Source organism: Oceanicoccus sp., from assembly GCF_029238675.1.
Lineage (GTDB): Bacteria > Pseudomonadota > Gammaproteobacteria > Pseudomonadales > Dasaniaceae > Oceanicoccus.
On record NZ_JAQWFR010000001.1, the window covers coordinates 1 to 56197 of the forward strand.

Below are 56197 nucleotides of genomic sequence, written 5' to 3' on the forward strand. Positions count from 1 at the left end.
AGACTCCACTGATAGGTCAGGTTAGCATTATCGCCATCAGGATCATCACTAGCAGCACCATTCAGAGTGACGGTCTCTCCTAATAATATGCTCTGGTTAGCCCCCGCATTAGCAGTTGGCAATTGGTTGATTGGCTCAGGCAGACCAAAAGTTTCGCGCAGATGTGCCCGCGCCTCATCAGAACTAACCAAATCCGCCACAAGCTCAGCTACCTGGCTATCAAAATCGTCACTAGCAAAAAAGCTGAGGCTGTCAGATTCGGCAACCTCCAGACTTGAACTATGGGCATTATCACCTATCTCAATGGTCGTTCTATCATCGTCAACATCCAGACTTTGTAATAGCCTGGCAATATTAGTGGCCACAACATTGTCAACTATTTCAACCGCAACACCCGCCATTAACTGGGGCGTGACAGTGCTCACGGCTGAAACAGGCGGGAAATCCAGTGACCCGACAGAGAAAATAATAGTCTCACCCAGTACGTATTGAAACTCACCGTCACTATTGGTAAAACCACTTTGACTCTCTGTACGAAAGGCCAGGTTACTGACCGGGCTATCGATAAACTGGCCAGTCCTAATAGTAGGCTCGCCCGGGTCTGCCCCGGAGCAACCGCCAACCAACGCGATTACTGCAAGAAAAAATATTATCTTAAATACTGCATTGCTCATGTCAAACCCCGAAATGTTGTTGTATTCAGACTTACCGCTCACTTCTGCCCCTTGGGCAACCAGCCTGAAGCTGGTAAAGGAGAGCCGCTATGTGTATTTCTGTTGTTATTGCCGCTGGTTAATTTACCAACACCAGATGCTAAAAAGGGCGCCTATAAAGGCGCCCGAAACGAGAATTATTCTCAAGGATTTTACGAATAATTAGCTGCGCTTACGACCAATACCCGCAAGTCCAACCAATGCAGAGCCAAACAACCATGCAGCAGCAGGAACAGGTACAGCAGAAACTTCACTGCCAATTGTTACAGTAAACGTACCCGTGTTAAACAAGGTACCACCAAGAGGACTAGGTGATGCAGCGTTAACACTATAATCGATTTCAGCGCCTGTAGTTTCACCGCCTAGCCAAGTATGATTTGAAAGGCCTGCAATAGGTACTACTTGACCAACTGCAACAGCTCCATTACAGGTCATAGGTGAGGCGCTAGTATTAGTACAGGCTGTACGAGTCTGTGTACCTGAAGTGTTTGCCGTGTCAAGTTCAATATCCACGGTGATAATACCAGTGATGGGGATAATACCTGACATCAATTGCTGTGAATCCAAAACCATGCCGGTGGCGGACACGACACCGGTGTCAGTATCCATGGTACCTGTTCCCGGAGTCAACGTAGTTACACTACCAGAAAGATTTTGAAGCGATGTTGTTGTAGATGTAGTCATTTCTACAGTGATGTTATAAACAGCAGCACTGGCTTGAGTAGCAGCCAAAGTTAAGGCAGAAACGGCTAATAGTGAGTATACTTTTTTCATTATAATTTCCTCAAAGGGTTATTTTTTATTGTTAGAGGGGCAACCCAGCCATCTTTAAAACCTGTACCAGTGAAGCTTGGCAAGCATAAAGACCTGAAGCTTTCCGCCCCCACCTCACGATGGGTTTGGCATTTTCCAACTACAAGCAGCAATTAATTAACAATCTATGAGTTCTGCTAAACGTGTCTTAACTCAGCGTTACCCACAACAGCAAAATATGCCGGCTATTGTAAAGCTACTGCCATACTTAGTATCAAGCTTTATACCAACTTCATTTTAATCAATATAAACAAGCACTTATTGGCCTTGGCTACAAAATCAGAATACAGGGTATGTAAATTAGCTCGACACAAGAGAGGGGGTAACAAGCAGCCGCGCACCAAAACTGCGCAAAAAAATTCCGGCATCACCAAAAGAGAACCTTAAGTTTCTTTTTTAGAATGTATATTGTGTAAAACACCTATAAAAACCCTGTATTTGAGGAATAATTACTGTTTATGGTTTTTTAGTAAGTAAACATGGTATATTCCCGAGCTAAATTACTCTGCTATCAATAAAAGCCTGAAACCATAAAAGAATACAGAGTATGTATGGATAGTTTTAACTGAGATCACCCAAGCACCCTTATAAACAAGAACACTAACCTGAGGAGCACCTACTGCCCGGAGAGGCCGGCCCCTCAGCTAACCTAACCACACCACTAATAATGATAACGGTCTTACTTATGAATTTAGAAAGCCTACTACACAGAAGAAAGAACTCGTCGCTGACAGCCAGTGCATTAGTTGCAATCCTGGGGGCCACATGGCTACCCCAAAGTGTTGCCGAGGGCCTGAGCCTGGAGGAAGTTGTTGTCACCGCCCAAAAGCGGGCCGAAAGCCTGCAAGATGTTCCCATTGCCGTAACAGCCATTAGCGGAGATAAAATTGCCGATGCGGGTATACAGGGGCTAGAGGACATGTCCAGCTATGTGCCAAACCTCAAAATAACCAGTGCCACCGGTCAAAGCGCCGGGTTTATCGTTATTCGTGGCGTCGGCTCTGGAAACAACTCTGGCTTTGAGCAATCCGTTGGTATGTTTATCGACGGTATTTACGCAGGCCGCTCCCGTCAGTTTATGGTGCCATTTCTTGATCTGGCTGCGGTGGAAGTACTCAAAGGCCCGCAGGGCACATTATTTGGTAAAAACACCGTGGCGGGAGCCATCAGTATTCAATCTGCCAAACCCACCAATACCCTTGAAGGTAATGTAAGACTCAGTTACGAAACTGAGTACGACTCAAAAGAAGCCAGCGCCGTCGTCTCTGGCCCTTTGACCGACTACCTCTCTGGGCGACTTGCAGTCAAGCACAATGACAAATCCGGTACTGTCGAGAACCTGATAAGGGGCACAGAGGAACCTACATCGGACAGTCAGGCCATACGCGGCAGCTTACTGTTTGATGTCAGTGACAATATCCAGGTTTTGAGTAAGCTCGAGTATGCCAATGTATACAACGAGGGTTCAATCTTCCAGCTAAGTGGTATTGATGGCATCTGGGCAAGCCCGCTTGGCGAGTACATCCATGTTGACGAGGTTAGCCCTATTGAAGATGGCAAGCTTGACAACAAAAACACCCTGGACAGCCCCAACAAGGAATTTGTCGAAACCACTAGCATAAATGGCTTGATCAAGGTTGACTGGGACCTGGAAAATTTCTCCCTGACATCCATAACCGGCTATAGCGATTATGAGTCTGAGGTACTTGCTGACGCTGACTTCAGCGATATTCTGTTTATAGAAACTAACCCTGCCGAAACATTCGACCAGACTAGCCAGGAATTCAGGCTCACATCACAAGGAGGCGGAGACCTGGACTTTATTGTCGGCCTCTACCTCGAGACCCAGCATTTGGAGTTGTCACAAAAAAACAATGTTGATGCCGGCCAGCTAATCGGTGAAAATATTGTTGACCCATTCTCCCCGGTTAACAATTTTACCCAGCACAGCGATACAGCAGCAGTGTACGGGCAATTGACCTGGCAGTTTACCGATACATGGTCCGTGACTGGCGGTTTACGCTATGCCTATGAAAAAAAGGCGGCCCTTATTGAACTTTACACAGCCGAGTTTGACACCTATTTAGTAGACCATGACTTGGAGGCATTTGCCAACACTCTCGCCAACCGAGGTACCGGCGTTCTCGATCAAGAGCGTACAACCAACAACCTCTCTCCCACTATCAATTTCAAATGGGATTACAGCGATATGGCAATGGCCTACTTCAAGGTCACCCGCGGATATAAAAGTGGAGGCTATAACGCCGCGATGGCAAGCCCGGATGCTTCATCCTTTGAATTTGATGATGAGCAAGTTGATGGCATCGAACTAGGTACCAAGATGGATCTGCTGGACGGCGCCGCCAATCTCAATGTGGCACTGTTTTATAATAACTTCTCAGATCGTCAGGTCAGTAGCTTCGCCACTGATGGCTTTACCGTGGGCAATGCCTCTGAATCAACCAGCCAGGGTATAGAAATTGACTTTAAAATGATTGTTAACCCAGCCCTGCTGTTTAGTTTTTCAGTGGCCTATCTGGAGTCTAGGTACGATGATTTTGCTGATGCGAACTGCGCACCAGAACAGAAACTAGCTTACTACAACTTGGGTAACCCGGAAAACCAATCTGACGCGGTTATTGATGGCTGTACCGTGGTTGCATTCGAGGATAATCCATCCCAGTACAACAATTACATCTACACTAAAGACTTGACAGGCAAGACAACCGAACGCGCGCCAAGATGGTCCGGCAGCTTTGTCACCAATTTTAATTACCCACTGGGTGAGAATATGATTTTGCTGGCAGACCTGGATGTGAATTATGAAGATGAATACTATATGGATCAGTCACTAGACTCTAATACCATTCAGGAATCCTATATCAAGGTTAATGCCAGACTGGGGCTAGCCAGCAGAGATCAAGACTGGAATATCGCCTTAGTCGGGAAAAACCTAACCGACGAAACCACAAGCGGAGTTAGCGTCGGAGCTCCACTGTTTATTGGGTCATATGTGGCAACGGTAGACGCCCCCCGTACAGTAGCCGTTGAATTTGGTTATAGGTTCTAACTTAAATCTCTGCGGGGCTCTGATGCCCCGCAGCAATCAGTCAGCTGTGTTATTTACGCACGGCTGGCTGCTTCTACGATTCGTTTATGAAGCAGGGCAATGTCCCGATCAATATTTCCAACCTACGCCATACGGCTGCCCCCCCAAAAAAAGCAACACTTCTTTTTGCCCGCAACCGACATTCACTTAGCTAAATACCCCCATTAAGGACCGTTTATGTTTAACGTTTATGTAGAAAAAGTAATTGAAAAGGAGATCGATGTGGTCTTCGCCGAATTGGCTGATCACGCAGGCTATTCGAGATTCCGTGGGGTAAAAGCAGCAAAGCTGCTGGAGCCGGGTGAAATAGAAGAAAACGGTCTCGGTGCCTTGCGACATATCGACCTGGGTGCGGTGAAGTTTGATGAGCGCATCACCTATTTTGAACGCCCTACCCGACTGGACTATAACATTGAGCAGTCGAGCCCCTTCCCGTTTCGCCATGAATTGGGCTCTGTCACACTGGAGCCAGTGACTGGCGGCACCAAAGTGATTTGGGTGTCAAAGGGTACAGTTGCCATACCGATATTGGGACGGTTCTTCCTCGATAAGAAATTTGAACGACAAGGTATTCAGGGTTTCGCCTCGCTACTGAAACAGATATCTCAACTGTAACGCCGATACACCCTATCATTCACACTCCGTCATTCCCGCGAAGGCGGGCATCCAGTGCTGTTAATTTCCGCTTTAGCGGAAATAACAGCATAAGCATGCAGGCTGGATTCCCGCCTTCGCGGGAATGACGGCGAAAAAAAAGGCAGCTAAAGCTGCCTTTTTTAATGCTGATAAATATTAAATCGCTGCTAGCGCTTCAAAATCATCATCCGTCAGACTCATCAATGAATCAGCGCCCTTTTCAATCGTCTGCTTATGGCTCGCTGTACGAGGCAAAATCTTATCAAAGTAAAAACGCGCCGTAGCGACTTTACCGCGATAAAACACTTCGTCATTTTCTGCCAATTTAGTGTTGGCCAAAGTGCCCATACGACCCCAGAACCAAGCGAGTACGACATAACCTGAGTACATCAAAAAGTCCACGGAGGCTGAACCAATCTCATCATAGCTCTTGCCAGCTTGAGCACCGATAAAACCGACTAACTCAGTCCACTCAGCAATCATTTTCTGTAATGGCTCAGAGAACTCATCATCCATAGCTTCCAGGTCAGCACCAATCATGGCAATAAATTTGCCAAAGTTCGCGCCACCATCAGACATAATCTTGCGACCAAGAAGGTCTAATGATTGAATGCCGGTAGTCCCTTCGTACAAAGTAGCGATACGTGCATCACGCAGATTCTGCTCCATACCCCATTCACGGATATAACCGTGACCACCGTAAACCTGTACGCCGTGACTTGCCGCTTCCAAACCTACTTCAGTCATAAAACCTTTAGCGATAGGTGTTAGCAAAGCCAGGAGGTCGCTAGCTTCTTTAACCTGCTCTTCAGTACCCTGGAGTGCCTTATCGCCCTGCTGTGACAAGTAATAGATAAAGGCACGACAGCCTTCAGAGAAGGAGCGAATAGTCAGTAGCATACGACGTACATCCGCATGCACTATTAATTTATCTGCTGGCCGGTCTGGAGATTTTTTACCGGTTAAAGAGCGACCCGCTTCACGATCCAGGGCATAAGACATAGCACCCTGTAACGCCACTTCAGCGTGATTTAAACCTTGCATGGCAGTACCAATACGAGCGGTATTCATAAAGGTAAACATACATTTTAAACCTTCATTCTCCTTACCAACCAAAAACCCCTTGGCACCGTCAAAATTCATCACACAGGTCGCATTGCCGTGGATACCCATCTTGTGTTCCAGTGAACCACAGCTCACCGTATTACGCTCACCTACTGAACCGTCAGCAGCCAGATTAAATTTGGGTACGATAAACAGGGATATACCTTTGGTGCCCTTTGGCGCATCCGGCAATCGGGCTAGTACGATATGTATAATATTATCCGACATATCATGCTCACCTGAGCTGATAAAAATTTTGGTACCCGTAACGGCATAACTACCATCACCATTGGCTTCAGCTTTAGTGCGCAAGAAACTTAAATCACTACCACCCTGGGGCTCAGTCAAACACATGGTACCGGTCCAATCGCCGGAAACCAGTTTCATCAAATAGTCTTTTTGCAATTGCTCGCTGCCATGCTCAATTAATGTTTCACGACAACCCGCACTCAGGCCCGGATACATACTCCATGCGTGGTTGGCCTGACCCAGCATTTCTGACAACAACAGATCCATGCTGTTTGGCAGCCCCTGGCCACCAAACTGTTCTGGCATGGATAAACCGGGCCAACCGCCATCAATAAACTGCTGGTAGGCATCGGCAAAACCGCCAGGTGTTGTTACACCGTCCTCACTCCAGGTACAACCTTCTTCATCACCAATGCGGCGCAAAGGAGCCAGTGTCTGCTCACAAAATTTAGCACCCTCATCCAGAATCGCATCGCGTAATTCCTGATTTAATTCCTCTGCACCCGGCAGACTTGCATAGTGCTCATCCGCACCTAATAATTCATCAAATACAAAACGTATATCACGTAGTGGAGCTTTATAATCAGCCATTGTGTTACCTCAATCGATTTACTAAAATTTAATTAAAAAATAAGTACTACAACCTGTAAAAATCACTTATAAGTAATGCTTAACCTCTGCACGGGCAACCACCATGCGATGAACTTCATCGGGGCCATCGGCCAACCGTAGCGTTCTAGCGCCGGTATACATGGCCGCCAGAGGTGTCCACTGAGAAATACCCGCAGCACCATACATTTGAATCGCTTCATCAATAATTCTGCACGTGATGACTGGCACCATTGCCTTAATACCGGAAATATACACACGTGCTTCGCTATTGCCCAATACATCCATCGCTTTAGCTGCCTGCAATACCATTAAGCGACAGCTATTAATATCAATACGCGCTTTGGCGACGATATCAAAGTTACCACCTAACTTAATGATGGGCTTACCAAAGGCTTCACGGGACAAGCCACGCTTAATCATCATTTCAAGCGCCAACTCAGCCTGGCCCAGGGCGCGCATACAGTGGTGTATACGTCCTGGCCCTAAACGCCCTTGAGAAATCTCAAAGCCCCGCCCTTCACCTAATATCATATTATCCTTAGGTATACGGCAGTTATTAAAACGTAGATGCATATGGCCATGGGGAGCGTCAGGATTACCAAATACCTCCATACCTTCTAACACTTCAACACCGGGGTTATCCATTGGCACCAGAATTTGGCTTTGGCGTAAATACATTGGGGTTTCGGGATCAGCGTTGGTTTCAACCATCACGATCATAATGGCACAGCGACTATCACCGGCGCCGGAAATATAAAACTTCTCGCCATTAATGACCCACTCGTCACCGTCTAATACGGCGGAGGTGGCGATATTTTTTGCATCGGAAGAAGCCACATCAGGTTCTGTCATGGCATAGGCTGAACGAATTTTTCCGTCTAACAATGGAGTTAACCACTGCTCCTGCTGTGCAGGGGTTCCATATTTGGCTAACACTTCCATATTGCCGGTATCGGGTGCGGCACAGTTAAATACTTCTGGCGCTAAAAAGCTTTTACCCATTTCTTGAGCCAGATAGGCATAATCAAGATTGCTAACCCCTTCGCCATTCCAGTCTGGTAAAAAGAAATTCCACAAACCCTGGGCTTTAGCTTTAGCTTTCAAGCCCTCTAATATCTCGCTTTGACGATCACTTAAACGCCAGATATCTTCTTTGCAGGGAGAATTATGAAACTCATGTTCTAAAGGTGTGATCTCAGTTTCTATAAAGGTTTTAACTTGTTGTAAAACCTCAACAAAACTGTCGGAAATTTGTAAATTAAATAATTCACCAGAGGTGGACATACATGTTCTCCAGATTTAATGATAGCAATGCTGAGGCTTACAAGGATGCATTGGCCTTATTCACTACTAGTAAATATACCGTAATAACGGTCCAATAATAACTTAATGCCGATAATGACACAAGTTGTGACAATAGATAATATTGCATTATAATGCCTGTTAAATTGGGCAGCACCCATCGTCTTTTGGTCTTATATTGGCGGCTGAGCTGCCATGCTTGGCCCTAAGAAGTTATATTTTTAATCACTATTGTTTAAGGAATACCTATGAGCACTGATATTTTTAATCTTTCTGGAAAAATCGCCATCGTTACCGGCGCCAGTCGTGGCATTGGTGAAGAAATTGCCAAGCTACTCGCTGAACAAGGTGCCCACGTTATTGTGTCCAGCCGTAAAATTGATGGCTGCCAGGAAGTGGCCGATAAAATTATTGCTGCCGGCAACAGTGCTGAAGCTTTTGCCTGCCATGTGGGTGATATGGATAACATTACCGCGTTATTTGATTATGTTAAAAGCAAACATGGCACGCTGGATATTTTAGTTAATAACGCCGCTGCCAATCCGTACTTTGGTGATATTCTGGATACCGACCTCGGTGCCTATAATAAAACGGTTGATGTTAATGTTCGCGGCTATTTCTTTATGAGTGTAGAAGCAGGAAAAATTATGCGCGATACCGGCGGCGGCAGTATTGTTAACACGGCATCCATTAACGCTTTGCAGCCCGGTTTTTTGCAGGGTATTTATTCCATCACTAAAGCCGCTGTAGTTAATATGACAAAATCTTTTGCCAAGGAATGTGCGCGTCATAATATTCGTTGCAATGCCCTGCTGCCCGGTTTAACCAAGACTAAATTTGCCAGTGCATTATTTACTAACGATGATATGTATAAAATGGCGGTTGAAAACATCCCAATGCAGCGCCATGCAGAACCGCAAGAAATGGCCGGTACGGTTTTATATCTGGTCTCCGATGCCAGTAGTTATACCACTGGGGAATGTATTGTTGTCGATGGCGGCATAACCATATAGAAGTATCAATCTAAAGGGCTAACCACCAGCGAGATTGTAAAGTGAGGTTTTATGATTAATTTAATCAAACTTGTACTGTTCAGCCTGCTGGTTGCTCACCCTGCCCACAGCCAGATTAATACGGACAGCGTTGCCGCTCCCGGCGATGAGTGGCTCAGCCATGGTCGCGATTACAAAGAACAACGTTATAGCCCACAAACCGACATTAATACCAGCAATGTCAATAAATTGGGCTTAGCCTGGTCTTTTACCTTTCCCACCGACAGAGTGATGGAATCCACTCCGCTGATCCATCAGGGGATCTTGTATGTCACTACCCCCTGGAGTCACGTCTTTGCTATTGATGCCCGCACCGGCGAGCAACACTGGCACTTTAACCCCGAGGTTAACAAAGCCCATTTAATCAATAGTTGTTGCGGCCCTGCCAACCGCGGTGCTGCTCTTTGGAGCAGTGAAAACAAAACACTGGTTTTTGTTGGCAGTTTTGATGGCCGTCTTATCGCAATTGATGCCAGTAATGGCGAACAAGTATGGTCGGTACAAACCACACCATTAAACAGCCACTACACCATTACCGGCGCGCCGCGTATTGTGGATGGCAAAGTCATTATAGGTAATGGCGGCGCAGAACTCGGTACCCGTGGTTATATCACCGCCTACGATGCTGCCAGCGGTAACCAACTTTGGCGTTTCTATACGGTACCGGGAGACCCATCCAAACCTCAGGAAAGTCCTGCCCTTGAACAAGCGCTGGATAGCTGGAAAGGGGAATGGTGGAAGTATGGCGGTGGCGGCACAGTTTGGGATGGCATGGCCTACGACCCCGAATTAGACTTGCTCTATATCGGCACCGGTAATGGCTCCCCCTGGAACCGCGATGTTCGCAGCCCTGGTGGTGGCGATAACTTATACCTTAATTCCATTGTGGCCCTGCGCCCCGATACCGGTGACTATGTTTGGCACTATCAGGTCACCCCTAAAGATAATTGGGACTACACCGCAACCCAACAACTGGTACTGGCACAATTGAACCTTAATGGCGAACAGCGCAAGGTGATTATGCAGGCGCCAAAAAATGGCTTTTTCTATGTACTGGATAGAGCCACTGGGGAGTTATTATCGGCGGACGCCTATGCCCAGGTGAACTGGGCCAGTCATATTGATTTAACCACGGGCCGCCCGGTAGAAACCGCCGTTGCCAACTATCAGCAAACCGGCGGATCAATTATCTGGCCTGCCCCCTTTGGGGCCCACAACTGGCAACCTATGGCCTATAACCCCGAGACGCAGCTGGTCTATATCCCCAAACAGCACGCCCCCGGTATTTACAAAGCCGAACAAAAGTTCACTTACAAGCCCCACCGCTGGAACACCGCTACCGATTTTAGCGTCTATAGCCTGCCCGCTGACCCCATGCGAGCCAAAGCCGCCTCCGACGCTTCAATTCGTGGTTACTTAAGTGCCTGGGACCCTATTGCCAAACAGATGCGCTGGGAAGTCAAACACCCCCTCCTGGTTAATGGCGGCGTGCTGACAACGGCTGGCGGGCTGGTTTTCCAGGGTACAGGTTCCGGCGGTTTTCATGCCTATGATGCCAACCATGGCAAACGACTTTGGAGCTTTCAGGCCGACAGCGCCGTACTGGCTGGCCCAATAAGTTATGCCATTGATGGCGAGCAATATATTGCTGTTACCCAAGGTTCCGGTGGCAGCATAATGATGGGTATGGGTATTAAAAATACCACTATTAAAAACCCCAACCGCCTGTTAGTGTTTAAACTACAAAGCAAGCCCGCCAAACAAGTGGCAGCCACCGAAACACTCGCAACCGACATATTCAGGGCACCGCCACCGACCGTTAAACCTCACTCACTCAGTGAAGAAGACCTACACAAAGGTGCCCGCCTGTTTGAAAATAACTGCAGCTTTTGCCATGGCACCAGCGCCAATGGCAGTGACGTGGTGCCGGACCTGCGCTATATGAGCGAAGAGTCCCACCAGAATTTTCAGGCTATTGTCCTGGCTGGCCTGCTAACCCATAAGGGTATGGTTGGCTTTTATGCCAACCTCAGCCCTGAAGATGTCAATAACATCCACGGCTACCTTCGCCAGAGAAATGCAGACCTGCATAAAGAAATCACTATGGGCAGCCTATGGGACAAACTACGCTATTGGTTTTGGTTTTGCCTGAGTAAGCTGGTCGATATTTTCCCCGCAGTGGCCAACACCGAGCTCGGCCTCGCCACCGCCCTTCCTGAAGCCCCTGACGGCGCCAATAAAACCAAAGAATAAAGCGACATAACTGGCGTATTAGTTTTAATTAATCCTTCAAGCCGCCTAATCTGTCGCCTAATAGAAGCAGATTGTCAAACAGTGACTTTTAGAATATAATCCGCCAAAAGTGGCAGCTTAATTGATTTTAAGACCATTAAGCGACTTAAGTGTCACTATTAAAAAGCGCCATCATTAAACATCGCCAGAGTCAGAGTAGAGGCTTCACTATGATTGATAACAGTATCAAGCAATTAGGCCAAAAAATCGCTGCGCTGCGGATTGCCAAAAAGCTCAAGCAATCAGAATTAGCCTATGAAGCAGGAGTCTCTGAACGCACCCTACAGCGTTTGGAGGCTGGCGATATCATCAAGTCCGATGGCTTGCTTAAGGTTGTTATGCAGCTAGGGCGGCTGGAAGAGTTACTCGCCACACTAGACACCCCCGAGTTCTCCCCCTATGACATGGTCGCCAGCACTAGAGCCAAATACTCAGCGGGCACCCAGTCACATAAAACCAGAGTAAGGCACAGCAAACAAGATAAGCTCAGTAAAACCAGAAGCAAGAACGCCACCATCGTGTGGCCCGAAGACCAATCATGAACGCCGGTGAGGTTACTTTATGGGGAGCCACAGTAGGCTTTGTGGCCTGGGACCCCAAAAAAGGCGCCGCGGCGTTTGAATACGATCGCGGGTTTCAAGACATGGGCGTTGAACTGGCACCTATGATGATGCCTCTCAGCAATGAAGTGTACAGCTTCCCTACCCTCAACACCGACACCTATAAGGGCCTGCCCGGTATGCTGGCGGATTCGCTGCCCGATAAATTCGGTAACGATGTTATCAACCAATGGTTGGCAGAAAACGGACGCACCCCCGACTCATTTAATGCGGTAGAACGACTGATGTACGTCGGCACTCGCGGTATGGGAGCGTTAGAATTTCAACCCGCCATTTATGAAAATAGCAGCGTAGAGCTGTCATTAAATATCGAAGAACTGGTAGCCCTGTCATCCACCATACTCACACTAAAAGAAGCCCAACAGTTTGAATTAACCAGCGGCAATGCCGCCAGTAACGTAGCAGGCTTAAGTAAAATTTTAGCGGTAGGAACCTCTGCCGGTGGTGCCCGCGCCAAAGCTATTATCGCCTGGAATGAAAGCACTCATCATGTTCGCTCAGGGCAAATTGATGCGGGTGACGGCTATAGCTACTGGCTGCTGAAATTTGATGGCGTAAGTAATAATAAAGATAAAGAACTGGCCGACCCCAAAGGCTATGGTCGTATCGAATACGCCTATCACCTGATGGCCCGCGATGCCGATATTGAAATGACTCAGTGCCGGCTCATGGAAGAACATGGCCGGGCGCACTTTATGACCAAACGTTTTGACCGCACAGAAGATGGCCAAAAACTGCATATGCAATCGCTCTGCGCTTTGGGCCACCACGATTTTAACAGCCCGGGAAGTACTTCCTATGAACAAGCTTTTTTAATGTGTAATAAGCTGGGCTTAGGTATGGCCGCTAAAGAGCAACTGTTTTTACGCATGGTCTTTAATGTACTGGCTTATAACAGGGACGACCATAGCAAACAGATTTCGTTTTTGATGGATAAGTCCGGGCAATGGCAACTTAGCCCAGCCTATGATGTAACCTACTCCTTTAATCCCAATGGTGAATTTACTAACAGCCATCAAATGACGATTAACCGCAAGCGTAAAGATATTAACAATGAAGATTTTCTCAGCGTTGCCAAACGGCAAGGCCTGAATACCAGTGCCGCCAAAAAACTAATTGAAAACGTTAGGGCTGCAACGGCACAATGGCATAACTACGCTAATATCGCCGGCGTTGATGACAGAAAGAGAATAATGATCGGTGAACTAATTAGCCCAACGTAAGATGACAACATCAAGGAAACCCGTCTTGCTACTCTCACCTGAAACGATAGACCCTGTTCCGGAGCCCGAAGGACTAGCGCGACGTATTAACCTGCCCCTACTGATTTTTTATGGCCTTGGCACCATATTGGGTGCCGGTATTTATGTACTGGTTGGCAAGGTCGCTGGCAGCGCCGGTATGCTGGCCCCTCTCGCTTTTATTGTTGCAGGTGTTATCGCCTGGCTAACCGCTATGAGTTACAGCAAGCTGGCGGTATTGTTCCCACAAAGTGCTGGCGAAGCGATTTATATTGAACATGGTTTTCAACAGCAATGGCTCAGCATGGCGGTTGGCCTATTAATTATCCTGACCGGCATTGTTTCAGCAGCAACTTTAACCCGGGGCTTTATCGGTTACTTTGTGTTACTGGTGCCGGTTAATGAAACTTTCGCTATGGTCGCAGCCCTGGTTCTACTGACGGCACTGGCAGCATGGGGTATTGCCGAATCATTAACCATGGCGGCATTGGTCACCCTGATAGAAATAGCCGGTCTGGTTATTGTGTTAGTCTTTTGCGGTGACAGCTTGCAGCAACTCCCGGTTAAAGCTCCGGATTTATTGATCCCCTCCTCTGCGGCGCAAGTGGCCGGTATTCTCTCCGGCGCATTTTTAGCCTTTTATGCCTTTATCGGTTTTGAAGATATGGTCAATGTGGTGGAGGAAGTCAAACAGCCTGAAACCACTATGCCAAAGGCGATTTTCTGGGTAGTGGTTATATCGACCGGCTTATATGTGCTGATAGCCCTGGTTGCCACACTGTCATTACCACTGAATGAGCTGGCGCAGAGTAAAGCCCCCTTAGCCGAACTGTTATCCAGTAAAAATGCAGTAGCTGCAAAAGTGGTTGCGGTAATCAGTGTACTAGCGATTGTAAATGGCGTGTTGATTCAAATTATCATGGCATCCCGGGTCTGTTATGGCCTGTCAAAACGCTTTGGTGGGCCACACTATTTACATCGCGTCTCATCGATTACCAAAACACCCGTTATTGCCACCTTGCTGATCGCAGCGCTGATACTGGTCGCAGCGTTAAGCTTCCCTTTAACGGCGCTGGCCAAATTTACCAGCTTTATTATTTTAATTATTTTTAGTTTGATTAATTTTGCGCTATGGAAAATGCATAGGAATCATTACCAGGCTATAGACCCTGTAGCGGTGCAGCAGATCAGCCGATTGCGCAGCTATCCTTTATTGGCTGGCAGCTTATGCCTTGCCCTATTGCTATTCCAGGTTAGCTATTAGCGACTACCTCGGTTGAGCAGGGTGCTATTTGAAAGGGCGCTCTTTAAAACAGAGGGCAGCACCAGCATTGTTGGCGTAAATAACAATGTTAAAACCGTAGAAAATGCCAGCCCATTAACAATGGTCAACGCCATCGGCGACCAGAAAGACGCGACGATGCCATCAATAAGAATATTGCGATTGATCAGGTCAATGCTGGCACCATTAGCCAGGGGCAACAGCCCAATCACCGTGGTCAGGGTTGTTAGCATCACCGGTCTAAAGCGCAGCTTGGCCGCGTGCATTGCCCGTTTGGCAATGTTCCAGTCGGGATGCGCAGCCTCAAGCCGGTTAAAGGTATCTATCAGCACAATATTGTTGTTCACAACAATGCCCGCCAGAGCCACTATCCCCACACCATTCATAATCATGCCAAAAGGCACCTGAGTAATTATCAAACCTAGCATAACGCCCGCTGCCGACATCACCACAGCAGAAATAATCAGGAGAGCTTGATAGAAACTATTAAACTGGGCAACCAGAATGATCAACATCAAAAATAGAGCAAGACCAAAGGCCAGGCTCAAGAAAGCCTGTGACTCATCCACTTCTTCACTAGCGCCCCTAAATCGATAGTCCAACTGCTGATCGATTCCCTCGGACTCTAACCACTGTGAAATTTCAGCCACTTTATCGGCGACAAAAACACCCTCTTCTGTGTAGGCAGATACGTTGATCACTTCAACCCCATCAATCCGCTGTACAACGTCCACGCGCGGTTTAGGCTCTATGGTGACAAAACTGGAAACCGGCACAGAACCATTAGGCGTGGAAACACGCAGATGCCTCAATGCCTCTATCGAGCGGTCTTTGGCCGGGTAGCGCAAACGGATTTCCACTTCTTCGTCCGCATCATCTGGACGGTATTCGCCCAAATAAACGCCCTCAGTCACCATCTGAATCACTTGCCCAACCTGAGCCACGTTGATCCCCAACATTGCCGCACTCGGTTTATCGACAATAAACTGCCATTCGATACCTGGCAGTGACAGCGTATCCTCCACATCTCTCAGACCTTCAACGCCATCAAAAAATTGTCGTGCGCGCCGCGCAGTCTGGTGAAGTAGAGGCCGGTCTTCCGATGTCAGTTCAAGCTGGATATCTTTTCCAATCGGAGGCCCACCCTGAATTTTATCGACCTGGACAATAATTCCGGGGATTGCCGCGGTCAGTGTCCGAATCTCATCCAGGACTTCATTCATTGATTTGTCCCGTTGTGTCGGGTGCAAAATCTCAATAAGCACTGGTGCAATCTGATCACGGGCAGCGGAGCCACCCGTCATAAAACCAAAGCCACCGGTGCTGACATAGTAGCTAACCATCTCATCTACTTGTGCAAGCTTATTTTCAACTTGCTTTGCCATTGCCAGTTTTTCTTCAACCGTCAGGTTGCCTTGCGCACGTATAGATACAGTGGCCATAACGTCTTCAGAGTCGGCAAAAAACTCAATACCCGGGCCAAATTTTCCGTAACACCAAAAAATGCTGACTAGCAAAAACACCATCAAGGCTGAAGCCTTCACCGGGCTATTCAGACAGCGATTCAGCCCCCCCAGATAAACCTTGCGGATAGCTGAAAATTCGACGGCATCTTCAGCCTCTTCTGCAGAGCGTTTTTCTGCTCGCCGGCGATGCTTATCGGACATAAACATCGAGCCTACAATCGGCACCACCACCAGGGAGAAAATCAATGACCAGATCAACACAGAAAAAACTGTTTTTGGCAGGTAGGACATAAATTCACCGGTCACTCCCGGCCAGAATGCCAGCGGTAAAAATGCAGCCAACGTGGTCAGCGTAGAAGCAATAATAGGCACTGACATACGCTGCACAGAACCAAGATAGGCATCTATCGGCGACAGGCCATCCTGCATTTTGCGCTCTGCATATTCAACCACAACCAGAGCGCCATCAATCAACATACCCAACGACAGCAGCAGGCCAAAGATCACCATAAAGTTAATGGAAAAGCCCAGCAGGTAAACAACAATAAAGGCACCCAGTAGCGAAAACGGAATACCAAAGCCGACCAATATCCCAGAGCGCAAGCCAAGTGAGGCAACAACCAGCACCATGACTAACGCCATAGCTGCAATGATGTTACCGGTTAATTCGTCGACGGTGTTTTGGGTGAACTCGGATATGTCCAAAACAAATTCCACTGTAATGTTTGCCGGAATCCGGTCTTGCTTGTCCGCCACCATTTGCCGAACAGCCTGAACTGTATCCACCGTATTGGCTTTCAGTCTTTTATTAATCTCCAGCGCCAGCGTCGGTTTGCCATTAACCCGACCAAAGCCCTCAGCATCTTTAAAGGTTCGCCTGACATCGGCAACCTGTTCAAGCGTAATCACACCTTCCGGCGAAGATTTGACCGGCAGCTTGCGAATGTCATCAATGTCCTCGATCAGACCCGGCACTTTAACGCCAAAATTGCCATAGCCCGCATCGAGATCACCCGCCGGAATCAATAAATTATTCTGCTGCACAGTACTGAGTAATTCATTGGCGGAGATGCCAAAATACTCAAGCCGCGCCGGGTCGATATAAATCTCAGCAACTTCCTCGCGGGCACCTTTTAGCTTGACGGAAAGCACATCGGAAATACCCTCAAAGTCCTGCTGGAAAGATTTGGCCAATTGAAACAATTCGCGTTCAGAGGCGGTATCGCTGCTGAAACTGACCACCACAACCAGCGCCGATTGGGCGACGGCTTCTTCAACGACAGGCTCTTCAGTATTATCAGGAAATTCTGCTTTTGCCCGATCGACAACCTCACGGGCATTGCGAACAGCGGTGTCGATATCGACATTGGTATCGAATTCAACCACCGCATAGGCCATATTTTCCCGGGCTGTTGCCGTTATCTCAACAACGTCTTCGAGGGTCTTAAGCTCCTGTTCAAGAGGCTTGATCAACAGGCGGGAGCCATCTTCTGGTGAGATACCTTGATGCACAACCTTAATAATAACGAAGGGGGTCTTCACACTGGGGAAGCTTTCTATGGTCATTGATCCACGGGCGATCAGTCCAGCCAGAAGGACAAAGGCAATCATAAGAAGGCTCGCCTTATGCTGGCGAATCGCTAAGCGCAAAAATCCCGACATCCCTTATACTTCCCTCAACTACCCGATGGCTTGGTGGCAGGCGCTTCCATGGCCGGAGTATCACTCTCTACTATTGCCGCATCCGCTGCCTGTCTTCTGGACACTTTTACCTGTTCTCCAATACCGACATATTCATGGCCGGAAATAACAACATCAACCTTGCCAGGAAGACCCGTGACCCAAACGGACTCAACCTCATCAGCAACAATTTGCACAGGGTAATAACCCACGGTTTGATCTGTCTGTAGTGTCTTTATAATCAACTGCCCCTGCGTACCCAGAGATAATACAGAGGCTGGAACAGCGTGTGCTGTTATCTGTTTTAGCGTTATTGTGGCTCTACCCGTCAAATCGGCGAGTATCTCGTTACCGGGGTTGTCAAACACCGCCTCTACCTTGAACGCTCGGCTCTGCTGGTCTGCTTTCGCACTGCGAAACACAACACGACCTTCTCGCACTCGGCCATCGGCAAGCGCAATTTCCACGGTGCCTTGAGGGTCAAGCTTGATAATTTCTTTTTCCGAAACCTGGAAAACCACTTTAAGCGGATCCAATTGCAAGAACTCAGCAAAAATCTGCCCCCTCTGGAGATAGTCGCCCACTTCGTAAAAACGCTCATTCAAAACACCGTCAAATGGCGCTTTTAAATCCACGCGGGAGAGCTCTATTTTGGCGGCATCCAATAGTGTTTTCGCCGAGTCAACATCGAATTTTTTGCGCGCAATTTCTGCATCCGAAAGCAGATCTTTTGTTTTCAACTCAAGGGCGCCTTGGTACTCGAGCTGAACCTGCTCAACCAATGACTGGGCTTCAACCACCCTGAGCGCTCTTTCCTGGATGCCAATTTTGCCGACCAGCGTACCTTGTTTTACTTCTGTACCTTCAGCCACACTCGCTGCAACCAGGGGACCTTCGGTCTCGGCTCGCAGGTGCACCAGCCTGAAGGGTTCAGTTCGGGCGTTAAACATCAGCGAAGGTTGATAGTGCTCAGCGGTCGAAGTAGCTACTTCGACATGGGTTAAAAAGTTATCGGTATTTTCTTTCTCGACAGACTCGTCATTGCCGATTAATAGGCCTGAAAGCAACCAGGCCAGAACCACGACGAGCACAATTAAGGCGTATCGAACATTTTTACTCACACCGTTTCCTTTTTGTTGCGGTATTTTCTGAAGATAGACACAAGCACCCAGCCAATCGGGTTTGCATGCTTGCGCAGTATATAATACGTGAAGAGTAAATACTCCTTTCATTTGCATCGAATTGCATTAGAGACTTCAGAGGCAAAAATCTCCACCTCTGTACTACTTATTGGTGGCGTATTTAGCTTCTACCTGATCAATGTTCGTCCAAAGCGGCTAACAGCGCCTTCTCGAGTAAACCCCTGGCTTGGGTTGTATAGGCATAGATACAGGCATGAACTGAAGCTTCTTTCCAATTATTGGCACCGCATTGCTGGCTGTATTCTTCAAAGGCATTAAGCGAGCGAATTAGCTCTGTAAGGTGGGAAGGACATTTGCAAGTTATAGAATTACTTTTACTGGCCGCTTCCGTCAAGGCCTGCTCGGAAAAGTAATTCGGGATGGTGGCGGGCAGTGGCAAATTGAATTTTCGGCTGCTATCAAATAAACCAGAGATATAGGTTTGCTCTTTTTTTGCCCTGCTTGTAAAGGTATCGATTAATTCCAGGTTAATTGGCGCATCGTTGGCGTATATTCCCTCTTTACTCAACTGTTCTTTCGCAGTAGTACTGAGAGTCGGATGATGAAAAAAAATACTACAGCCCTGCTGTTTGTAATATTTAAGCTTAGCCAGTGTTTGCTGGCTGATTTTTTCAGCCTGAAGCAACAGTATTTTGGCGGAGGCATTTTCAGTAGATGTGTTTAACCATTGTTCAACTGAAACAGCTGGAAACTCAACAGCTAAAGCGGGGTATCGATTAGGATGTTTGTTAAACAATTGAGTAAAATCTTTACCAATCACAACGGTATTAAAAGACTGGCTTACTTCAATGCTTTCATTGGCGGGTTTATTGGAAATGAGTGTTAGTGTCTTCTGCGGCAGAGCTGCTATATCTTTAATTCTCATACCGCTATCAACCAGCTGCTTAACCAGAAACAGATGATCCAGGTCGACTTTACTGTATTCGCGCTGGCCGCCTTCGGTGCGTCTGGAAGGGCCAAGACCATGCCGGCGCTCCCACATTCTCAGGCAATGGGCCGATATACCGGTTAGTCTGGAGACAACACCAATACTGTAGGAAGCTTGTTGAAGATTTTGCTTGCTGTTCACTGGAAAATGCCTAAGCCTGTGTTTTTACAGTAACTATACAGGTAGGTTTACGCAGCAAGGGCTTATTCAGATCATTGAGTCAGCCATAGCCCATCTTTTATATCAACTTGCTGGCTTTCGACCAGCTCTCTTAGCTCGGCCAGTATTTTTTTCTCAATCTGCCGGACCCTCTCGCGGCTTAGGCCGATATTGCTGCTAACTATCTCCAGTGACTGGGCAGGTACGCCCTTAAGCCCAAAGCGATGGATTAAAATAAACGCTTCTCTGTCAGTCAATGTGGTTAGTAGCTGGTCTACCACAGTTTTTAGCTCACCTTCCCAAACCTGCTCTTCAACCTCCTGATCCGCATCTGCGATCACACCCGACAAGGTCATCTCCTGGTCCCGGTCCAATAGCGGCTGGTCAAGGGACAGCGCGAAGTTGTTTAATTCAAGCAGCGTTTTAACCCGAGACTCTGATAAATCACAGCTGGATGCCACCGAGACAGGATTAACCACACTGCCTTGGCTTTGTAAATCAGTGGCTGTGCGACGCAACACGTTTAAATCAGCGATGGTGGATGTCGGCAGGCGCATAAACCCTTTATGACGCACCGGTGCCAATCGGGTTTTTGCATCGACCCAATTATAGGCATAGGTAGAAAAACGATAACCTGACTGGGGGCGGTATTTTTCTATCGCTCGAATTAGGCCAAATACTCCCTCTTGAAATATATCCGGAATTTCACCAGGTGACAGGCTATGTTTTTTGGCTACATGATAAACAAGCCGGAGGTTATGATGCACCAGATAATTTCTGCACTTGTAATAGTTTTTAACCAGGGTTAATAAACGTTTTCCGGGAGTGCCTTTTTCTTCTCGCACCTTGCTAACACCAGACTCAGGAATAGCAGCAAGATAGTTGGAAAAAGCCTTTAAATAAGAGGAGCACTGCCCCGGCTGGCTAATAGCATACTGCGACTGGGCAATGGCGAGAATTAATTGATGGGGCCAGTCAATCAACGTTAGCTCTGTGATGTCAACAATATCCGCAGGACCATCGTTTAAACGTTCAATACGACGGGCCAAATCAGCTACCTGGGGCTTTCCGTCCAAGGATTTAATAATCTGCTTTATATCCGTCATTAACAGGCGATGCTCACTAGTGCGCAAGCCCAGATCCAGAGGGTTTTTATCGGAGGCTACGGAAGTCAGGTAAGTTGTAAACCATTCACGGCCCGATGAGTCCCGCAGCAATTCAAGCACTAACTGCTGCACCAAATCACCCAACCAGGTAAAATGTTTTTTCTCCTCCTGCTCTGAAAGCTGGGTGGAAGATCTGAGGCTCTCATGGATAGCCGCCAATGCATCCCTTGGCTTATCTTTATCGTCATTTAAGACTAAAGACACAGGGAGCGACGCCTCTTCACTAAGAGGCTGCCATTTATCTGTAAAACCTACCGTAGGTGTTAGTAAGTTATCGCTATCAATCCACATAATTAATGACTTAAAGGTTAATTACTGAAGGGTTAATGACTAAACGCTTAATGACTATTCAGTTGTAAAATAACCGAATTCGTTACCGCATAGATAGATGCAGACAGGTGAATACCTAGACATTAATTCGTCAGGTATTTAGCAAACAATGACTAGTAATCTGGTATACAGAAGCTCATTGATAAGCAGTGCAGCTAAAGATAGATTATCATTAGGGTAAATTTACCGAAGTAATAGACTATGCTGACATTTTCCAATACCTATCAAGATCTCGGCGATGCATTTTATCAACGTATTCATCCTGCTGCCGCCTCTAACCCCACACTACTGTTATGGAATTCAGCACTAGCTGAAAGGCTGGCTATTGCCCCGCCCCTGACCGAAGACACGGACTTACAAGCCCGGTTATTTTCTGGCAATCAATTAGTCGATGGCTCAGACCCTATAGCACTGGCCTATTGCGGGCATCAGTTTGGTCAGCTCAATCCACAACTGGGTGATGGCCGTGCGCACCTCTTAGGCGAAGTGTTAGACCAGCACCAGCGGCGCTTTGACATCCAACTGAAAGGCTCAGGCCGCACCCCCTTCTCCCGTGGTGGTGATGGCCGCTGTGCACTGGGGCCAGCTCTGCGGGAATATATTATGAGTGAGGCTATGTTTTTTTTAGGCGTGCCTACTTCCCGCTGTCTTGCGGTAGTCGCCACCGGCGACCCGGTTTACCGTGAAGAAGAAAAGCCCGGCGCAGTAGTAACTCGCGTAGCGGCCAGCCATATTCGTGTTGGCACTTTTGTTTATTTTGCGATTCGCGAAGATCTGCAATCACTGCAAGCACTGTTGGATCACTCGGTTGCGCGGCACTACCCTGAAATTAATCGGCAGACCGATGGCAACAAAGCGCTGTTATTTTTACAGGCAGTTATCGAACAACAAATCCTGTTAGTGATTGAATGGATGCGCGTGGGTTTTATTCACGGCGTTATGAATACCGATAATATGGCCATTTCCGGTGAGACGATTGATTACGGCCCCTGCGCTATGATGGGCGCTTATGACCCCGCAACGGTTTACAGTTCTATTGATACGCAAGGGCGCTACGCCTTTGGCAATCAGCCTAATATTGTGCGGTGGAATATGACTCGCCTGGCTGAAAGTCTGCTAACGTTAATCCACCCGGAGCAGAAAAAAGCGGTTGAGCTGGCTGAATCGATATTAAAACTTTTCCCGGAAAAATTTGAACAAGCTTATTTTTCTATGCTGGGGAAAAAACTGGGAATGGCTGATACTGACAGCGAGTTGGCTACCGAACTATTGCAAACTATGCATAGAGATAAGCTCGACTATACCGAAACATTTTTGCAACTAACGCAATCGCTGGACAATCCGGATATTGCTGAACATCTTGCGGAAAAACTGGGCGACTGGTATATGCGCTGGCGCGACGGAAGTTCTCCGGACCAGGAGTTAATGAAACAAAACAACCCAGTAGTTATTCCCAGAAACCATCACATCGAACAAGTACTGGCAAGCTGCGAGGCAAGCGGCAATGCCGACGCAGCAAAAGCCATCTTGGCCGTGTTACGCTCGCCCTATAGCGCTATTGCCGGCACTGCACATTACCAGGACTTACCAGTGGACGCCGATGCCGGCTACCAAACCTTTTGTGGCACCTGAACAACCCAACCTCATTCCCGCAAGCCCCCGTCATTCCCGCGAAGGCGGGAATCCAGTGCTGTCAATTTCCGCTTTAGCGGAAATAACAGCATAAACATGCAGTCTGGATTCCCGCCTTCGCGGGAATGACGATAGTCATGGCCTGCCCCATCTACTCACCCAATATCAAGTTAAAGTCACATTAGCCTGCGCTGCTGCAATGCGGGCAACCGGTACCCGGTAAGGGCTGCAGCTTACATAATCCAGACCCAACTCATGGCAAAACTGTATTGACCTTGGGTCACCGCCATGCTCACCGCAGATGCCGTATTTAATACCTTCTTTGGCTTCCCGGCTATCTTCAATGGCCATCTTCATCAGCTTGCCAACGGCCCGTTGGTCAAGACTAACAAAAGGATCATCTTCCACTAAATTGCGGTCCAGATAGTCCGGGACAAATTTACCCACATCATCGCGGGAAAACCCGTAAGTCATCTGGGTTAAGTCATTGGTACCAAAACTCATAAACTCTACAGAATTGGCTAAACGCTCCGCACCTAAACAGGCGCGCGGGGTTTCCATCATGGTGCCAATTTTATAGGGGAATGAAACTGACTCTTTCTCTAACACTGAAATAATGCCGCGCTCAATAATTTGGGTAATGGCTCGAATTTCACGGACGTTGACCACCAGTGGAATCATAATTTCCGGGCTGGGGTTATAACCAGCCTTGTGGGCCAATACCGCAGCCTCGGCAATAGCCTTCACCTGCATTTCAGTAATTTCCGGATACACAATAGACAAGCGGCAACCACGGAAACCGAGCATGGGGTTCACTTCTTGTAAGCTTTGCACAATCTCGCGCACTTTATCAGCGGGCTTGCCCAGGCGAGCCGCCAGCTCAACCAACTCCTCTTCCCCATGGGGTAAAAACTCATGCAGTGGTGGATCTAACAATCTAATAGTGACTGGCAGGTCATGCATTTCTTTAAATAAGGCCAGCATATCTTCCCGCTGAAAAGCCAGTAACTGATCAAGGTAACCCTGGCGCTCTTGCTTGTCTTCAGAAAGAATCATGCCACGCATAATATCGATACGGGAAGCATCAAAGAACATATGCTCGGTACGACATAAGCCTATACCCTCTGCACCCAGCTCTCGCGCTTTGGCTGCATCTTCCGGAGTTTCGGCATTGGCACGTACTGCTAAGCGACGGTATTTATCCGCCCAGGATAATAAGGTCTGGAAATCATCATTGGCGCTGGCTTCAGTTTTTGGAATATCACCCAGCATCACTTCACCGGTAGAGCCATCCAGCGTAATTTCATCCATACGCTTCATGACCACACCCTCATCGGTAGTTGCAGTGCCCGCTTGGTAATCAATGGTTAGTTCACCACAACCGGTAATCGCACAAACACCCATACCACGAGCCACAACAGCTGCGTGTGATGTCATCCCACCCAACTCAGTCAGAATGCCTTCTGACACTTTCATACCGTGAATATCTTCCGGGGTGGTTTCGCGGCGCACCAGAATCACTTTATTACCGGCGGCGGCAACCTCAACGGCTTCATCCGCAGAAAATACTATCCTGCCAGTGGCACCACCAGGACTTGCTGGCAAGCCTTTGGCGACGATATCGGTTTTGGCATTGACATCAATCATGGGGTGCAAAAAGGCATCCACATGTTCCGGCGACACACGCATCAGGGCTTCTTTTTCCCCGATTAAACCTTCATTTACCATATCCACAGCAATTTTTACTGACGCCCTGCCCGTGCGTTTACCACTACGGGTTTGCAACATATAGAACTTACCTTCCTGCACGGTAAACTCCATATCCTGCATATCCTGGTAGTGTTGCTCAAGACGTTTTTGCGTTTCAAATAATTGCTGGTATACCTCGGGCATTTGTTGCTGCAGGTGGCTAATGGGCAATGGCGTGCGAATACCTGCCACCACATCTTCACCGGCGGCATTAGTCAGGTACTCGCCGTAAAATTCATGATCACCCGTAGATGGGTTACGCGTAAACGCCACACCAGAACCGGAGTCATCACCAAAGTTGCCAAACACCATGGCCTGTACACAGACAGCCGTACCCAGGCTGGCGGGAATATTATTCATCTCGCGATAGAAAATTGCCCTTGGCGTATTCCAGGATAAAAACACTGCAGCAATCGCTTCTTTTAACTGCACCGCAGGATTTTGTGGAAAATCAACCAACTTTTTAAAAATGGCAATAATCGCCTGCCAGTCTTGCGCCGTCATTTCAACATCCAGCGTTTTATCATGGGCCTTTTTATATTTCTCGATTTCATGCTCAAACTGCTCGCCATCCGTCTCTAGTACTACATCGGCATACATCTGGATAAAGCGGCGGTAGGAGTCATAGGCAAAACGGGGGTTATTGGTTTTTTTGGCCAACCCCTCGGCAATTTCGTCATTCATACCGAGGTTTAAAATGGTATTCATCATACCGGGCATTGAAACCGGCGCCCCGGAACGGACTGAGAAAAGTAGTGGGTTGTCAGGGTCACCAAAACTCGCCCCCATTTTTTCCTCTACCAAACGCAGGGCTACGTTGTACTCGGTTTCCAGGTGCCTGGGTAGTTTATTACCGGACTCGAAGAACTCACGGCAAGTCGGTGTGGTGATAACAAAACCAAAAGGAACCGGCAAGCCCATGGCGGTCATTTCACAGAGGTTAGCCCCCTTGCCACCCAGCAGGTTACGATCATCTTTTGAACCTTCATTAAACAGATAAACCCGTTTAGCCATACCCTAAGACCTTCTAGTGAGAAATTTTGAGGGCACAACTATAGAGATTATTGTCAGCGCTAACAATACTAAACTGGCAGCAGGAAATACCAAAAGCCTTATCATGGCTTGTCATTGCAGGAGGGATTGTCGATCAATGGTTACAAGGTTACTATGGTGTCTTATATCTTGTTCCCAGCCCTATTTAATATGCCAACAGATAACTTTGACCCCCCACTGAAATTAACCATTGGCCGCTTTGTTAGATTCTGGCGCGAGGTACATGGCCTCAGCCAAGAGGAATTAGCCTTTAGGCTGGATAGCTCCCAGCGGCATATCAGCCGGATTGAAGGGGGCAGCGGTCGCCCCAGTGAAGCTATGGTAAAAGATATTGCCACCGTTATGGAATTGGGCCAGCGGGACAGTAATCACCTGTTAATCGCCGCCGGTTATGCCCCCATCGTTAAGCAGGTGGACTTCCATGCCCCTGAACTAAAGTGGTTGCGCAAATCCATGGTGATGACGCTGCGGGCACTGGACCCCTACCCCACAGCTATACTCGACAGTTCTGGTAATTTCTTAATGGTCAACCGCGGCTGGGTTGGCTTTTATCAACACAACATAGACCCAAAAAACCTGAAACAGATAACCAATTATTATGATTTTATTTTTAGCCGCGAAGGGGCCGGGAATATTATCAGTAACTGGGAAAATACCTTGTCAGTTATCTTAATGTCGCTGACACAGCTGGGGTTATTTAGCAACAAAGAGGCAGATATCGCCCTTGTCCAAAAGTTGGCTCAGCACCCCAGTGTGCCCGAAGACTGGAAACAGCGGGCAGCGCAACTAGAGCCTATGGCAAGTTATAGAGTTCAAATGCAAATTGATAATGCGCTACGGCGCTTTTTTAGTGTCATCAGCACGGTTGGAGCGCTGGGGCCTAATGCCTTTGTCTCGGAACCGAATTTATCGATCCAGACCTTATACCCGGAAGATGAAGATTTTGATATTTCGTCGTTTCTGGACGACAAGCTGGAGCATCCGCTGTTGTTTTACTAAATCAATAGTACTCAATCAGTAATACCAAACTAATAAAGAGCCAATCTATGGACCCCTTGAGCCAGGGCGTATTGGGCGCCACACTACCGCAAACCCTTAGCCAGAAAAAACATATTGTCGCCGCCACATTATTTGGTGCCCTGTCAGGTATGGCCCCTGATCTTGATACATTAATCCGCTCGAGTACTGACCCTTTATTGTCGCTGGAATTTCACCGCCAGTTTACCCACTCGCTGTTTTTTATCCCCTTTGGTGGTTTTATTTGTGCACTGGTATTTTATTGTCTATTGGCCAGGCGCTGGCACATCAGCTTTAAACTGACTTACCTGTTTTGCACCCTGGGCTATGCCACCCACGGTTTACTCGACGCCTGTACCAGCTACGGCACACAGTTATTATGGCCCTTGAGTAATGAGCGCTTTGCCTGGAATACCATCTCTATTGTTGACCCGCTCTTTACCATTCCGCTGGTTATTCTGGCGTTTTTTGCCGTTAGCAGAAAAGCGCCGCTATTTGCCAGAATAGCCCTGTGCTGGATTATCGCCTATCAAAGCCTTGGGGCTTTTCAACACTACCGTGTCAGCCAAATAGGTGAACAACTGGCCGAACAACGAGGCCATAGGCCAATCCGCTTAGAGGTAAAACCCAGCTTTGGAAATTTATTATTGTGGAAGGTCATCTACGAGATTGAGGATGGCTACTTTACCGATGCGGTGAGGGCCGCGCCCACACCAACGGTTTACCCCGGTAAATTTATTCCCAAGCTCGATATTGAGCGAGACCTGCCATGGCTGGATAAGGCATCACAACAAGCCAAAGACCTGGCTCGCTTTGAGTGGTTTTCCAAGGGATTTTTAGCATTGGACCCCAACAACCCGGTGCGGGTGATCGATATGCGTTACTCGTTAGTTCCTAATGAGGCCACCGGGATGTGGAGTATTTGGCTAAATAAGGAGGCCGCTAAAAGCGACCATATCGTTGTGATGCCAGACCGGGATACATCGGGGCCTCGCATGGAAACCTTTAAGAAAATGATATGGAATGAGCTGGATATCCTGGAAACGGTAGCTGTACCCTAGTTATACCCAAGTACAAAATGCTTACAATCTTCTTGCAAATTCTCAAGCACTATTTTGTTCTGTTTTTTGTGCTGTTGACTCTCTGGTCGCGATTTTATTAAAACCAGCGGTGCATCACTCCAGGGAGCTGCACCTTCAACGGAGCGCCCGTTAGACGACTTTCTTTTAAACTTAACTGCCATACTGGCTAATGCTTTCATAGCTCTACCTCAAATACTTGCCCGCTATTCGTCAGGTCTATGCCGACTTTACTCGCTAGTGACGCTTTAAATATAGGCGTATATTTCAGTTTTGTGAAATTATGGAAAAAATAACGGTATCTGTGGGCAAGTGCCAGCTCGCTGAATAAATAAGCAGGCAAAAGCGCCTATTAAGTCGAAACCTCCTGCATTCTTGACTACGCTTAAACCATCACCCTCATTGATTAATGGAATATAAAAACATTATGTCGAAGCAATTTATCGATAGTGAATTTTCCCCCGGGGGCCTATTAGGCGTACTGTCCAAGCGTGAAGTGACGCACCTGCTCGATACCAGCCAGGGGGGCTTGTATACCCTGTTCCGCAATTGCTGTTTGGCGGTGTTAAATTGCGGCAGTCATACTGATGACAGTAAAGCCTTGTTAGACCAGCATAAAAACTTTGATATCCGCATTTTGCAGCAAGAGCGAGGCATCAAACTGCAAGTGTTCAATGCACCCGCAGACGCCTTTGTTGGCGGTGAAATTATTCAAGGGATTCGTGAGCATCTGGCGGCGGTGGTTCGGGATATTCTTTATGCTGCCGATTTAATTCAACGATTTGACAGCAGCAACAGCCAGGATATCAGCGACATGGTGTTCCATATGTTGCGCAATGGCGGGATTTTGCAAGCTCCGCAAGACCCCAACCTGGTTGTCTGTTGGGGTGGCCACTCCATTAGCCGGGAAGAATATGATTACAGCAAAGAGGTGGGCTACTATTTAGGCCTGCGCATGCTCAACGTCTGTACCGGCTGCGGCCCCGGCGCCATGAAAGGCCCAATGAAAGGAGCTAACATTGGCCGCGCCAAACAACGTGGCGGTGCCGGTCGCTATGTTGGCATCACCGAACCCGGTATTATCGCGGCGGAATCCCCCAACCCCATTGTCAATGAATTAGTCATCCTGCCCGATATAGAAAAACGCCTGGAGGCGTTTATCCGCTGTGCCCACGGTATCATCATTTTTCCCGGCGGCGCGGGCACCATGGAAGAATTACTCTATCTGTTAGGTATTATGCTGCACCCGGACAATAGCGAACAACCGATGCCCATTGTGTTGACAGGGCCAGCCTCTGCCGCTGAATATTTTGCAGAAATTGACGCCTTTATTCACACCACCCTTGGCGCCAGGGCCCAGAAACTGTATCAGATTATTATCGATGACCCCGTAATGGTGGCGGAGATTATGTTTAATGGAAAAAATAGCGTCAGGGATTATCGTAAACAACATAGTGACGCCTACAATTTTAACTGGATGCTCTATATAGAGGCGGAGTTTCAACAACCCTTTTTACCCACCCACGACAATATGAAAAGCCTGGTATTAGATAGAACACAACCGGCTCACCAACTGGCGGCGAATTTACGCCGTGCTTTCTCAGGCATAGTCGCAGGCAATGTCAAAGAAGAAGGTATTCGCGCTATCGAGCAATACGGGGTGTTTGAGATAGAGGGGGAAAAAGCCATCACCCAGCCACTGGATAAGCTACTGACTCGCTTTATAAAACAACAACGGATGAAATTACCCGGTACCACATACAACCCCTGTTACCGGATTAAAAAATAACAATGACAAGCAAGCAATCCAACCAACCAACCAACCTATCATGACACTACTGGCATTTATCACCCGGCGGTTGCCTGCTGTCTTGTGCTTTATTAATTGATAACCACGGTATCCACATCGAGAGCAGAAATCACTCTCTCGGCGGTATTACCCCGTAGCGTTCTCTCTTTACCGATTTGATTTAAGGTACCCATCACCACTAAGTCAGCGTTTATTTCTTTGGCTACCTGTGCCACTACCTCACTGGTATAACCTTGTTGAACATGTACTTGATCGCTGCCTAGCCCCGACTCATTCGCCAACTTGCCACGATCAGGGTAGTGCAGAGAATCCCGATAGGCATTGACGATATGCAGTACTGCGCCGTAGCTACTGGCAACCAATTTTGCACTGTTCAAAACCCTGCGATTCAATGCATTTTGATGCGGCTTGACCGTCTGAAAGTTAACCGCAGCCAAGACAATATTGCGCTTTTCATTAGCACCTGGTCGAATCAGCACGACCGGGCATTGGGCCTGTTTCAGCAGTCCCCATTTTGATTCACTAAAAGTGAAACGAGGTTTACTCGTGGTCTGGTGCCACGGCAAATAGATAACTTGAGCGCCTATACGTTTGGCCTCTTGAGCGATAGCTTCCATCCATTTCGAAGACCAGCAAAAGCCTACTTTAAAACTGGCACCGGCTGCTTCAAGCGGCTTATAAATCGTGGTCTCAATCCAATCCATATCTCGAAACAAGTGATTGTTATCAGCCCCCGTATTTTCTGCTTCACTATCAGCGCCGATAAAAATGAACAGCTCTAATTGAGCCGTATTAATATCGGGACTGTTGCAATAAATCAGGGCTCTTTCAAGGGCAACATGCTGATCATCATTAAGATTAACAACCACAAATAGCTTTTCTAACTCTGTATACTCGGACATCACTCTTCCTTCTGCATTAGGAATATTACTTACCACTGCTACCCACCCATTGCTTGTGAGTAGTCATCTCTAACGAGACGCATTAGAACACCTATTTCAGTTTTTATAAAGCGACGGAGCTTCTCAATATCACTATCACAAAAACATACCTAAATGATTTGCATTTTGTCGAACCGACGGAAAGAACGATAAGTCATAACTGGATACGGCAAAAGTTCGGCAATATCAGCATGAGGGTAATTTTTGCTCGCCAAAACACCAGCCAATACTGTACTGGAAAGTAATACAGACTATTTATTTGGAGCAGGCGCTATATCTAGAAATACCAGCGTCACACTCGGTAATCATTTCTCAGAATTTGTCGATGAAAAAATCGAAGCAGGACGTTTTGAATCAGTCTGCCTTCCAGTATGGCAGTAATTTGTGCTTCGCTAAGTGTATACTCCTCGATAGCCAAAGAGCCTTGAATGGTTTGGATGCGATTGGCTCGACGTAGACGAAGGCTCTAAAACGGGTGGGGTATGATCCGCGTTTATCGCATAATTAGAACGGTCTCTGTATTTTTGTTTTTTATCAAGCGGCGCCAAGGTTGGATTATTCCGTAACCCGCCGTCGATACCCCACCGGCGTCACCCCATTCCAGCGCACAAACGCACGCCGGAAACTCACCGTTTCAGAATAGTTCAGCAGCTCGCCAATCTCCGCCACGGTAAACTGGGTTGTGGACAGATATTGGCAGGCCAATAAATTCCTCACCTCATCGCAGATCTTACGAAAACTTGTGGACTCAGCCCTTAATTTACGCCGCAGCGTGCGTTCGCTGACTGACATACGCTCTGCCACTTGATGAATATCCGGAAATTTCCCGCCGGCTCGAATGAGCAAGCGCCGCACCGCCGCAGTGACATCGTTCACGCGGTTTAAGCTTCGCAACATGTCCTCACATTGTTGCTGAAACACCACTTGCCCAGCAGGGTTGGCGGTCTGTACCGGGGTAAGCAGAAGCTGCTCCGAGATCAATAGTTGGCAGTGGGGCTGGTTAAACTTTACCGGCATTGAGAAAAAATCGTCGTAAACCTCCCAATGCTTGGGGGCCGGGTAGTTGCAGTGTATCTCAGCACCGTGCAGTGCTCGGTTGAGCAGAAAGTTGCCAAGAGAAACAACGATAGAGGAGATTAATTCCATCATTAGTATTTGGTCGCCAGCTTGGTTCAGGGGTAATTGGGTACGCAGCACGGTTTGTTCGCCCTGCTGGTAAATCGCCCAGGTGGGTGAGACGCTAAACAAGGGGTGGTAGCGAATGATTAGCCTCAGCACTTCACGCAAGTCCGCGCAGCTCATCAACGCGAAGCCGAAAGTACCCAGACTGGAAATTTGAATACGCTGCCCCAGCCGCAGAGCCAAAGCGGGGTCACGAGCAAGGCTTGCCGAGGCCTGCAGGAGTCTTGTGACTTCAGTTTCACTGATATCCTCTTGGGCAATTCCTTGTAATGCCTGCAACTCGGGTAGGGCAAAGACTTCGCTGCGACGGATGCCACTCTCTGCCAGTAGCTCCAGTAACGGTTGTAATAAATCAAATTCCAGTCGTTCGTTGGTCATAAGGGTTCGAATGGGCAGTGGTTTAAGGGGCTCTAATGTGGCCGAATATATCTCTATGGTTGGCCGAAAATATCCCGTTTTAATTCTGTGTGATTACTATAATCGCACTGACTAAACATTTAAAGAGCTAAATCACCATGACCGCATTGAGACCTGCGTCTAGTACGCCAAACAACATCGCTATTGAACCCCGCAACCGTACTTTTGATCTGGACGCCGCACTGGCCACCGACTGGTTGGACAACGACCCGTTTCTGACGGCTGTGTTTAATGCCATGAGCCTCAGTTTCCCGTCGGGGGAGCGGCATTTTATCGATTCTGTCCGAGCCTACGAGGATCGAATCACCGATGAGAAACTGCTCAAGGAAGTGAAAGGCTTCTACAAGCAGGAAGGAATCCATAGCCGCGAGCACCGGAACTATAATAAACTGCTGTGTGAGCAGCGGGGCTACGACTTACAAGCTCTGGAGAGCGTTTATTTAAATACCTTGGCTAAGAGTAAAAAGAATCCTAAGGTCACGCCCAGAATATTTTTGGCTTCAACGGTAGCGGCGGAGCATTTCACGGCGAGCCTTGGTGTCAATGTGCTTGAAGGCCGCCTTTGGAAAAACGTCGACCCGACCATAGGGGAGCTTTGGCAGTGGCATTCCATGGAGGAGTTGGAGCACAAGGCCATTGCCTTTGATGTTTATACCCAGGTGGGTGGCAGCCATAAAATGCTGACTGCGTTGATGCGCCTGACCATGTGGATGTTTTTTTGGAACACGATGAGGGTAGCCTTTAAAATTTTGCGCCACGACAAGCAGTTGTGGAAGTGGAAAACCCTGAAAAGTGTGAGCAAATTTCTGTTTGCCAAAGAGGGGTTCATCCGCTGCCACGTGCCCGCTTACAAGGAATTTTTAAATGAGGGTTTTCATCCCTGGGATGAGGATAATCGGGCGCTGTTGAGGCACTGGGAAAAGGTGTTCGAGCCGGAGGAGCTTGCGGCTTGATCAGCTATTCGACATATCCCCACGATTTCCCCACGGGGATTTATAGCACTTTGTTTAAAATAGTGCTGTAGAAACATTAGACAGCCTTAGATGCACTGCTTATTAAGGGATTGCATAACCACCTGCGAAGGTGAGTTAGATAAAACTGGAAATATTCGGGTGCCGGATTGATCATTACAGCCTGAGGGCTGTAATGCCCTGCTACGCAGGCTTCGTCGCAAGCTCCTCGTCCAAAATGCGATGCATTTTGTCGAACCGACTGTAAGAACGAATCCAGTACGACCCACCATTATTCCAAAAAAAAAGCTCACCCGGATGGGTGAGCTTTTTTGGAATAATGGTGGGTCGTACTGGATTCGAACCAGTGACCAATTGGTTAAAAGCCAACTGCTCTACCAACTGAGCTAACGACCCTCAGAAGTGGCGCACATAATAATGTTTTCCGGCTAAAACACAAGTCTTTTTGTGCTAAACCTTCACCTTTTTCAATGATTTACATAGCGGGTGGGATCTGGCAGGCCAGCTTGCTCAAAACCCTCTTTGCGCAGATAGCAGCTGTCGCATTTGCCGCAGGCTTCGCCTCGCTCATTGGCTTGGTAGCAGGAGACGGTCAGACTGTAATCTACGCCTAATTCAGCGCCTCTTTGGGCGATTTCGCCCTTGGTCAGGTGCATTAGCGGGGTGCGGATTTTCAAGCGCCCCCCTTCTACGCCTACCTTTGTGGCCAGGTTCGCCATTTTTTCGTAGGCATCTATATAGTCGGGACGGCAATCGGGGTAGCCGCTGTAGTCGACGGCGTTGACGCCGATAAAGATATCGTTGGCTCCCAGCACTTCTGCCCAGCCCAAAGCAATGGAGAGAAAGACGGTATTTCTGGCTGGGACGTAGGTGACAGGGATGCCCTGGGCATCATCGTCGTGTTCCGGGACTTCGATATCATCGTCGGTCAGGGCTGAGCCGCCAATGCTACTGAGGTCTAATTTGATGACCTTATGCTCTACCGCACCCATTTGGGCGGAAATTTTCTTGGCGGCAACCAGTTCTGAATGAGTGCGCTGGCCGTAATCAAAACCCAGGGTATAGCAGCTATAGCCTTCGGCGATGGCCATGGCTAATACGGTGGCTGAGTCCAGACCACCTGAAACAAGGATAACGGCTTTTTTATCTGACATGATTTTTCTCTGGTAGCTTTTCTGGATGATTAGGGCTTAATGACCGGCAGCATCATCCCATAGTAGTTTATGCATTTGTAGCTGTAGCCGAACTGGCAAGTTGTCCGCCAAAATCCATTCAGCCAACTCCCTGGCATGAACTTGACCGAAGCTTGGGGAGAATAGAATTTCATCGACTTTATCAGCCAGTCGATACTCGTCCATTTTAAATCTGGCCCACTCGTAGTCGCCGCGATTACAGATTACAAATTTCACCTGATCCTGTTGTGACAGATGATCGATATTCTCATAGAGATTGCGTGAGACTTCATTGGAGGCCGGAGTTTTTAAATCCATCACCGTCACAACTCTTGGGTCAACACCCTCGAGAGTAATGGCGCCACTGGTCTCTAACGAAACTTCATAGCCTTGATTACACAGCTCGGTCAGCAAAGGTAAACAGTTAGGTTGGGCAAGGGGTTCGCCGCCGGTAACGGTGACATAACGTGGCTTATGGCTGGCCACTTCTTCAAGGATAGATTGCTGCGTTCTTTTTTCACCGCCGTGAAAGGCGTACTCGGTATCGCAATAGCCACAACGTAATGGGCAGCCGGTCAAACGCACAAAAACCGTGGGCAAGCCAACGGTTCTGGTTTCTCCCTGCAGGGAGTAGAAGATTTCAGTAATTCTTAGGTCGGTCATCAATGGTTGCCGGTACTATATAGTCCAACTACCAACGCTAATTACGTTAAGTATTTTAGTAATTAGCGCTGATAAACTGTCTAGCTTTATCTGCTGCGGATGAGTTGGTGCCCTTATTGTATTTTGAAACGACTTCTTCCAGCAATCCACGGGCTTTGTTCTTGTCACCTTTCAGGAAGTACACTTTACCCAATTTATACATAGCATCTGGGACTTTAACATGGGTTGGGTATTGGTCCAGCAATTGGGTAAAGGATTGCCGGGCAGCTTCCAGGTCCTGCGGGGTAATCACTTGATACAGCTCGCCCATCCAGTAATAGCTATTGGGTGTGTATTTACCCTGGGGGAAATCAACCATAAACTGTTTAAAGGCTTCTAAGGCTTCATCAAAGCGACGCTCGGTAACCAACTGGTAGGCTGCGTCGTAGGCTTCTTTTTCACCGGCGGCAGCTACCACAGTTAATGCTGAACCACCGCCAACCGCAGCAGTGAGTGCAGCTACGGTATTATTATCACTGGCTGCAACCGCAGGAGCACTGGCCACTTCACCCAGCCTGCGGTCCAAGTCAATATAACGCTCCCTATTTTGTTCTTTGACTTGTTTTAGCAGGTAAGCCTGCTCTTCTACCACACCACGTAGTTGCATCACTTCCTGTTGCAGCAATTGCAGTTGATAAAATAATTCACCCTGCCCGCTGCTATCAGCCGGTGCAGGTACCGCGCCTTTATTGGCAGGTTCACTTGCTGCGGCAGTATCAATACTGGCATCAACGATAGGAGCCTGGGCAAATGTAATGGCGCTATAAACAAAAGCCGCGCTAGCAAGTAGCGCGGCATAATTTTTAAAACTCATAGACATAAGACTTGTTCTATTGTCAGTGTCAAATTAAACGTTGCTTAAATAGTTTTCAAAAACGAAAGTTATCGAAAGTTATTTAAGTTCAACGCGACGATTTTGGCTCCAGGCTGAGTCGCCAGAACCAGAAGCTACTGGACGCTCTTCACCGTAGCTTACAGTTTCAACACGGTAACGGGCAACGCCGTTGATGATCAGGTAGTTGGCAATCGCATTGGCGCGACGCTCACCCAAAGCCATATTGTATTCACGAGTACCGCGCTCATCGGCGTGACCCTCTAAACGTACTTTGGCGTTGTTATCTTTTAACACAGCAACCTGGGCGTCCAGTGCTGCGCGAGTGTCTGCAGATAGTGTGGCCTGGTCAAAATCAAAGTAGAACACTGTCTGCAGATTGGCGGCAGCTTCTTCAGCAGCTTTACGAGCAGCTTCTTCTTCAGCAGCTTCCATGGCAGCAGCTTCAGCGGCGGCTTGCTCAGCGGCTGCGGCAGCAGCGGCGTCATCATCAGAGGTGTCAGTGCTGGCACAACCTACTAGTAGAGTGGCAGCGAAGATAGCACTTAGAAGTTTAAGTTTATTGATTTCCATGTTCATTCCTAGATAGTCAAGTTGGCAAATGGGTGTTTATTTTTCGTCAGTCTTAATACAACCGGTAACAATAGGTAACTTCGGGTAACTTTATTACCCTGTTTGGCAAAAGCCTGATCAGAAAGGTGCTAATAGTGTTTGACTCACTACAGCTAGAGCATAGTCTAGCTGCAAATTATGATATCGGCCATATATAGAAGGCTATGTTTGTCCTTAATTACTGCATTTTACGGTGATCTGGCTCAAAGTCACTAGCTAATAGCAAAATCTTAGGCTGTTACCGTCAAATGCATCACAACGCCGCTAATTAAGAGCCTAACTATTAGCCAGCCTAACTATTTCATATAGGGTGACCAGGCAGGCTCCCTGACCTCACCAAAACGAGAAGGTAAACGAAACTTTACCCCACCGTCTAAAGACACCGCCGCCAGAATGCCTTTGCCCTGATATTTGGTAGCATAAAGCAGCATGGCACCATTGGGTGAAATACTTGGGGATTCATCCAAACTGGTTTCTGTCAGGATATTAATGCTGCCCCGTTCAATATCCAGCATGGCAATATGGTAGTTGCCGTTATTGCGGTGCACCATAATGATCCCGCTACCATCAGGCACCACCCGCGCCCTGGCATTGTAATCCCCCTCAAAGGTCACTCGCTCTTCATAGCCATTGGCCAGTGTGACCTGGTAAATCTGGGGTTTGCCACCCCGGTCGGAGGTGTAAATAATGGATTTGCCATCGGGCATCCAGGCGGGTTCGGTATCAATGGCAAAATGGCGGGTAACACGCTTTAGTGTGCGGGTGGCGATATCCATCACATAGATATCGGGGCTGCCATCTTTGGATAACACCATGGCTAATTGCTTGCCATCCGGAGACCACGAAGGCGCGCCATTTAAACCTTTGTAATTGGTTAGCTGGGTGCGCTCACCGGTTTTCAGGTTGTGCATAAAGATGGCAGCTCTGGTGGTTTCAAAAGACACATAGGCAATACGCTCACCATCAGGGGCCCATGTAGGCGTGACCAGAGGGTCATCGCTTTCAAACACCACACTCTCATTGGCACCATCAACATCGGATACCAACAGTCGGTAGGTAAACTCGCCATTGCCCCGTTCGATAGCCGAGATATAGAGCAGGCGGGTACTAAAGGCACCGCGAATACCGGTCAGCTTTTCATAAACGCCGTCGCTAACCTTGTGGGCAATATTGCGCAGGGAATTAACATCACCATTAACGCGATTACTCAGTACTTTTCTCTGGGTATACACATCGAACATTTCATATTCCGCCACCAGGCCTTCAGCGGTTGGCAGTATTTTGCCAACCACGAGATAGTCGACATTCAATGCTCGCCAGTCGCGGTAGTAAACCTCGCTGGCTTGCTGCGGGCTGCCCAACATATCGTCACGGCTAACGGGCGCAAACTGGCCGGTGCGTTTTAGGTCTGCCTCAATAATTGCAGCGACATCTTCCCTGGCAACGCCCACCCCCTGCCAGCCAAAAGGCACAATAGCTATAGAGGTAGGATTGTCGCGACCTTTGGTGATTTCTATAGTCAGTTGAGCCCATGAAGCAGAGCAGGCCAATAGGGATAAGATAACTAATGCAGCGCGTATCACAGGCGCAAATCCTCCGGTTTGAATTTTAAACGTAAACGGCGAAAGTATTGTTCAAATACTCTGGCGGGTAATTGTTGTATTTCCGGGAAACGCTCGGCTTTTAGTACGGCGGTTTCTGCGGAGCGGTCAAAGGCGGCATTGCCGCTACTGCGCACAATTTCTACACTGACGACTTCGCCCGTTGGCACCATGCGCAATATTAATTCTGCTTCCATACTATTGCGAGCGCTAGGGGGTCGATTCCAGTTACGCTGGATAACGTCAGTGATCAAGGCGATATAACTATTAGCCATTTCTGTATCATTTAAAAATTGCTGCTCTGCATTTTCCTGCGCGATAGCATCGGCTAATTCCTGCTCGGATTGACGCTGTAAGCGCTGCTGTTCAGCCAGGCGATCCGCTTCCTGTTGTTTGAGCTGTTGTTTAAGTTGTTGTTTAGCACGTTCCGCCTCAAGGGCTTTTTGCTGTTGCTGCTTTTGCAGCCTGGCCTGTTGTTCTTGCTGGCGCTTTTTCTCTGCCTGCCGCTTTTGTTCTGCCGCTTTCTGTTTGGCCTTACTCGTGTCTTTTTTTGAGGTGGTCTTTTTGGGTTTGGCTGGCTTTTTAGCTTTGGGCTTTTCCAGGGTGACCAACTCGGCACGAATATACTCGGTCGCGGCACGCTTAACCATTGGCCGGGTTTCCGGCATATCGATTAAGATAATCGCCAAAATAGCACCATGAAAAAAAAGGGTGACGAGTAGCGGTAAAGTCAGTGACTTATACATAATCCGGTTAGGGGTTTTCCGTCACTAGGCCAACCGCAGGGGCGCCGGCTGCTTGCAGGGCCGCCATCAGCTCAACCACATTGCCGTAGGGTACGCTGGTATCACCCCAGACCAGTACTGTGGTTTCTGGTTTGCGGCGAATAATTTTGCTGACTTTATCCTGCACCACGGCTAAAGACTGTGACTTTTCTTCATCTTTACCGAGGTTAAGGTAGTAGCTGCCATCGGCTTTTACCGAAACAATTAAAGGCTCATCAGTTTGCTTACCCACCGGCACCGCTGCTGCTTTTGGCAACTCAACTTTGACCCCCTGCATTAACATGGGGGCAGTTACCATAAAAATAATCAGCAGCACCAACATAACATCGATATAAGGTACGACGTTGATTTCGGCCATGGGCTTGCGCCGTTTATGTCGTCTGGACATGATTAACCTAGCCTTTTACGCGGGGTGAGGGTGAAGCGGGGTTAGGCCCTTTTGCTGCTGGCTTAGCCGGTTTGGCCGGAGCAGGTTGTGACGCTACAGCTGGCTGTGCGCTGAGGGCCTGGCGGTGCAAAATGCTGTAAAACTCATCACTAAAGGTTTCGTATTTATTCAGCAGCACTTCAACGTTGGCGGAATAACGGTTATAGGCAACCACAGCGGGGATTGCGGCAAACAGGCCCATAGCCGTTGCCACCAAAGCTTCTGATATACCCGGTGCAACGGTGGCAAGTGTCGCCTGAGTCATGGTGGATAGCGCCTGGAAAGACGTCATAATCCCCCACACGGTACCAAATAAACCAACATAAGGGCTGGTAGAACCCACCGTTGCAAGAAATGGCAAATGTTTATCCATCTGTTCTTCTTCCCGTGCACTGGCTACGCGCATGGCACGTTGTGCACCTTCCATCACTGCGTCGGAATCAACACCCACTTGCTGACGTAGACGGGAGAATTCTTTAAAGCCTGCGCGAAAGATGCTTTCCATCCCCACAAAGTTATTACCGGAAGCATCGGCCTGTGCTGATCCCTGGCGAAACAGCTGGCTAAGGTCCATACCAGACCAAAATTGCTGTTCAAAATGAAGCCGGGCCCGGGTGCAGGCGCGAAAGTAAAAACCCCGCTGAATAATCATAAACCATGAAATAACAGAGGCGAGAAACAGGATAAACATCACTGTCTGCACGGTTAAGCTGGCCCCGGCAACTAATTGCCATACCGATAAATCTTCAGCCACTGGTTTTTTACTCCCTTTAATATAGGTTTAAATGGTTGTTACTAGTTATTTAGTGCTGATATTAACTCAGCTGGTATCCGCTTTGGTTTTATTGCCTGCTTGTCCACGCAGGTCAGTTTGACTTCGGCACGACAAAGCAGTTCCCTGCCCTGATCATTGAGCCGATAAACCTGTTGCTCCATTAACATATAGGCTTTGCCCAGTTTGGAAATCTCCGCCGTTACTGCAAGCTGGTCATCCAAACGAGCAGGTAACAGGTAGTCACTGCTAATACCATGCACCACAAACATCAAATCCGCATCAAAAATAAACTGTTTACCAAAGCCCAGGCTGCGCATAAATTCGGTGCGGGCCCGCTCCATAAATTTTAGATAATTAACGTAGTAAACGATACCCCCTGCATCGGTATCTTCGATATATACACGCAGGGGCCATTCAAAAGCTGCTGAATTATTCATCGTCGAACAGTGCTTTGGTTTGAGGGGTCTCATCGGTATGGCTGAGCATTTTTTCCCGGTCATTATTTTGCGGAATATCCAGGCCAAAATGCAGGTAGGCATTGCGAGTGGCCATACGACCACGGGGTGTTCTAACGATATAGCCTTGTTGAATCAAATAGGGCTCTAACACATCTTCTATTGTGCCGCGTTCTTCGCTAATAGCTGCCGCTAAACTATCAACGCCGACTGGACCACCATCAAACTTTTCAATAAGCGCCAATAGTAGGCGGCGGTCAAGGTGATCAAAACCATGCTGGTCAACATTGAGCATATCCAGCGCTTTATCGGCGATAGTTTTGTTCACAGTGCCATTGCCTTTGACTTCGGCGTAGTCTCGAACCCGTCTTAATAAGCGATTGGCAATGCGGGGCGTACCTCTTGAGCGGCGGGCGATTTCCCGGGCGCCATTTTTATCCATCTCAACATCGAGAATATCAGCAGAGCGGCCCACAATATGGGTTAGGTCTTCGGTGTTATAAAACTCCAACCGTTGCACAATACCAAAACGGTCTCGCAGCGGTGAGGTCAACAAGCCCGCTCTTGTGGTAGCGCCAACCAGGGTAAACGGGGGTAAATCCAGTTTAATCGAGCGCGCCGCCGGGCCTTCGCCAATCATAATATCCAATTGGTAATCTTCCATCGCTGGATACAGCACTTCTTCTATATGGGGGCTTAAGCGGTGAATCTCATCGATAAACAGTACATCACCCGGCTCAAGGTTGGTCATTAAGGCGGCTAAGTCACCGGCTTTTTCTAATACCGGGCCAGAGGTGGTTTTTAATGACACGCCCATTTCTGTAGCCAGGATATTAGCCAGGGTAGTTTTACCCAAACCGGGAGGGCCAAAAATAAGCGTATGATCCAGGGGTTCGTTGCGGAGTTTGGCCGCGCTAACAAAGATATCCATCTGTTCGCGCACCACTGGCTGGCCAACATATTCCGCCAGGGTTTTGGGGCGAATAGCGCGGTCATTGATCTCTTCGCTGCGGTTATTGTCCACAGCCGCTGAGACTAAGCGATCTTCTTCTATCATTAAGACACCATATTTTTCAACGCCATCCGAATCAGCGCTTCACTGCTGTCCATACTAGCATCATTCACCGCGGCAATCGCCTTGCTGGCTTCTGCGGGTTTATAACCCAAGGCAACCAGTGCGCTTTCTGCCTCGGCCAATATGCCATTGGCAGAAGCGGGGCTGGCACTATTATTACTGACGGCAGTACCGTTGATAGCCCAGTCTTTCAACCTGTCTTTCATTTCTACTAATAAACGCTCGGCAGTTTTTTTGCCAACGCCGGGCAACCTTACCAACGAGGCGGTATCGCCATCGCGAACGCAGCGGACAAAATCATCGGACTCAATACCCGATAAGATCGTTAACGCCAGTTTGGGGCCAACACCATTCACTTTGATCAGCGTCCGAAATAAGCTGCGTTCACGTAATTCGGCAAAACCATACAGTAGCTGGGCATCTTCACGCACTACAAAATGGGTATGTAAGGTCACCGACTTACCCACTTCCGGTAACTGATAAATGGTGGTCATGGGGACTTGCACCTCATAACCGACACCGTTGACATCAATCACTATTTCCGGGGCCTGTTTTACCAGAATCACACCCTGTAGCCTGCCGATCATAAACCTTCCTCTATTGTTCTCATTACTAGCGCAGGCGCCCTCTTCTAACCCGACTGACACCCGCCAAATTAATCAAGCTGGCCTGGGTGTGGGCATGGCAAATGGCAGCACCCAAAGCATCTGCCGCATCCTCCTGTGGCATGGCCGGCAGTTTTAATAACACTTTGACCATATGCTGCACCTGCTCTTTATCCGCCGCACCACTGCCCACCACTGCCTGTTTAATTTGCCGGGCGGAATATTCAGACACCTCTAAATGCTGCGCAACACAGGCAGCAATAGCTGCACCACGGGCCTGGCCCAGCTTTAAAGCGGAACCGGCGTTTTTAGCCATAAAGACTTGTTCTATAGCCACTTGCTGGGGGCAATGGGTTTCGATAATTTCTGCGAGGCTTTGGATCAAGACTTTGATACGTTCGGGGAGCTCTTGCTCAACCGGCAAGCGGATAACGCCACTGGTGACGTAGTCATGCTGGTTGCCGTTGACATTGATAATGCCGTAGCCGGTTTTTCTTGAGCCGGGGTCTATCCCGAGAATAAGCGCCATAGTGCTGGTTTTATTGCCATTATAGTGCGGCTATTCTGGCAGGATGAGGGGGGTATAACAATAGTTGGAAGGGGAAATTACTGTATTTTTATTCAGTACCCCGTCGTTCCCGCGAAGACGGGAATCCAGCCTGTATGCTTATGCTGTTATTTCCGCTAAAGCGGAAATCTACAGTACTGGGTTCCCGCCTTCGCGGGAACGACGGGGGGTGTTATTCCAGGGATTCCAGAACTGAATCCGGGATATCCGCATTGGTATAGACGTTTTGGATATCATCCAGGTCTTCTAACATATCGACTAAACCCATCACCTTTTCAGCACCGCTTTTATCCAACTCAACCGTGGTTGAAGGCAACATTGTCACTTCGGCATGGTCAGGGGTTAAACCGGCAGCTACCATCGCATCTTTTACTGACAGGAAGTCTTCAAAGGCTGTGGTCACATCAATAGAGCCATCATCATTGGCAACCACATCTTCGGCGCCAGCGTCCAAAGCGATTTCCATAATCTGGTCTTCATCGCCTTCGGCGAAGCTGATTTGGCCGGTGCGGGTAAATAAATAGGCGACGGAACCGTCGGTACCTAAGTTACCACCACGCTTGGAAAAGGCATGGCGAACTTCTGCCACGGTGCGATTGCGGTTATCAGTTAAACATTCCACTAATACTGCCACACCCGCCGCACCATAACCTTCATAGGTGGCGGCTTCATAATTGTCTTCATCATCGGTGCCGGCTCCACGCGCTACCGCTTTATCGATAGTATCGCGCTTCATATTGGCAGTTAGTGCCTTATCGATAATCGCCCGCAAGCCGGGGTTATCGTCAGGGTTGGGCCCACCCGCTTTAGCGGCAACGACTAATTCGCGAATCAGTTTAGTAAATATTTTTCCCCGCTTGGCATCCTGCGCGGCTTTGCGGTGTTTAATATTGGCCCATTTACTATGACCTGCCATTGCCTGACTCTCCGTTTCTTATTCGCCAGCTTTTGGCTCAGCGGCCTTGGGCTTTTCGCGAAGTTTGATATTCAGTTCACGCAGCTGTTTGTTATCTGCCATGCCCGGTGCATCGGTCATGACACAGGCTGCACTCTGGGTTTTAGGGAAGGCAATAACATCACGGATAGACTTGGCGCCGGTGATTAGCATCACTAAACGGTCCAGGCCAAAGGCCAAACCGCCGTGTGGTGGCGCACCGTACTTTAACGCATCTAACAGGAAGCCAAACTTTTCCTCGGCTTCTTCATCACCAATACCCAATACGCGGAATACCGCTTGCTGCATATCTGGCTGATGGATACGAACTGAGCCACCGCCTAATTCGGTACCGTTTAATACCATATCGTAGGCAATCGATAGAGCAGTTTCAGGATTTTTCTCCAACTCTTCTGGCGAACAAGCTGGTGCAGTAAATGGGTGGTGTAATGAGGTCAGGTTACCTTCGCTGTTCTCTTCGAACATCGGGAAGTCGACAACCCATAATGGCGCCCAATCACCTTCGATCATATCCAGGTCTTCGCCGATTTTAACTCGTAGAGCACCCAGAGCTTCGTTGACGATGTTAGTCTTATCCGCACCGAAGAAGACAATATCGCCATCGGCAACGTCTAATCGCTCCATCATCCGGGTAACAATTTCATCGGGCATAAATTTCAGGATGGGCGATTGCAAACCTTCAATACCGGCTGCCACATCGTTGATTTTAATCCAGGCCAAACCTTTGGCGCCGTAGATACTAACGTATTTGGTGTAGTCATCAATTTGCTTACGGCTGATTTTAGCGCCACCGGGTACTTTTAAAGCAGCAACACGGCCTTTAGGGTCGTTGGCCGGGCCGTTAAAGACTTTGAAATCTACCTGTTGCATCAGGTCGTTCACATCCACCAGTTCGAAAGGAATACGCAGATCCGGCTTGTCGCTACCAAAGCGCAGCATCGCTTCGGCGTATGGCATACGCGGGAATTCGCCCAGGTCTACATCCAATACTTCTTTAAATAGCTCGCGAATCATCCCCTCAGTGATGGCCATAATTTGCTGGTCATCCATAAAGGAGGTTTCAATATCAATTTGGGTAAATTCTGGCTGGCGATCAGCACGTAGATCTTCATCGCGAAAACATTTGGCGATTTGGTAGTAGCGATCCATACCAGAGACCATAAGTAACTGCTTAAATAGCTGTGGCGACTGGGGCAGCGCAAAGAATTTGCCTTCGTGGGTTCTGGAAGGGACTAAGTAATCACGGGCACCTTCTGGAGTCGCTTTGGTTAAGATAGGCGTTTCTATATCTAAAAAGCCGTTATCATCCAGGAAGCGACGGATAGATGAGGTCACGCTTGAACGCAGTTTGAGCTTTTCCAGCATTTCCGGGCGGCGTAAATCGACATAGCGGTACTTCAAACGAACATCTTCGCCCACTTCGATATGCTCATCCAACTGGAATGGAGGCGTTGCTGCGCTGTTGAGAATCTTCAACTCCTTGCCCAGCACTTCAATTTCACCCGTAGACATATTCGTATTGATAGTGCCTTCGCTACGTGCGCGCACACGACCTTTTACTTGTAAGACATATTCGCTACGCACTTTATCAGCACGCTCAAAGTGTTCATTAGTATCGGGGTCAAACACCACCTGCACAATGCCTTCACGGTCACGTAAATCCAAAAAGATCACGCCACCGTGATCACGACGGCGATCAACCCAACCGTAAAGGGTGACTTCTTCGTCGATAGTTGCCGAGGTTATGTTTCCGCAGTAATGAGTGCGCATTGTGACTATTTTCCTGTGTGCCTGTAGATAATGATTGTTAAAATCGGGTTGGCAGCCGCTTAATCGACTACCAGTTTTTAATACTTAGCTCTCGCTGCTGACGGCAGAACCACTTGATGAGCTTTCACCGCCGCCGGCCAAATTCTTTTTATTGCCGGTTTTAAAGTCCGTTTCATACCAGCCACCGCCTTTTAAACGAAAACCAGCGGCAGAAATCTTCTTTTTTAATGCCGGTTTGCCGCAACTGGGACAATCGATCAAAGGATCATCGCTCAGCTTCTGCAACTGCTCTAATGCATGCCCGCAGTCCTGGCACTGATACTCATAAATCGGCATATCGGCTACAACCTCAAATCAACTAAAAAAACGCGCGCGATTATACCCTAAAACCGAAGGCACCGTGTAAGAGCCTGCCAGCGGTGGGCAATAGTACCGCAAAGAAAACCTTTATGAACAGTTAACACATTGAATAATAAAGAGTTTTTATTGAAAAAGAATTACCAGGAAGGGAAAATCAAAGAACAAAAAAACCGGCCAAACCTCTGCCAAATCAAGACAGAGAGTAGCCGGTGTCATGCTTTCTGAAGGGTAAGCTGTATTACTTGGCAGCAAACTCTTTCAGTTTCTTCAAAGGACGAACCTTAACAGCCATGCTGGCAGGTTTAGCTTTGAACATCTGCTCTTCACCCGTGAAAGGATTGATACCTTTGCGAGCTTTTTTGGCAGGCTTCTTAACAGTAGTCACTTTCATCAGACCGGGGATAGTAAATTCACCCAGACCACGCTTAGCGATACTGCGACCTACCAGTGACTCTAACTCATCAAATACTGCAGCCACTTGCTTACGGCTCAAATCAGTCGACTCAGCAATATCATTGAAAATCTGACTCTTGGTCATTTTCTCTTTGATAGCACCCGTAGCTTTTTTCTTCGCTGCCGGCTTCTTGGCTGGCGCTTTTTTAGCTACTGCTTTCTTCTTTGGTGCTGCCTTTTTCTTGGCAGGGGCCTTCTTAGCTACTACTTTTTTCTTAGCAGGAGCCTTCTTAGCTGCTACTTTTTTCTTAGCAGGTGCTTTTTTCTTTGCAACTGCTTTCTTCTTTGGTGCTGCTTTCTTTTTAGTCGCCATGTTTGTTAGCCTTATATGGTGGTTAAATGATGAGTTAGCTCAATATTATACCCAAGTTTTTATCTCACTCAGACACCGATTTACAAATCTCAAAATACATTTCAACCTATATATACAGCGTCTGCGATTTTTATAGTCCAGAAAACACTGTAATACAAGGTTTTTGCGAAAATTAGCGGCTAAAATAGCGAAAAAAAGCATTTTTTTTCAAAATCCATTGATTCGTGGTTTTTGAGCCAACAAATCGTAAAAAAAATACAGTGTACACGCCAAAAAAACGAGCGATTACCCGAGGCCCAAAATTGACCTGAACACACCCAGTAAATCATCCAATTCGGTTTTATTATAGGGTTTTGCCGCTACTGCGCCCCAAACCGGGCTGGGCCAACTGGCATCATTTTTAAATCGAACAATATGATGGATATGTAATTGCGGCACCCTATTTCCCAGTGCCGCCACATTCATTTTATCGGCATGAAATTGCGCCGCCATTGCAGCACTTAACGAGCTGGATTCTGCCAATAATTGACGCTGGTCTTCTTCGCTTAACTGAAAGATTTCCTGAATATCTTCCCGCCTGGGTACCAGGATAATCCAGGGGTAATTGCTGTCATTTAACAACAGGACTTTACTCAACGGAAAATCGCCAACTTCAACGCAGTCTTTGGCCAATTGTGGGTGGAGTTCAAACATATTCGTTACCATTTTACTGGGGTATTGCAGGGTGGATTGAAAGGTGGATTGTAATCCACCGGTGTACCAGCATCATTATAAGGTGGATTATAATCCACCCTACGTGGAGTTTTCAGGCTATTTGTGCTGTACCGCGTGGGAGATCAGACGTAGAATGCCTGCTGATTAATTCCATCCACATCCATTATTTATAATTATAGAAGAGCTAGTATACACAATGCGCGCCAGTCAGTTTTTAATTGCCACCGTTAAAGAAACCCCATCCGATGCTGTGGTTACCAGCCATCAATTGATGCTGAGAGCCGGAATGATCCGCAAGCTTTCATCGGGCTTATATAATTGGCTGCCGATGGGCTTGCGAGTACTGCGCAAAGTCGAAGGGATTGTTCGCGATGAAATGAATAAAGCCGGAGCGCAGGAGGTGTTAATGCCTGTGGTTCAGCCCGCTGGATTATGGGAAGAGTCCGGCCGCTGGCAGCAATATGGCCCCGAACTATTGCGGATCACCGACCGCCACAACAATAGCTTTTGCCTGGGACCTACCCACGAGGAAGTTATTACCGATTTGATTCGCCATGAAATTAAAAGCTATAAACAATTACCCGCTAACTTTTATCAAATCCAAACTAAATTCCGCGATGAAATTCGCCCTCGCTTTGGGGTAATGCGCTCAAGGGAATTTATTATGAAGGATGCCTATTCCTTCCATAAAGACCAGCAGTCATTGCAAGATACTTATGATGTCATGCATGCTGCCTATACCAATATCTTTAGCCGGCTGGGCCTGGAGTTTAGGCCCGTTATTGCCGATACCGGCTCAATTGGCGGCAGCGCCTCCCATGAGTTCCATGTATTAGCCGATTCCGGTGAAGATGATATTGCCTTTAGCGATAGCAGTGATTTTGCCGCTAACGTTGAAATGGCTGAAGCCCTAGCCCCTGCCGGTGGGCGCCCTGCCCCTGCTAAAGCGATGGAGAAAGTAGCCACTCCCGGCCAGCATACCATTGAAGAAGTGAGTGCCGGTTTAGGGGTTAGCCCTGAACAGACGGTTAAAACACTGGTGGTATTGGGTGAAACCGATGACGAAGAAGCAGAGGCACCTTTAATTGCCCTGGTTGTCCGAGGCGACCATACGCTAAACGATATCAAAGCCGAAAAATATGACGGCGTAGCCAATCCGTTAGAGTTCGCCAGTGAAGAGCAAGTCAAAGCTGTGCTGGGTTGCTCTGTAGGCTCCATTGGCCCGGTTAATCTTCCTATTGAAACCATTGTTGATCGCAGCGCAGCCCACCTGGCTGATTTTGTCTGCGGCGCCAATGAAGACGGTTTCCACTTTACCGGTGTTAACTGGGAGCGGGATGCCACCGCCAACTGCATTGAAGATATTCGCAATGTGGTTGAAGGGGACCCAAGCCCGGATGGCAACGGCACACTGCACATTAAGCGCGGTATTGAAGTAGGCCATATTTTCCAGCTGGGCACGAAATATTCAGAAGCCTTAAATGCCACGGTATTAAACGAAAATGGCAAAGACCAAGTCATGTTAATGGGTTGTTACGGCATCGGTGTTACCCGTATTGTTGCGTCAGCAATTGAGCAAAACAATGACGACAAAGGGATTATCTGGCCTGACAGTATTGCCCCTTTCCAGATTGCGATTGTGCCTTTAAATATGCACAAATCTGAAGCGGTAGCCGAGCAATCCAATAAACTGTATGACGAACTGACCGCACTGGGTTATGAAGTGCTGCTGGATGACCGTAACGAAAGACCCGGGGTTAAGTTTAACGATATGGAGCTGATGGGTATCCCTCATCGCATTGTTATCGGCGATCGTGGTTTGAAAGAACAGCAGCTGGAATATAAAGGTCGTCAGGATGCGGACAATCAGGATATTGCTATTGGCGATATTATTAATTTTGTACAAAAGACTATCGCTAAATAATCAGTACAGCTTATGAAGCTTGCAGGTTTAAAAGTTGTTGTTATTTTTCTACTGGCGGCATTGGCCAATGCCGCCAGCACCCCCTCCCCTGCGGACCAGAAAGAATTAAGACACTTTCTTAAAAACACCATTAATGGCAGTGATAGTTTTGAAGATCGTTTTGCTGCAGAAGTATGGCTGGTGGATATGTCAGGACGACTAAAACCGTTTATTAAAGACCCCAAACAGCGGCTTGATTTATTGAGGTCTGTGCACCGCGAAGCGACCAAAGCTGAACTAAAGCCGGATTTAGTCTTAGCCTTGATTCAAGTTGAAAGCAGTTTTAATAGTTATGCTATTTCCAGAGTGGGCGCCCAGGGCCTAATGCAAGTGATGCCCTTTTGGAAACAAGAAATTGGCCGCCCCGATGATAACCTTACCGACATAGATACCAACCTTAGCTACGGCTGCCGCATTTTGCAGTTTTATTTAAAAAAGGAAGATGGCAACTGGATGACAGCGCTGGCACGTTATAACGGTAGCTATGGAAAATACTGGTATCCGGAGCGGGTAATGGATGCCTGGCGCAAGCATTGGTATATAGACGATAGCCTGTAATTTAGCCGCTGGTTTTATTCATGGCTGACAAGCTTTTGGCGCTGCAGAAAAATAGCTTGCATCACTTCTCGCAGCGCGGTTTGCAGGGCTTTTTTCCCATTCAGTTGATAGCGAGCAACCACCTCACTGACCGGTAGTTGCTGTAGTACTCTCATCACTAAAATTTGTTGCTGCTGTGCGGACAAAACCGCTGCAACAGCTTTGGTCGACAAAGCAAGAACGGCCAATTTCCACAGTGATAAATGGCAAGTTTCATATTGCCGGTAACCTGATGCAAAAGCTTCAATATCCAACCAGGTTTGCTGGTCACAATCAATAGCCTGATTGTCATGACCCAACAATAACTCTATCACCAACTCAGGTTCTAACTGTTGGTATTGCACCATTAAATCACGGGGAAAATGCTCGCCAAACCTGTAGCAGGCTTTAGTTAATAAAGCCTCCCCGTCAGCACTCAATGCCGATAGCACCATCGCAGAATAACAGCCACTACTGGCATCACGCGTGCTACCCAAGCGGACGGGAACACATTGCACCGCTCGCCAGAATTGCACGACATCCGCAGTGGCGGCGAAGCTTGAACCGATAAAATCAAAACCCTGCTGGCGAGCTTGTAGCACTATATCTTGCAGCAACTGTTTACCGATATGCTTTCGTTGTAGCGAAGGATGAACAGCAATACGCATCACTCGCTGGTAACGCAGCAGCGGCGCTTCTTTAAAACCACCATGGGCCGATAGTGATTGGGCTAATAAATGCCCTTGCGGCCTTCTTTTACCCTGCCAAATAGCTTCAGATAACGCTGGGTCAAAACCACCTTCAGCGGCCATTAAGGCAGCGGCAATAATTTGGCCTCGGTAACGACTAACCCAAACAGATAGATTAGGCCCATCAAGCAGATTGCGTAAGTCTGCCGGTGTGGTTTGATAATGGGCAGACACCAACAAACCGAATAACTGTTCCAGCTCAATTTTATTACTTAATAAATCATCACGATTGAGTTGCTCACTAACACAGTGCTTTAGGTCGAAGTCCGCTAACACTGCTTGATCAATTTCCCGCCCTTTAAGTAGCAAGCCATCAAATAACCAGGCTTCTACAGGATCATTATCTGCCCATCGAATAGCTTGCTGTAATACACAGGATGTCCATAGGGGCGTTGTGCTATCGAGGGTTTGCTTAAACCGAATATCAAAACCTCGGCCGCTGCCTTCATAACCATGGACGGTTGTTGAAAAAACGATGCGCTTATAGCTGGCCAGATACTGCTCTAACATAAAGGCTGGAATAGCAGCGGCTTCATCAACTAATAATAAGTCAGGGTCGATTTTATTGCGGATCAGCTCATCAGGGGCAATAAACTGTAGCTGGGACTGCTGGTATTTAATAACACCCTGCGAGGGTTCAACCGCTAATAAGCGAGCGGCATGTTCAAAGACCGGCTGTACTGATTCAATGCGCGGCGCAGTGATAACAATATGGCAATCCGCCTGTTGCATTAGCGCGGCGCTGGCAATACCCAGGGCGGATGTTTTACCGCGGCCACGGTCTGAACGAATCACCAGGGGTCGTCGGCTTCGCCCTTTTGAGGTGGCAATAATGGCTTTGACTGCCTTGGATTGATCGACGGTTAAGCAGTAATCGGCCATAGGCTCTGGTGCAGCTGATGGAACTGAAGCTGCCGGTATAAATTCTACAGGCTGATTTTGTTCAACTAACTTTTCCTCAACCAGTAAGGCGTTTGGGTCAGACTGTATAGAATGGATGATATGCTGAATAAACCGGCCGGCGATATTATCAACGTGAAACGGGTGAACCAATAAGCGCTGGTAATCCGGGTCGTTATAGCTGGGCCACTCTGTTAACGGAGGAACTAACACTATTAATAAGCCTCCCCCCACCAATGCACCAGACACCGCAGCCAATGCATCGGGGTCAAACCCCGCCCAGGCATCATAAATTAGGCCATCCACTTCCCGGCCTAACCACTGGCGTGCTTGTGCTGGCTCTATATAGGTAGCGTTTTCTGGTGGTTTATCAGTAACCCATAGAGGGTCATTCAATAAATCAGCTTGTTGCAATAACTCACAAGCCCACTGCCGTTCGCCCGAAAGCACAACCAAACCACGCTGCCGTGATTCACGGGCAACGGCTTGCTGTTGAGTCATTGCAGACAGAATGGGGTTAACAGGAGGCAAGGCCAGTTTTCTCTGTTGGGAAAAAACTCAGGTTATCAATCATTGCAGGGAGAAACAATCTACACAGAGGAACGTCATCCCCGTCATTCCCGCGAAGGCGGGAATCCAGCGCTGTAGATTTCCGCCTTAGCGGAAATAACAGCATGAGCATGCAGTCTGGATTCCCGCCTTCGCGGGAATGACAGGAGTTTTTTGGGGATGACAGGAACAGCGCTTAATCAACTTTCTGAATCACCAGTAACAACTGCCCAACATTCACCCCAAACTTTGACATACTGGACTCATTCATCAGCACATTCTCCGATACCAAATACATCCGATCATCAATAGTGATATCTATAGTCCCATCACCATAGGGAATGCGCAGCACATAGCCCAGAAACATGCTATTGCCAGCAACCTGTATATCAGACTCACCAATAACATCACCGGCTGTACCGATATAGCGATTGTCGCCATTGGGAGTAAGGGTCCAAACCCGCCGTTGTTTTTCACCATCATCAAATACAAAGTCTTCTTCAAGGGTACCTACGCCCTCTTTCCAGTACGCTTTAATATCGGCGGTAAAATAACGAATGACCTTACCAGAACGGTCTTTTAGTACACCAGCCGCCCGAAGCTGGCCATCAAAAAAAGACTCGGCAACTAACTTTGGCTGGTTGTTTTTATAGTCAATCACATCAACTGAATTACAGGAGGCAAGTAAAAGAACCATTAAAGGCAGAAGGCCAGCCACTTTTAAAATAGGGGAAACAAACATATATCAATCCTTAAACGATTTTTGTTGATACGTGGACCGACCCGGGTTGGTTTAGTGATGACTGAATGAATTGATCCAAATACAAAAACACCAGCATGATGGGCAAGATTAAAGCCGTTAAAATCCATTCTGGCAACCGGTACGTACATTACTATTAAGTAGTTACTATAAATCTGGTAAAGAAATCAGTTATATCGAGACAAGGGGTAAACCACTATGAACACTCGACTCTTAGCCCTCATTACAGCTCTGGCCTTTAGCCAGCCTGGCTTTGCCAATTGCAACAGTATGCTGAACTATGAAACCCGTAAACTGCACTCTACTGAAACCATCAACCTGTGTGACGCTTATCAGGGCAAAGTGATTGTCGTGGTAAATACCGCCAGCCAGTGTGGCTATACTCCCCAATTTAAAACGCTGGAAACCCTGCATCAGAAATATAAGGACCAGGGCTTAGTGGTATTGGGCTTCCCCTCTGACGACTTTTATCAAGAGCATAGTGACGAAACTAAAACGGCTAATGTCTGTTATATCAATTACGGTGTGACTTTCCAGATGCTTGGTACCTCCAGCGTCAGGGGTGCCAATGCCAACCCCATCTTTAAATCATTAGCAGAACAGACCGGCAGGGCTCCTCGCTGGAATTTCTCCAAATATGTGATTGGTAAAGACGGCAAAGCTATTGCCGCATTTCCCTCTAGTGAACCCCCCATGGGTGGGCAATTAGAGAATACTGTTGTTGAAGCATTAAGAATGTAGCAACCACACTAATCGTCATTCTCGCGCACAAGATGAATTGCCAAGTAAGATTATGCTATGATCGCGCCTCGCGAAGGTTCCCATAATCATACCAACAATACCTTATTTATTTCATCCTTGACTGATTAGGCTGTATCTCTATGAGTTGTTGCAGTAATGACTGATAAATCTGGCGCCGCGCATCTACCCGCCAAGTTTATTGATGGCTCTATCATGCGCCATATTTGGGTAATGACCAGCACCGCGTCGATAGGCCTGGTCGGGATATTCTTGGTTGACCTGATTGATATGCTGTTTCTCAGCATGCTGGGCAGCGACGATATTATTGCCGGCGTGGGCTTTGCCTCCAGCATCTCTTTTTTTACGATCTCCCTAAGTATTGGTATCACCATTTCCATGGCCGCCCTGGTATCGCGCATGATTGGCCAGCGCAATGTGGAGCAGGCAAAGCGCTATGTGGTCAATGTAGCCGTTTTGGCGCTAACACTAACCAGTACAATGGCTTGTATTATCTGGTTTAACCTTCCCTTTCTATTCCGCCTGCTTGGGGCCGATGAAGGTGCACTGGCCGTTGGGGTTAGCTATTTACAAATTATATTACCCTCACTCCCAATACTGGCCACTGGCATGGCGATGTCTGCGGCACTGCGTGCAGTGGGTGATGCCAGACTTTCCATGCTAACAACATTAATAGGGGGCGGCGTTAATGCCGTGCTCGACCCCATTTTTATTTTCGCTTTAAGTATGGGTGTAGAAGGCGCCGCTATCGCCTCGGTAATGGCTCGGTTTGTGGTGCTGGGGATTGCCTTTTGGGGTGTAACCCGCAAACACAATCTAATGAAGGCCTTTGTCTATAAGGATTTTGTTGAAGACTTTAAACCAATTTTTAAAGTTGCCGGTCCCGCCATGCTAACCAATCTCGCCACCCCCATTGGCAATGCTATTGTGATTAAAATGGTAGCGCAGTTTGGCGCTGCCTATGTGGCGGGTTTTGCTATTGTTGGACGTATTTCACCGGTGGCTTTTGCGTTGGTATTTGCTCTTTCCGGGGCGATAGCGCCTATTATTGGCCAGAATTTTGGAGCACTTAACTTTGCCCGCATTCGCGAAACGCTGAGTAACGCACTAATTTTTAATGCGGTGTATGTCACTTTAGTATCCGTTTTACTTTATATCCTGCAAGAACCGATTATTACGTTGTTTAAGTTAGAAGGGGAAGCCGCCGAGCTGGTACGGATTTTCTGCACCTGGATAGCCATTACCTTTATCTTTAACGGTGCGCAGTTTGTCTCTAACTCTGCTTTTAATAATCTGGGTAAGCCGATGTATGCCACCTGGTTTAATGTGGGCAGGTCTACGGTGGGCACGCTGCCTTTTGTGTATTTAGGGGGAGAAATTGCTGGTGCTGCCGGAGTATTAGCAGGACAAGCGGTTGGCGGAATGATTTTTGCGCTAGCAGGTGTGGCGATTGCCTTCAGGCATATTAGCAACCTGACCAAAAACAATAACACCGCCATTCCCGCAGAACACCGTCATTCCCGCGAAGGCGGGAATCCAGCGCTGTAGATTTCCGCCTTAGCGGAAATAACAGCATAAGCATGCAGTCTGGGGTAACCCTTCTTGAGTAATGTTGGTGGTTTTTGTGGTTAGCGGCGCCAAGGTATTGGGTGGGGGTTGCGGAATGGTCCTGTGGCCCTCCGGGCTACCCTTAGCCATTTTTGAGCCTTAACGCGCTTCGCTGTCTCAAAACTGGCACGGCACTGGCCCTGACTATTCCGCAACCCCCACCCAATACCTTGGCTCACATCTCGAAGGGTTAGAGGTTAAAAGGTTTAGCCTTAAAGGAAGCCAGGGTCTAACTGAAACTACAGAGAAAGCGTGAAGGTAGCTGAGGAGTCGGGGGTAGGGTTGCGAAATAGTCAGGGCTAGCGCCGATTGAGTGTTTTGAGACAGCGAAGCGTTTTAAGGCTCAAAGCCG

General features: G+C 47.9%; 47 protein-coding genes, 1 tRNA gene, 1 pseudogene and 1 riboswitch. Of the genes and pseudogenes, 17 read left to right on the plus strand and 32 right to left on the minus strand.

The window, feature by feature from the left end; translation table 11 throughout:
• A pseudogene (locus P8H32_RS00005) lies at positions 1–674 on the minus strand (hypothetical protein); the annotation flags it as partial.
• Between the two features lie 201 nt (positions 675–875).
• Positions 876–1487, minus strand: coding sequence for a VPLPA-CTERM sorting domain-containing protein (locus P8H32_RS00010; protein WP_301088137.1), 612 nt, complete (start codon positions 1485–1487; stop codon positions 876–878).
• Positions 1488–1522: 35 nt separating this feature from the next.
• Positions 1523–1627: riboswitch (cyclic di-GMP riboswitch) on the minus strand.
• Between the two features lie 584 nt (positions 1628–2211).
• Between P8H32_RS00010 and P8H32_RS00015 the strand changes: the two genes are divergently transcribed.
• Positions 2212–4596, plus strand: coding sequence for a TonB-dependent receptor (locus P8H32_RS00015; protein WP_301088138.1), 2385 nt, complete (start codon positions 2212–2214; stop codon positions 4594–4596).
• A gap of 216 nt (positions 4597–4812) precedes the next feature.
• A complete protein-coding gene (locus P8H32_RS00020; protein WP_301088139.1) occupies positions 4813–5250 on the plus strand; it encodes an SRPBCC family protein in 438 nt (145 codons plus the stop codon).
• A 177-nt stretch (positions 5251–5427) separates the two neighbouring features.
• On the opposite strand, the gene P8H32_RS00025 is transcribed toward P8H32_RS00020, so the two are convergent.
• Positions 5428–7215: an acyl-CoA dehydrogenase C-terminal domain-containing protein gene (locus P8H32_RS00025; protein WP_301088140.1), complete on the minus strand. Its 1788-nt coding sequence runs from the start codon at positions 7213–7215 to the stop codon at positions 5428–5430.
• Between the two features lie 66 nt (positions 7216–7281).
• Complete coding sequence (locus P8H32_RS00030) at positions 7282–8520, minus strand: acyl-CoA dehydrogenase family protein (RefSeq protein ID WP_301088141.1); 1239 nt, start codon at positions 8518–8520, stop codon at positions 7282–7284.
• A gap of 266 nt (positions 8521–8786) precedes the next feature.
• Between P8H32_RS00030 and P8H32_RS00035 the strand changes: the two genes are divergently transcribed.
• The 5 genes from P8H32_RS00035 to P8H32_RS00055 all read left to right on the plus strand — a co-directional run bounded on the left by P8H32_RS00035 (position 8787) and on the right by P8H32_RS00055 (position 15007).
• The gene (locus tag P8H32_RS00035) at positions 8787–9551 is read left to right on the plus strand and encodes an SDR family oxidoreductase (protein WP_301088142.1); all 765 of its coding nucleotides are present in this window, start codon (positions 8787–8789) and stop codon (positions 9549–9551) included.
• Between the two features lie 51 nt (positions 9552–9602).
• Entirely contained in the window at positions 9603–11843 is a 2241-nt protein-coding gene (locus tag P8H32_RS00040) for a PQQ-dependent dehydrogenase, methanol/ethanol family (RefSeq protein ID WP_301088143.1), read from the plus strand.
• A gap of 209 nt (positions 11844–12052) precedes the next feature.
• The gene (locus tag P8H32_RS00045; RefSeq protein WP_301088144.1) at positions 12053–12424 is read left to right on the plus strand and encodes a helix-turn-helix transcriptional regulator; all 372 of its coding nucleotides are present in this window, start codon (positions 12053–12055) and stop codon (positions 12422–12424) included.
• Entirely contained in the window at positions 12421–13725 is a 1305-nt protein-coding gene (locus P8H32_RS00050; RefSeq protein ID WP_297293065.1) for a type II toxin-antitoxin system HipA family toxin, read from the plus strand. Before P8H32_RS00045 ends, P8H32_RS00050 begins: the two co-directional genes overlap by 4 nt.
• Before the next feature lies 1 nt (position 13726).
• Entirely contained in the window at positions 13727–15007 is a 1281-nt protein-coding gene (locus P8H32_RS00055) for an APC family permease (RefSeq protein WP_301088145.1), read from the plus strand.
• Here the strand turns inward: P8H32_RS00055 and P8H32_RS00060 are convergent.
• The 4 genes from P8H32_RS00060 to P8H32_RS00075 all read right to left on the minus strand — a co-directional run bounded on the left by P8H32_RS00060 (position 15004) and on the right by P8H32_RS00075 (position 21917).
• The gene (locus P8H32_RS00060) at positions 15004–18153 is read right to left on the minus strand and encodes an efflux RND transporter permease subunit (protein ID WP_301088146.1); all 3150 of its coding nucleotides are present in this window, start codon (positions 18151–18153) and stop codon (positions 15004–15006) included. The genes P8H32_RS00055 and P8H32_RS00060 overlap by 4 nt on opposite strands.
• A 14-nt stretch (positions 18154–18167) precedes the next feature.
• A complete protein-coding gene (locus tag P8H32_RS00065; RefSeq protein WP_301088147.1) occupies positions 18168–19292 on the minus strand; it encodes an efflux RND transporter periplasmic adaptor subunit in 1125 nt (374 codons plus the stop codon).
• Positions 19293–19488: 196 nt separating this feature from the next.
• Positions 19489–20442 carry a MerR family transcriptional regulator gene (locus P8H32_RS00070; protein ID WP_301088148.1) on the minus strand — a complete coding sequence of 318 codons (954 nt, stop codon included), beginning with the start codon at positions 20440–20442 and terminating at the stop codon, positions 19489–19491.
• 71 nt (positions 20443–20513) lie between these two features.
• A complete protein-coding gene (locus P8H32_RS00075) occupies positions 20514–21917 on the minus strand; it encodes a sigma-70 family RNA polymerase sigma factor (protein WP_301088149.1) in 1404 nt (467 codons plus the stop codon).
• 240 nt (positions 21918–22157) lie between these two features.
• On the opposite strand from P8H32_RS00075, the gene P8H32_RS00080 reads away from it, so the two are divergent.
• On the plus strand, positions 22158–23588 hold the full coding sequence (locus tag P8H32_RS00080) for a YdiU family protein (protein WP_301088150.1): 1431 nt from the start codon (positions 22158–22160) through the stop codon (positions 23586–23588).
• Positions 23589–23753: 165 nt separating this feature from the next.
• On the opposite strand, the gene ppdK is transcribed toward P8H32_RS00080, so the two are convergent.
• The gene (gene ppdK / locus P8H32_RS00085; RefSeq protein WP_297291777.1) at positions 23754–26351 is read right to left on the minus strand and encodes a pyruvate, phosphate dikinase; all 2598 of its coding nucleotides are present in this window, start codon (positions 26349–26351) and stop codon (positions 23754–23756) included.
• Between the two features lie 189 nt (positions 26352–26540).
• Between ppdK and P8H32_RS00090 the strand changes: the two genes are divergently transcribed.
• Positions 26541–27389 carry a helix-turn-helix domain-containing protein gene (locus tag P8H32_RS00090; RefSeq protein ID WP_297291776.1) on the plus strand — a complete coding sequence of 283 codons (849 nt, stop codon included), beginning with the start codon at positions 26541–26543 and terminating at the stop codon, positions 27387–27389.
• Between the two features lie 47 nt (positions 27390–27436).
• A complete protein-coding gene (locus tag P8H32_RS00095; protein ID WP_297291775.1) occupies positions 27437–28468 on the plus strand; it encodes a metal-dependent hydrolase in 1032 nt (343 codons plus the stop codon).
• Here the strand turns inward: P8H32_RS00095 and P8H32_RS00100 are convergent.
• The gene (locus tag P8H32_RS00100) at positions 28465–28668 is read right to left on the minus strand and encodes a hypothetical protein (protein WP_297291774.1); all 204 of its coding nucleotides are present in this window, start codon (positions 28666–28668) and stop codon (positions 28465–28467) included. The two genes, P8H32_RS00095 and P8H32_RS00100, sit on opposite strands and share 4 nt — an antisense overlap.
• 245 nt (positions 28669–28913) lie before the next feature.
• Between P8H32_RS00100 and ppnN the strand changes: the two genes are divergently transcribed.
• Entirely contained in the window at positions 28914–30275 is a 1362-nt protein-coding gene (gene ppnN, locus P8H32_RS00105) for a nucleotide 5'-monophosphate nucleosidase PpnN (RefSeq protein ID WP_301088151.1), read from the plus strand.
• Between the two features lie 92 nt (positions 30276–30367).
• Here ppnN and P8H32_RS00110 read toward each other — a convergent pair whose 3' ends face one another.
• The gene (locus P8H32_RS00110; RefSeq protein WP_301088152.1) at positions 30368–31198 is read right to left on the minus strand and encodes a universal stress protein; all 831 of its coding nucleotides are present in this window, start codon (positions 31196–31198) and stop codon (positions 30368–30370) included.
• Between the two features lie 243 nt (positions 31199–31441).
• Between P8H32_RS00110 and P8H32_RS00115 the strand changes: the two genes are divergently transcribed.
• Complete coding sequence (locus tag P8H32_RS00115) at positions 31442–31618, plus strand: type II toxin-antitoxin system ParD family antitoxin (protein WP_297291771.1); 177 nt, start codon at positions 31442–31444, stop codon at positions 31616–31618.
• 174 nt (positions 31619–31792) lie between these two features.
• On the opposite strand, the gene P8H32_RS00120 is transcribed toward P8H32_RS00115, so the two are convergent.
• Complete coding sequence (locus tag P8H32_RS00120) at positions 31793–32797, minus strand: AraC family transcriptional regulator (protein WP_297291770.1); 1005 nt, start codon at positions 32795–32797, stop codon at positions 31793–31795.
• A 137-nt stretch (positions 32798–32934) separates the two neighbouring features.
• Between P8H32_RS00120 and P8H32_RS00125 the strand changes: the two genes are divergently transcribed.
• On the plus strand, positions 32935–33789 hold the full coding sequence (locus tag P8H32_RS00125; protein ID WP_301088153.1) for a metal-dependent hydrolase: 855 nt from the start codon (positions 32935–32937) through the stop codon (positions 33787–33789).
• A gap of 338 nt (positions 33790–34127) precedes the next feature.
• Here P8H32_RS00125 and P8H32_RS00130 read toward each other — a convergent pair.
• The 18 genes from P8H32_RS00130 to P8H32_RS00215 all read right to left on the minus strand — a co-directional run bounded on the left by P8H32_RS00130 (position 34128) and on the right by P8H32_RS00215 (position 47960).
• Positions 34128–34203, minus strand: a tRNA-Lys gene (locus P8H32_RS00130).
• 71 nt (positions 34204–34274) lie between these two features.
• Positions 34275–34988: a 7-cyano-7-deazaguanine synthase QueC gene (gene queC / locus P8H32_RS00135; RefSeq protein ID WP_297291778.1), complete on the minus strand. Its 714-nt coding sequence runs from the start codon at positions 34986–34988 to the stop codon at positions 34275–34277.
• Between the two features lie 9 nt (positions 34989–34997).
• The gene (gene queE / locus P8H32_RS00140; RefSeq protein WP_301088154.1) at positions 34998–35645 is read right to left on the minus strand and encodes a 7-carboxy-7-deazaguanine synthase QueE; all 648 of its coding nucleotides are present in this window, start codon (positions 35643–35645) and stop codon (positions 34998–35000) included.
• Between the two features lie 52 nt (positions 35646–35697).
• Positions 35698–36495 (minus strand): tol-pal system protein YbgF, encoded by a 798-nt coding sequence (gene ybgF / locus P8H32_RS00145; protein WP_297291767.1) that lies wholly within the window; start codon positions 36493–36495, stop codon positions 35698–35700.
• Between the two features lie 78 nt (positions 36496–36573).
• Entirely contained in the window at positions 36574–37086 is a 513-nt protein-coding gene (gene pal, locus P8H32_RS00150; protein ID WP_297291766.1) for a peptidoglycan-associated lipoprotein Pal, read from the minus strand.
• A 335-nt stretch (positions 37087–37421) separates the two neighbouring features.
• Positions 37422–38708, minus strand: a complete 1287-nt coding sequence (gene tolB, locus P8H32_RS00155; RefSeq protein WP_297293551.1) for a Tol-Pal system beta propeller repeat protein TolB — start codon at positions 38706–38708, stop codon at positions 37422–37424.
• The gene (locus P8H32_RS00160; RefSeq protein ID WP_301088155.1) at positions 38705–39472 is read right to left on the minus strand and encodes a cell envelope integrity protein TolA; all 768 of its coding nucleotides are present in this window, start codon (positions 39470–39472) and stop codon (positions 38705–38707) included. The genes tolB and P8H32_RS00160 overlap by 4 nt, the downstream gene beginning before the upstream one ends.
• A gap of 7 nt (positions 39473–39479) precedes the next feature.
• Positions 39480–39899 (minus strand): protein TolR, encoded by a 420-nt coding sequence (tolR, locus tag P8H32_RS00165; protein ID WP_297293546.1) that lies wholly within the window; start codon positions 39897–39899, stop codon positions 39480–39482.
• Between the two features lie 7 nt (positions 39900–39906).
• Positions 39907–40692: a protein TolQ gene (gene tolQ, locus P8H32_RS00170; protein ID WP_301088156.1), complete on the minus strand. Its 786-nt coding sequence runs from the start codon at positions 40690–40692 to the stop codon at positions 39907–39909.
• 41 nt (positions 40693–40733) lie between these two features.
• The gene (gene ybgC, locus P8H32_RS00175) at positions 40734–41150 is read right to left on the minus strand and encodes a tol-pal system-associated acyl-CoA thioesterase (RefSeq protein ID WP_301088157.1); all 417 of its coding nucleotides are present in this window, start codon (positions 41148–41150) and stop codon (positions 40734–40736) included.
• A complete protein-coding gene (gene ruvB, locus P8H32_RS00180) occupies positions 41143–42225 on the minus strand; it encodes a Holliday junction branch migration DNA helicase RuvB (protein ID WP_297293541.1) in 1083 nt (360 codons plus the stop codon). The genes ybgC and ruvB overlap by 8 nt, the downstream gene beginning before the upstream one ends.
• Entirely contained in the window at positions 42225–42830 is a 606-nt protein-coding gene (gene ruvA, locus P8H32_RS00185; RefSeq protein ID WP_297293539.1) for a Holliday junction branch migration protein RuvA, read from the minus strand. Before ruvA ends, ruvB begins: the two co-directional genes overlap by 1 nt.
• A 25-nt stretch (positions 42831–42855) precedes the next feature.
• Positions 42856–43377, minus strand: coding sequence for a crossover junction endodeoxyribonuclease RuvC (gene ruvC / locus P8H32_RS00190; RefSeq protein ID WP_297293537.1), 522 nt, complete (start codon positions 43375–43377; stop codon positions 42856–42858).
• 211 nt (positions 43378–43588) lie between these two features.
• Positions 43589–44332: a YebC/PmpR family DNA-binding transcriptional regulator gene (locus P8H32_RS00195; protein ID WP_297291690.1), complete on the minus strand. Its 744-nt coding sequence runs from the start codon at positions 44330–44332 to the stop codon at positions 43589–43591.
• A gap of 18 nt (positions 44333–44350) precedes the next feature.
• On the minus strand, positions 44351–46141 hold the full coding sequence (gene aspS, locus P8H32_RS00200) for an aspartate--tRNA ligase (RefSeq protein WP_297291691.1): 1791 nt from the start codon (positions 46139–46141) through the stop codon (positions 44351–44353).
• Positions 46142–46225: 84 nt separating this feature from the next.
• Positions 46226–46477, minus strand: coding sequence for a zinc ribbon domain-containing protein (locus tag P8H32_RS00205; protein WP_297291692.1), 252 nt, complete (start codon positions 46475–46477; stop codon positions 46226–46228).
• Between the two features lie 262 nt (positions 46478–46739).
• Positions 46740–47267: an HU family DNA-binding protein gene (locus P8H32_RS00210; protein ID WP_297291693.1), complete on the minus strand. Its 528-nt coding sequence runs from the start codon at positions 47265–47267 to the stop codon at positions 46740–46742.
• Between the two features lie 285 nt (positions 47268–47552).
• Positions 47553–47960, minus strand: coding sequence for an HIT domain-containing protein (locus P8H32_RS00215; protein ID WP_297291694.1), 408 nt, complete (start codon positions 47958–47960; stop codon positions 47553–47555).
• Between the two features lie 217 nt (positions 47961–48177).
• Here P8H32_RS00215 and P8H32_RS00220 point away from each other — a divergent pair, with 217 nt between their 5' ends.
• Together P8H32_RS00220 and P8H32_RS00225 are read left to right on the plus strand one after the other, a co-directional pair.
• Positions 48178–49905 (plus strand): proline--tRNA ligase, encoded by a 1728-nt coding sequence (locus tag P8H32_RS00220; RefSeq protein WP_297291695.1) that lies wholly within the window; start codon positions 48178–48180, stop codon positions 49903–49905.
• A gap of 12 nt (positions 49906–49917) precedes the next feature.
• Positions 49918–50502: a lytic transglycosylase domain-containing protein gene (locus P8H32_RS00225; protein ID WP_297291696.1), complete on the plus strand. Its 585-nt coding sequence runs from the start codon at positions 49918–49920 to the stop codon at positions 50500–50502.
• Between the two features lie 14 nt (positions 50503–50516).
• Here the strand turns inward: P8H32_RS00225 and P8H32_RS00230 are convergent, their stop codons facing one another.
• Both P8H32_RS00230 and P8H32_RS00235 read right to left on the minus strand, forming a co-directional pair.
• Positions 50517–52700 carry a GNAT family N-acetyltransferase gene (locus P8H32_RS00230; protein ID WP_301088158.1) on the minus strand — a complete coding sequence of 728 codons (2184 nt, stop codon included), beginning with the start codon at positions 52698–52700 and terminating at the stop codon, positions 50517–50519.
• Between the two features lie 214 nt (positions 52701–52914).
• The gene (locus P8H32_RS00235) at positions 52915–53460 is read right to left on the minus strand and encodes a DUF3833 domain-containing protein (RefSeq protein WP_301088159.1); all 546 of its coding nucleotides are present in this window, start codon (positions 53458–53460) and stop codon (positions 52915–52917) included.
• A 216-nt stretch (positions 53461–53676) separates the two neighbouring features.
• Here P8H32_RS00235 and P8H32_RS00240 point away from each other — a divergent pair, with 216 nt between their 5' ends.
• Both P8H32_RS00240 and P8H32_RS00245 read left to right on the plus strand, forming a co-directional pair.
• Complete coding sequence (locus tag P8H32_RS00240) at positions 53677–54219, plus strand: glutathione peroxidase (protein WP_297291699.1); 543 nt, start codon at positions 53677–53679, stop codon at positions 54217–54219.
• Positions 54220–54375: 156 nt separating this feature from the next.
• Positions 54376–55785, plus strand: coding sequence for an MATE family efflux transporter (locus tag P8H32_RS00245; RefSeq protein ID WP_297291700.1), 1410 nt, complete (start codon positions 54376–54378; stop codon positions 55783–55785).
• Positions 55786–56197 lie beyond the last annotated feature (412 nt).

What these genes read in the sequence shown, in the direction of transcription:
- P8H32_RS00235 (WP_301088159.1), bottom strand. Translation starts at nt 53,460, where the DNA reads ATGTTTGTTTCCCCTATTTTAAAAGTGGCTGGCCTTCTGCCTTTAATG.
- ruvA (WP_297293539.1), bottom strand. Translation starts at nt 42,830, where the DNA reads ATGATCGGCAGGCTACAGGGTGTGATTCTGGTAAAACAGGCCCCGGAA.
- P8H32_RS00010 (WP_301088137.1), bottom strand. Translation starts at nt 1,487, where the DNA reads ATGAAAAAAGTATACTCACTATTAGCCGTTTCTGCCTTAACTTTGGCT.
- P8H32_RS00015 (WP_301088138.1), top strand. Translation starts at nt 2,212, where the DNA reads ATGAATTTAGAAAGCCTACTACACAGAAGAAAGAACTCGTCGCTGACA.
- P8H32_RS00095 (WP_297291775.1), top strand. Translation starts at nt 27,437, where the DNA reads ATGGACCCCTTGAGCCAGGGCGTATTGGGCGCCACACTACCGCAAACC.
- P8H32_RS00215 (WP_297291694.1), bottom strand. Translation starts at nt 47,960, where the DNA reads ATGTTTGAACTCCACCCACAATTGGCCAAAGACTGCGTTGAAGTTGGC.
- P8H32_RS00160 (WP_301088155.1), bottom strand. Translation starts at nt 39,472, where the DNA reads ATGTATAAGTCACTGACTTTACCGCTACTCGTCACCCTTTTTTTTCAT.
- ybgF (WP_297291767.1), bottom strand. Translation starts at nt 36,495, where the DNA reads ATGAGTTTTAAAAATTATGCCGCGCTACTTGCTAGCGCGGCTTTTGTT.
- pal (WP_297291766.1), bottom strand. Translation starts at nt 37,086, where the DNA reads ATGGAAATCAATAAACTTAAACTTCTAAGTGCTATCTTCGCTGCCACT.
- P8H32_RS00125 (WP_301088153.1), top strand. Translation starts at nt 32,935, where the DNA reads ATGACCGCATTGAGACCTGCGTCTAGTACGCCAAACAACATCGCTATT.
- P8H32_RS00060 (WP_301088146.1), bottom strand. Translation starts at nt 18,153, where the DNA reads ATGTCGGGATTTTTGCGCTTAGCGATTCGCCAGCATAAGGCGAGCCTT.
- P8H32_RS00055 (WP_301088145.1), top strand. Translation starts at nt 13,727, where the DNA reads ATGACAACATCAAGGAAACCCGTCTTGCTACTCTCACCTGAAACGATA.
- P8H32_RS00225 (WP_297291696.1), top strand. Translation starts at nt 49,918, where the DNA reads ATGAAGCTTGCAGGTTTAAAAGTTGTTGTTATTTTTCTACTGGCGGCA.
- P8H32_RS00210 (WP_297291693.1), bottom strand. Translation starts at nt 47,267, where the DNA reads ATGGCGACTAAAAAGAAAGCAGCACCAAAGAAGAAAGCAGTTGCAAAG.
- P8H32_RS00220 (WP_297291695.1), top strand. Translation starts at nt 48,178, where the DNA reads ATGCGCGCCAGTCAGTTTTTAATTGCCACCGTTAAAGAAACCCCATCC.
- P8H32_RS00050 (WP_297293065.1), top strand. Translation starts at nt 12,421, where the DNA reads ATGAACGCCGGTGAGGTTACTTTATGGGGAGCCACAGTAGGCTTTGTG.
- ruvC (WP_297293537.1), bottom strand. Translation starts at nt 43,377, where the DNA reads ATGGCGCTTATTCTCGGGATAGACCCCGGCTCAAGAAAAACCGGCTAC.
- P8H32_RS00030 (WP_301088141.1), bottom strand. Translation starts at nt 8,520, where the DNA reads ATGTCCACCTCTGGTGAATTATTTAATTTACAAATTTCCGACAGTTTT.
- P8H32_RS00120 (WP_297291770.1), bottom strand. Translation starts at nt 32,797, where the DNA reads ATGACCAACGAACGACTGGAATTTGATTTATTACAACCGTTACTGGAG.
- P8H32_RS00080 (WP_301088150.1), top strand. Translation starts at nt 22,158, where the DNA reads ATGCTGACATTTTCCAATACCTATCAAGATCTCGGCGATGCATTTTAT.
- P8H32_RS00090 (WP_297291776.1), top strand. Translation starts at nt 26,541, where the DNA reads ATGCCAACAGATAACTTTGACCCCCCACTGAAATTAACCATTGGCCGC.
- ruvB (WP_297293541.1), bottom strand. Translation starts at nt 42,225, where the DNA reads ATGATAGAAGAAGATCGCTTAGTCTCAGCGGCTGTGGACAATAACCGC.
- P8H32_RS00040 (WP_301088143.1), top strand. Translation starts at nt 9,603, where the DNA reads ATGATTAATTTAATCAAACTTGTACTGTTCAGCCTGCTGGTTGCTCAC.
- P8H32_RS00025 (WP_301088140.1), bottom strand. Translation starts at nt 7,215, where the DNA reads ATGGCTGATTATAAAGCTCCACTACGTGATATACGTTTTGTATTTGAT.
- ppnN (WP_301088151.1), top strand. Translation starts at nt 28,914, where the DNA reads ATGTCGAAGCAATTTATCGATAGTGAATTTTCCCCCGGGGGCCTATTA.
- P8H32_RS00110 (WP_301088152.1), bottom strand. Translation starts at nt 31,198, where the DNA reads ATGTCCGAGTATACAGAGTTAGAAAAGCTATTTGTGGTTGTTAATCTT.
- P8H32_RS00035 (WP_301088142.1), top strand. Translation starts at nt 8,787, where the DNA reads ATGAGCACTGATATTTTTAATCTTTCTGGAAAAATCGCCATCGTTACC.
- aspS (WP_297291691.1), bottom strand. Translation starts at nt 46,141, where the DNA reads ATGCGCACTCATTACTGCGGAAACATAACCTCGGCAACTATCGACGAA.
- P8H32_RS00240 (WP_297291699.1), top strand. Translation starts at nt 53,677, where the DNA reads ATGAACACTCGACTCTTAGCCCTCATTACAGCTCTGGCCTTTAGCCAG.
- P8H32_RS00075 (WP_301088149.1), bottom strand. Translation starts at nt 21,917, where the DNA reads ATGTGGATTGATAGCGATAACTTACTAACACCTACGGTAGGTTTTACA.
- P8H32_RS00195 (WP_297291690.1), bottom strand. Translation starts at nt 44,332, where the DNA reads ATGGCAGGTCATAGTAAATGGGCCAATATTAAACACCGCAAAGCCGCG.
- tolR (WP_297293546.1), bottom strand. Translation starts at nt 39,899, where the DNA reads ATGTCCAGACGACATAAACGGCGCAAGCCCATGGCCGAAATCAACGTC.
- P8H32_RS00020 (WP_301088139.1), top strand. Translation starts at nt 4,813, where the DNA reads ATGTTTAACGTTTATGTAGAAAAAGTAATTGAAAAGGAGATCGATGTG.
- P8H32_RS00245 (WP_297291700.1), top strand. Translation starts at nt 54,376, where the DNA reads ATGACTGATAAATCTGGCGCCGCGCATCTACCCGCCAAGTTTATTGAT.
- ybgC (WP_301088157.1), bottom strand. Translation starts at nt 41,150, where the DNA reads ATGAATAATTCAGCAGCTTTTGAATGGCCCCTGCGTGTATATATCGAA.
- ppdK (WP_297291777.1), bottom strand. Translation starts at nt 26,351, where the DNA reads ATGGCTAAACGGGTTTATCTGTTTAATGAAGGTTCAAAAGATGATCGT.
- P8H32_RS00205 (WP_297291692.1), bottom strand. Translation starts at nt 46,477, where the DNA reads ATGCCGATTTATGAGTATCAGTGCCAGGACTGCGGGCATGCATTAGAG.
- P8H32_RS00045 (WP_301088144.1), top strand. Translation starts at nt 12,053, where the DNA reads ATGATTGATAACAGTATCAAGCAATTAGGCCAAAAAATCGCTGCGCTG.
- P8H32_RS00100 (WP_297291774.1), bottom strand. Translation starts at nt 28,668, where the DNA reads ATGAAAGCATTAGCCAGTATGGCAGTTAAGTTTAAAAGAAAGTCGTCT.